Annotated in this window: 48 protein-coding genes and 2 pseudogenes (2 of these 50 only partly in view); 16 read left to right on the top strand and 34 right to left on the bottom strand. The window is 62.9% G+C overall.

All coding sequences use genetic code 11. The features are described from left to right. The 3 genes in view from C2L66_RS31275 to C2L66_RS31265 are tightly spaced (at most 44 nt apart) and all read right to left on the bottom strand, a layout consistent with a single transcriptional unit that may run on beyond the window. Positions 1-497: the start of an ABC transporter substrate-binding protein gene (locus C2L66_RS31275; RefSeq protein WP_054931702.1), read on the bottom strand. It extends 1,000 nt beyond the left edge of the window; the window shows 497 of its 1,497 coding nt (coding positions 1-497); the start codon lies at positions 495-497; the stop codon falls past the left edge of the window. Positions 498-541: 44 nt separating this feature from the next. Continuing rightward, a complete protein-coding gene (locus C2L66_RS31270; protein ID WP_060610141.1) occupies positions 542-1,645 on the bottom strand; it encodes an ABC transporter ATP-binding protein in 1,104 nt (367 codons plus the stop codon). Then, positions 1,642-2,664 carry an ABC transporter ATP-binding protein gene (locus C2L66_RS31265; RefSeq protein ID WP_060610747.1) on the bottom strand — a complete coding sequence of 341 codons (1,023 nt, stop codon included), beginning with the start codon at positions 2,662-2,664 and terminating at the stop codon, positions 1,642-1,644. The genes C2L66_RS31270 and C2L66_RS31265 overlap by 4 nt, the downstream gene beginning before the upstream one ends. 163 nt (positions 2,665-2,827) lie before the next feature. Here C2L66_RS31265 and C2L66_RS31260 point away from each other — a divergent pair, with 163 nt between their 5' ends. Beyond that, the gene (locus tag C2L66_RS31260; protein WP_054931700.1) at positions 2,828-3,709 is read left to right on the top strand and encodes a LysR family transcriptional regulator; all 882 of its coding nucleotides are present in this window, start codon (positions 2,828-2,830) and stop codon (positions 3,707-3,709) included. A 19-nt stretch (positions 3,710-3,728) separates the two neighbouring features. Here the strand turns inward: C2L66_RS31260 and C2L66_RS31255 are convergent, their stop codons facing one another. From C2L66_RS31255 to C2L66_RS31235, 5 genes are all read right to left on the bottom strand, one after another. Further along, positions 3,729-4,682 carry a diguanylate cyclase domain-containing protein gene (locus C2L66_RS31255; protein WP_060610138.1) on the bottom strand — a complete coding sequence of 318 codons (954 nt, stop codon included), beginning with the start codon at positions 4,680-4,682 and terminating at the stop codon, positions 3,729-3,731. Further along, the gene (locus C2L66_RS31250; protein ID WP_082670549.1) at positions 4,676-8,677 is read right to left on the bottom strand and encodes a response regulator; all 4,002 of its coding nucleotides are present in this window, start codon (positions 8,675-8,677) and stop codon (positions 4,676-4,678) included. Before C2L66_RS31250 ends, C2L66_RS31255 begins: the two co-directional genes overlap by 7 nt. Before the next feature lie 412 nt (positions 8,678-9,089). Next, a complete protein-coding gene (locus tag C2L66_RS31245; protein WP_054931697.1) occupies positions 9,090-9,587 on the bottom strand; it encodes a YciE/YciF ferroxidase family protein in 498 nt (165 codons plus the stop codon). 93 nt (positions 9,588-9,680) lie between these two features. Continuing rightward, entirely contained in the window at positions 9,681-10,850 is a 1,170-nt protein-coding gene (locus C2L66_RS31240) for a zinc-dependent alcohol dehydrogenase (RefSeq protein ID WP_060610745.1), read from the bottom strand. Positions 10,851-11,124: 274 nt separating this feature from the next. After that, complete coding sequence (locus C2L66_RS31235) at positions 11,125-12,009, bottom strand: manganese catalase family protein (protein ID WP_060610134.1); 885 nt, start codon at positions 12,007-12,009, stop codon at positions 11,125-11,127. Between the two features lie 221 nt (positions 12,010-12,230). On the opposite strand from C2L66_RS31235, the gene C2L66_RS40925 reads away from it, so the two are divergent. The 4 genes from C2L66_RS40925 to C2L66_RS31220 all read left to right on the top strand — a co-directional run bounded on the left by C2L66_RS40925 (position 12,231) and on the right by C2L66_RS31220 (position 14,571). Next, the gene (locus C2L66_RS40925; RefSeq protein WP_148654660.1) at positions 12,231-12,479 is read left to right on the top strand and encodes a hypothetical protein; all 249 of its coding nucleotides are present in this window, start codon (positions 12,231-12,233) and stop codon (positions 12,477-12,479) included. A 192-nt stretch (positions 12,480-12,671) separates the two neighbouring features. Further along, positions 12,672-13,220 (top strand): cation:proton antiporter domain-containing protein, encoded by a 549-nt coding sequence (locus C2L66_RS31230; protein ID WP_233445086.1) that lies wholly within the window; start codon positions 12,672-12,674, stop codon positions 13,218-13,220. Positions 13,221-13,372: 152 nt separating this feature from the next. Further along, a complete protein-coding gene (locus C2L66_RS31225) occupies positions 13,373-13,708 on the top strand; it encodes a hypothetical protein (protein WP_233445085.1) in 336 nt (111 codons plus the stop codon). 158 nt (positions 13,709-13,866) lie between these two features. Then, entirely contained in the window at positions 13,867-14,571 is a 705-nt protein-coding gene (locus C2L66_RS31220; protein WP_054931708.1) for a hypothetical protein, read from the top strand. A 168-nt stretch (positions 14,572-14,739) separates the two neighbouring features. Here C2L66_RS31220 and C2L66_RS31215 read toward each other — a convergent pair whose 3' ends face one another. Both C2L66_RS31215 and C2L66_RS31210 read right to left on the bottom strand, forming a co-directional pair. Next, positions 14,740-15,036 (bottom strand): hypothetical protein, encoded by a 297-nt coding sequence (locus tag C2L66_RS31215; RefSeq protein WP_054931694.1) that lies wholly within the window; start codon positions 15,034-15,036, stop codon positions 14,740-14,742. 168 nt (positions 15,037-15,204) lie between these two features. Beyond that, the gene (locus C2L66_RS31210) at positions 15,205-15,822 is read right to left on the bottom strand and encodes an NUDIX hydrolase (RefSeq protein WP_063803410.1); all 618 of its coding nucleotides are present in this window, start codon (positions 15,820-15,822) and stop codon (positions 15,205-15,207) included. On the opposite strand from C2L66_RS31210, the gene C2L66_RS31205 reads away from it, so the two are divergent. Next, a complete protein-coding gene (locus C2L66_RS31205; protein WP_082670548.1) occupies positions 15,821-16,405 on the top strand; it encodes a low affinity iron permease family protein in 585 nt (194 codons plus the stop codon). The two genes, C2L66_RS31210 and C2L66_RS31205, sit on opposite strands and share 2 nt — an antisense overlap. A 120-nt stretch (positions 16,406-16,525) precedes the next feature. Here C2L66_RS31205 and C2L66_RS31200 read toward each other — a convergent pair whose 3' ends face one another. The 3 genes from C2L66_RS31200 to C2L66_RS31190 all read right to left on the bottom strand — a co-directional run bounded on the left by C2L66_RS31200 (position 16,526) and on the right by C2L66_RS31190 (position 18,336). Beyond that, the gene (locus C2L66_RS31200; RefSeq protein ID WP_082433869.1) at positions 16,526-16,816 is read right to left on the bottom strand and encodes a hypothetical protein; all 291 of its coding nucleotides are present in this window, start codon (positions 16,814-16,816) and stop codon (positions 16,526-16,528) included. A 168-nt stretch (positions 16,817-16,984) separates the two neighbouring features. Next, positions 16,985-17,362 carry a hypothetical protein gene (locus C2L66_RS31195; RefSeq protein ID WP_060610742.1) on the bottom strand — a complete coding sequence of 126 codons (378 nt, stop codon included), beginning with the start codon at positions 17,360-17,362 and terminating at the stop codon, positions 16,985-16,987. A gap of 107 nt (positions 17,363-17,469) precedes the next feature. Then, positions 17,470-18,336 carry an SDR family oxidoreductase gene (locus C2L66_RS31190; protein ID WP_060610125.1) on the bottom strand — a complete coding sequence of 289 codons (867 nt, stop codon included), beginning with the start codon at positions 18,334-18,336 and terminating at the stop codon, positions 17,470-17,472. Positions 18,337-18,553: 217 nt separating this feature from the next. Between C2L66_RS31190 and C2L66_RS31185 the strand changes: the two genes are divergently transcribed. Continuing rightward, positions 18,554-20,311, top strand: coding sequence for a RecQ family ATP-dependent DNA helicase (locus C2L66_RS31185; RefSeq protein WP_060610122.1), 1,758 nt, complete (start codon positions 18,554-18,556; stop codon positions 20,309-20,311). Here C2L66_RS31185 and C2L66_RS31180 read toward each other — a convergent pair. Continuing rightward, positions 20,295-20,750 carry a GNAT family N-acetyltransferase gene (locus tag C2L66_RS31180; RefSeq protein WP_063803415.1) on the bottom strand — a complete coding sequence of 152 codons (456 nt, stop codon included), beginning with the start codon at positions 20,748-20,750 and terminating at the stop codon, positions 20,295-20,297. The two genes, C2L66_RS31185 and C2L66_RS31180, sit on opposite strands and share 17 nt — an antisense overlap. A 161-nt stretch (positions 20,751-20,911) precedes the next feature. On the opposite strand from C2L66_RS31180, the gene phaP reads away from it, so the two are divergent. Next, positions 20,912-21,394 carry a TIGR01841 family phasin gene (gene phaP / locus C2L66_RS31175; RefSeq protein WP_060610116.1) on the top strand — a complete coding sequence of 161 codons (483 nt, stop codon included), beginning with the start codon at positions 20,912-20,914 and terminating at the stop codon, positions 21,392-21,394. Between the two features lie 139 nt (positions 21,395-21,533). On the opposite strand, the pseudogene C2L66_RS31170 reads toward phaP, so the two are convergent. Further along, a pseudogene (locus C2L66_RS31170) lies at positions 21,534-21,662 on the bottom strand (glutathione-dependent formaldehyde dehydrogenase); the annotation flags it as partial. Positions 21,663-21,794: 132 nt separating this feature from the next. Here C2L66_RS31170 and C2L66_RS31165 point away from each other — a divergent pair. Continuing rightward, positions 21,795-22,028 carry a DUF2795 domain-containing protein gene (locus tag C2L66_RS31165; RefSeq protein WP_060610112.1) on the top strand — a complete coding sequence of 78 codons (234 nt, stop codon included), beginning with the start codon at positions 21,795-21,797 and terminating at the stop codon, positions 22,026-22,028. A 171-nt stretch (positions 22,029-22,199) separates the two neighbouring features. On the opposite strand, the gene C2L66_RS31160 is transcribed toward C2L66_RS31165, so the two are convergent. From C2L66_RS31160 to C2L66_RS31125, 7 genes and pseudogenes are all read right to left on the bottom strand, one after another. Then, complete coding sequence (locus C2L66_RS31160; RefSeq protein ID WP_060610109.1) at positions 22,200-22,703, bottom strand: CinA family protein; 504 nt, start codon at positions 22,701-22,703, stop codon at positions 22,200-22,202. Positions 22,704-22,718: 15 nt separating this feature from the next. Continuing rightward, positions 22,719-24,053, bottom strand: a complete 1,335-nt coding sequence (locus C2L66_RS31155) for a c-type cytochrome (protein WP_060610107.1) — start codon at positions 24,051-24,053, stop codon at positions 22,719-22,721. Continuing rightward, entirely contained in the window at positions 24,050-25,039 is a 990-nt protein-coding gene (locus C2L66_RS31150) for a cytochrome c oxidase assembly protein (RefSeq protein WP_233445084.1), read from the bottom strand. Before C2L66_RS31150 ends, C2L66_RS31155 begins: the two co-directional genes overlap by 4 nt. Further along, a complete protein-coding gene (locus tag C2L66_RS31145; RefSeq protein ID WP_054931684.1) occupies positions 25,015-25,359 on the bottom strand; it encodes a hypothetical protein in 345 nt (114 codons plus the stop codon). The genes C2L66_RS31150 and C2L66_RS31145 overlap by 25 nt, the downstream gene beginning before the upstream one ends. Next, positions 25,356-27,951, bottom strand: a pseudogene (gene ctaD, locus C2L66_RS31135) (cytochrome c oxidase subunit I). Before ctaD ends, C2L66_RS31145 begins: the two are co-directional and overlap by 4 nt. Then, positions 27,948-29,015: a cytochrome c oxidase subunit II gene (gene coxB, locus C2L66_RS31130; protein WP_060610101.1), complete on the bottom strand. Its 1,068-nt coding sequence runs from the start codon at positions 29,013-29,015 to the stop codon at positions 27,948-27,950. The pseudogene ctaD and the gene coxB overlap by 4 nt, the downstream one beginning before the upstream one ends. A gap of 326 nt (positions 29,016-29,341) precedes the next feature. After that, the gene (locus C2L66_RS31125; RefSeq protein WP_082670545.1) at positions 29,342-29,962 is read right to left on the bottom strand and encodes an SDR family NAD(P)-dependent oxidoreductase; all 621 of its coding nucleotides are present in this window, start codon (positions 29,960-29,962) and stop codon (positions 29,342-29,344) included. A gap of 299 nt (positions 29,963-30,261) precedes the next feature. Between C2L66_RS31125 and C2L66_RS31120 the strand changes: the two genes are divergently transcribed. Then, a complete protein-coding gene (locus tag C2L66_RS31120) occupies positions 30,262-33,609 on the top strand; it encodes an adenylate/guanylate cyclase domain-containing protein (protein ID WP_060610098.1) in 3,348 nt (1,115 codons plus the stop codon). A 147-nt stretch (positions 33,610-33,756) separates the two neighbouring features. Here the strand turns inward: C2L66_RS31120 and C2L66_RS31115 are convergent, their stop codons facing one another. After that, on the bottom strand, positions 33,757-35,202 hold the full coding sequence (locus C2L66_RS31115; protein WP_060610095.1) for a DEAD/DEAH box helicase: 1,446 nt from the start codon (positions 35,200-35,202) through the stop codon (positions 33,757-33,759). Positions 35,203-35,760: 558 nt separating this feature from the next. On the opposite strand from C2L66_RS31115, the gene C2L66_RS31110 reads away from it, so the two are divergent. Continuing rightward, positions 35,761-36,024, top strand: coding sequence for a hypothetical protein (locus C2L66_RS31110; RefSeq protein WP_062917657.1), 264 nt, complete (start codon positions 35,761-35,763; stop codon positions 36,022-36,024). Between the two features lie 172 nt (positions 36,025-36,196). Here C2L66_RS31110 and C2L66_RS31105 read toward each other — a convergent pair whose 3' ends face one another. Beyond that, positions 36,197-37,324, bottom strand: coding sequence for an aminotransferase class V-fold PLP-dependent enzyme (locus tag C2L66_RS31105; RefSeq protein WP_060610092.1), 1,128 nt, complete (start codon positions 37,322-37,324; stop codon positions 36,197-36,199). Positions 37,325-37,737: 413 nt separating this feature from the next. Between C2L66_RS31105 and C2L66_RS31100 the strand changes: the two genes are divergently transcribed. From C2L66_RS31100 to C2L66_RS31090, 3 genes are all read left to right on the top strand, one after another. After that, positions 37,738-38,109 (top strand): YciI family protein, encoded by a 372-nt coding sequence (locus tag C2L66_RS31100; protein ID WP_054931675.1) that lies wholly within the window; start codon positions 37,738-37,740, stop codon positions 38,107-38,109. Beyond that, entirely contained in the window at positions 38,106-39,374 is a 1,269-nt protein-coding gene (locus tag C2L66_RS31095) for an RNA polymerase sigma factor (protein ID WP_060610089.1), read from the top strand. The genes C2L66_RS31100 and C2L66_RS31095 overlap by 4 nt, the downstream gene beginning before the upstream one ends. 100 nt (positions 39,375-39,474) lie before the next feature. Continuing rightward, positions 39,475-41,127 (top strand): FAD-dependent oxidoreductase, encoded by a 1,653-nt coding sequence (locus tag C2L66_RS31090; protein ID WP_060610086.1) that lies wholly within the window; start codon positions 39,475-39,477, stop codon positions 41,125-41,127. 69 nt (positions 41,128-41,196) lie between these two features. On the opposite strand, the gene C2L66_RS31085 is transcribed toward C2L66_RS31090, so the two are convergent. The 3 genes from C2L66_RS31085 to C2L66_RS31075 all read right to left on the bottom strand — a co-directional run bounded on the left by C2L66_RS31085 (position 41,197) and on the right by C2L66_RS31075 (position 43,522). Continuing rightward, a complete protein-coding gene (locus tag C2L66_RS31085; protein WP_082433863.1) occupies positions 41,197-41,454 on the bottom strand; it encodes a hypothetical protein in 258 nt (85 codons plus the stop codon). 164 nt (positions 41,455-41,618) lie between these two features. Next, positions 41,619-42,731: a transglutaminase-like domain-containing protein gene (locus tag C2L66_RS31080; protein WP_060610083.1), complete on the bottom strand. Its 1,113-nt coding sequence runs from the start codon at positions 42,729-42,731 to the stop codon at positions 41,619-41,621. Positions 42,732-43,027: 296 nt separating this feature from the next. Then, entirely contained in the window at positions 43,028-43,522 is a 495-nt protein-coding gene (locus C2L66_RS31075; protein WP_060610080.1) for a hypothetical protein, read from the bottom strand. Positions 43,523-43,761: 239 nt separating this feature from the next. Between C2L66_RS31075 and C2L66_RS31070 the strand changes: the two genes are divergently transcribed. Beyond that, entirely contained in the window at positions 43,762-44,652 is an 891-nt protein-coding gene (locus C2L66_RS31070) for a class I SAM-dependent methyltransferase (RefSeq protein ID WP_060610077.1), read from the top strand. 33 nt (positions 44,653-44,685) lie between these two features. On the opposite strand, the gene C2L66_RS31065 is transcribed toward C2L66_RS31070, so the two are convergent. The 6 genes from C2L66_RS31065 to C2L66_RS31045 form a co-directional block, all read right to left on the bottom strand. Continuing rightward, complete coding sequence (locus C2L66_RS31065) at positions 44,686-45,162, bottom strand: NUDIX hydrolase (protein WP_060610074.1); 477 nt, start codon at positions 45,160-45,162, stop codon at positions 44,686-44,688. Between the two features lie 285 nt (positions 45,163-45,447). Then, entirely contained in the window at positions 45,448-48,819 is a 3,372-nt protein-coding gene (locus C2L66_RS31060; RefSeq protein ID WP_322789555.1) for an ImcF-related family protein, read from the bottom strand. 203 nt (positions 48,820-49,022) lie between these two features. Continuing rightward, entirely contained in the window at positions 49,023-50,189 is a 1,167-nt protein-coding gene (locus tag C2L66_RS31055; protein ID WP_060610069.1) for a hypothetical protein, read from the bottom strand. Between the two features lie 629 nt (positions 50,190-50,818). Further along, positions 50,819-51,241 carry a hypothetical protein gene (locus tag C2L66_RS40920; protein WP_148654658.1) on the bottom strand — a complete coding sequence of 141 codons (423 nt, stop codon included), beginning with the start codon at positions 51,239-51,241 and terminating at the stop codon, positions 50,819-50,821. Positions 51,242-51,246: 5 nt separating this feature from the next. Further along, positions 51,247-54,117, bottom strand: coding sequence for a glycosyl hydrolase 108 family protein (locus C2L66_RS31050; protein WP_063803409.1), 2,871 nt, complete (start codon positions 54,115-54,117; stop codon positions 51,247-51,249). A 21-nt stretch (positions 54,118-54,138) separates the two neighbouring features. Beyond that, positions 54,139-56,460: a type VI secretion system Vgr family protein gene (locus C2L66_RS31045; RefSeq protein ID WP_060610066.1), complete on the bottom strand. Its 2,322-nt coding sequence runs from the start codon at positions 56,458-56,460 to the stop codon at positions 54,139-54,141. Between the two features lie 256 nt (positions 56,461-56,716). On the opposite strand from C2L66_RS31045, the gene C2L66_RS31040 reads away from it, so the two are divergent. Next, on the top strand, positions 56,717-56,995 hold the full coding sequence (locus C2L66_RS31040; RefSeq protein WP_060610063.1) for a PAAR domain-containing protein: 279 nt from the start codon (positions 56,717-56,719) through the stop codon (positions 56,993-56,995). A gap of 11 nt (positions 56,996-57,006) precedes the next feature. Here the strand turns inward: C2L66_RS31040 and C2L66_RS31035 are convergent, their stop codons facing one another. Then, positions 57,007-57,671, bottom strand: partial view of a M81 family metallopeptidase gene (locus C2L66_RS31035; RefSeq protein ID WP_060610060.1) — the 3' portion only. 895 nt of this gene lie beyond the right edge of the window; 665 of the gene's 1,560 nt are visible here — the last part of the coding sequence; its start codon lies off the right edge, out of view — the gene reads right to left on this strand; the stop codon is at positions 57,007-57,009.

Genomic DNA, 57,671 nt, shown 5'->3' with positions numbered 1-57,671 from the left:
GCATCCGCGAGCGTCTTCGGCGCGAGCATCATGCCGGCGCGGTCGGACAGCGTGGCCAGCAGCGCGGCGTCCGGCTGCTTCAATACGATCTTCACCGTGCTGTCGTCGACCACGTCGACGTGATCGACGGACGACAGTTCGCTCTTGCGGTTGCTGGTCGGCAGGCTGCGATAGCGGTCGAGATTCGCCTTCACGGCGGCCGCGTTGAACGGCTCGTCGTTCTGGAACTTCACGCCCTGGCGCAGCTTGAAGGTCAGGCTCTTGCCGTCTGGACTCGTCGTCCATGACGTGGCGAGCATCGGCACGATCTTCAGGTCGGGCGACACATCGACGAGCGAATTGCACAGCGACGCGAACACGATGCGGTCGACGAACTGCACGCTGCGGGCGGGATCGAGCGAGCCGATATCGTCCTGCAAGCCAATGCGGATGGTGCTCTGGGCCATCGCGGCGGAAGCGCCCAATGCGAGCGCGGCGGCAATCAACATTCTTCGCATGCGTTATGTCCTTGTTGCAGTTCGGGTTGCCATCGGAGGTTGTGCTATGGATTCGCGTTCGCTGTCAGCGCTGCCTGCTTCTCGCGGTAGATCGCAAGGCGCTCGTTCAGCTTCGTGCTGACGCTCGCGGCGAGCGGCGCGCCGCCGCCCGCGTTCTGCACGTCGCGCCAGAAGTGACAGGCGACCTGGCGACCGCCCGGCAGCGTTTCGGCAAGCGGACGCTCCTGCGAACAGCGCGGCTTCGCATGCGGACAGCGCGTATGAAAACGGCAGCCCGGGGGCGGCGCGGTCGGGCTCGGCAAGTCGCCTTGCAAGGCGGGCCTGGTGCGCCGCTCGTGCGGGCTGCTGGCGGGAATCGCGCGCAACAGCGCCTGGGTGTACGGATGCAGCGGCGCGTCGAACAGTTCATCGACCTGCGCCAGCTCGACGATTTCGCCCAGATACATCACAGCGACGCGGTCGCTCATGTGCCGGATCACGGCGAGATCGTGCGCGACCATGACGAGCGTGAGACCGAGTTGCGCTTTCAGCGATTCGAGCAGATTGATGACCTGCGCCTGCACGGACACATCGAGCGCCGAGACCGGCTCGTCGCCGACGATCAGCTTCGGCTCGCCCGCCAGCGCGCGTGCGATGCCGATGCGCTGCCGCTGCCCGCCCGAAAACTCGTGCGGATACCGCTCCGCATAGGCGGGCTGCAGGCCGACTTTGCTCAGCAGTTGCGCAACGCGCTCGCGGCGCGCGGCGGCATTGCGCGCGAGACCATGAAACGCCACCGGCTCGCCGATGATCTGCCCGACTGTCATGCCCGGATTCAGCGACGCGAACGGGTCCTGAAAAATGATCTGCATCTCGCGGCGCAAGCGGCGCAGCTTCGCGCCCTGCCAGTGCGTGATGTCTTCGCCCTGATAGAGCACGCGGCCCTGCGTCGCGTCGATCAGGCGCAGCAGCAGACGGCCGAGCGTCGACTTGCCGCAGCCCGACTCGCCGACGATCGCAAACGTCTCGCCCGTCTGCACGGCGAACGACACTTCATTGACGGCATGCACAGTGGGCGTGCGCGCGAACATCTGCCGCTCGCCGCCGAAACGTTTGGTCAGCGCGCTCGCTTCGAGAATGGGTGTGGCGATGTGCTTCCGGCTCGTCATGTCAGCTCCTTCTGCTGCACCGGCTTGACGAACTGTTCGACGGGCGCGAGCCAGCATGCGACGCGATGCTCGCCGGAAAGCGTCCGGTCGGGCGGCGCGGCGTCGATACAGCGCTGCTCGGCGAACGGACAACGCGGCGCGAAGCGGCAGCCGCGCGGCATCTGCTCGGGCGACGGCACCGAGCCGCGAATCGTCGCCAGCGACCCTTCGCGCTTGCCGACGGAAGGAATCGCGCCCATCAGGCCGATCGTGTACGGATGCTGCGGATCATCGAACAGATCGGCGACCGTGCCGTATTCGACGATCCTGCCCGCATACATCACCGCGACGTGATCCGCGACTTCGGCCACCACGCCGAGGTCGTGCGTGATCAGCAGCATCGCCGTGCCCGTCTCCGCCTGAAGCGTACGGACGAGCGACAGCACCTGCGCCTGGATGGTCACGTCGAGTGCCGTGGTCGGCTCGTCGGCGATCAGAAGACGCGGGCGGTTGGCGAGCGCCATGGCGATCATCACGCGTTGGCGCATGCCGCCCGACAGTTGATGCGGGAACGTGTCGAGCCGGGTTTCGGGTGCGGGAATATGAACGAGCCGCAGCATCTTCAGCGCTTCTTCGCGTGCCTCGGCACGCCCGATGCCGCGATGCCGCCGGACACTCTCGCCAATCTGCTCGCCGATCGTATAGGCAGGATTGAGCGAGGTCATCGGCTCCTGAAAGATCATCGACATCCGGTTGCCGCGAATGTCGGCCAGCTCGCGCTCGGACAACGCGAACAGATCCACGCCTTCGAAATGCGCCGTGCCCGCGACGCGCCGCGCGGGCGGGCTCGCGAGCAATCCCATCAGCGCCAGCGACGTGACGCTCTTGCCGCAACCCGACTCGCCGACCATGCACAGCGTCTCGCCTGCATGAACCGGGAAAGAGAGGTCATCGACGACATTCGGCACATCGGGCGCGTTCGAAAACTTCAACGAGAAGCCGCGTACATCGAGAACCGGCCGGCGTTCAGCACCGGTCATGCCTGGGTATTCCGCATCGTGTTGCTCGCTCTTGCAGATCGTCATCGAACGATCATACTGGCGGCTCTCGCACAAAAAATATTAAACTTTCTTTTCGATACTTAAGTTTTTCTCATGATTCGATCGTACGATCGGCCATGCATCACAGATCCCGGAACCGCCCATGCCGACACTTCGCATGCTGAAGACCTTCAAGGCCGTTGCCCGCACCGGCTCGTTTTCGGCCGCCGCCGATAAGGTCGCGCTGACGCAGGCCGCCGTCAGTCTGCAGATGCGCGGGCTCGAAGAGGCGTTGGGGCGGCAGTTGTTCGATCGCCGAGGGCGGCAGATTACCCTCACGCAGCATGGCCAGTCGATCTGGCCAAAGGTCGAGCAGATTCTCGATCTGCTGGCCGAACTCGAGGGCAAGCCGGCTGACGCGATGGAGGGGCCAGTGACGATCGGTGCAGTGGTGTCGGTAATCGGTGCGCTGTCGCTCGCCGTGGCGCGGCTGAAGGCAGCGCATCCTCGGCTCGACGTGCGTCTGCTGTCGGCGCGCTCCGACGAACTGGCAAACATGGTGGAGGTGGGTGAAGTGGACGTCGCAGCCGTAGTGGCACGCGCCGACGAAACACTGCCCGACACGCTGAAGTGGACCACCCTCTACACCGAGCCGATGATGCTGATAGTCAGCCGCGACGTCGCCGACAACGATCCGCAGCGCATCCTGCGCAGCCACGGCTTCCTGCGTTTCGACCGGCGCGTGCGCACCGGCCAGGTCGTCGAACAGGCGCTGGAAAAAGCAGGCTTGATGGTCAACGAGTATCTCGAACTCAATTCGATCGAAACGATCGTCGCGCTGGTGCGCGAGAAGGTCGGCGTCGCGGTGCTGCCGCTGCTGATACGCGGCAACTGGCTGAACGATCCGCTATTGCGCGTGATCCCCATTTCCAGCCCGCCGGCGCTGCGCACGGTCGGCATGGTGCAGCGGGCCTCGGACGACCGCAAGGCGTTGATGCGCGAGATCGTCGATACACTGCAGGCGATGCCGCGCGACAGAGCGTGACGCGCCGCCAAAGGCGGCACTAGCGTTCCATCATGCGCATCGGCGAAGCGACACGGCCGCGTCCCGTGTGCTTCGCTTCATAGAGCTGGCGGTCGGCGGCATCGATCAGCTCGGCGGGCTGCGAGTCGGCAGTCGGGAGCAGCGTCGCGACGCCCGCCGAGATCGTGACTGTTTCCGCGCAGCCCGAATCGAGATGTTCGAGCCCGAGCGCGCGCACGCCCTCTTCCATCTGCATCGCGATACGTGTTGCCGCTTCGAGCGGCGTGTTCGGCAACAGGCAGGCGAACTCCTCGCCGCCATAACGGCCGACGGTGTCGTAAGGGCGGCGCAGCGTTTCCGTCAGGCGTCTGGCGACGGTTTGCAGACAGCGGTCGCCCGCCTGATGCCCGTAACGGTCGTTGTAGCGCTTGAAGTAATCGACGTCGACCATCACCAGCGACAGCGGCGTCGATTCGCGCAGGCAGTGCCGCCAGCTGGCGTCGAAATCCTCCTCGAACTTGCGCCGGTTGCCGACCCCCGTCAGCCCGTCGACGAGCGCGATCGAGCGCAGCACGTCGCCCTGCATTTTCAACGACAGATGCGCGCGCACCCGCGCGCGCACGATGGCCGGTTTGACGGGTTTCGTGATGAAGTCGACGGCGCCGAGCGACAGGCCGTACTCCTCGTCGGCTTCGTCGGTCTGCGCGGTGACGAAGATGACGGGAATCGTGTGCGTCAGCGGATCGGCCTTCAGGCGGCGGCACACTTCATGGCCGTCCATGCCGTCCATCACGACGTCGAGCAGGATCAGGTCGGGCATTACCTTGTGGCACAGCTCGATGGTCTGCGGGCCGCTGGTCGCCATGAACACGTCGCAGTCGTCCTTGAAGAGCGCATGCAGCGCGCGAACGTTCACGGGCTGATCGTCGGCGATGAGCACCTTCGGACGCCGCGTGAACGTGTGGGCCCAGTCTCCAGGAATGTGTTCTAGCATGTCAGGTTATCCAGCATCTCACGGGTGCTGGCGGCAGCCGTGACGAAATCGAGCGCTTCGATCTCGGCGAGCAGCCTGTCGAAACGCGGCTGCAACGTCGACGGCACATGCGGCGCGAGCGTTTCGGCGAGATCGAGCGCTTCCAGATTGGACGACTCCAGCCGTTCGAGCAGGCGGCCGAGCCGCTCGCGGTATTCGTCCGCCGGCAGTTGCGTAGCGCCCGCCGCATGCGCGCCCGGCCTGCTGCCGAACACGACACGCAGGCGCGCCACGCTGTCGAGCAGCAGACGTTCGAGGCCGTTCACATCGACGTGCGAGACGGATGCCGCTGCTTCGCCGTCCGCCTCGATCAAGCGATGTTCGAGCGTCGCCGCGGCATCGGCGAGCGCCTTGGCGCCCATCGTTCCCGCGCTGCCCTTGATCGCATGCAGCAGCGCCGCGCTGCGTCCCGTGCCGCCCTGCTCCGCTTCGTCGCGCAAGTCGTCGAGATGCCGCTCCATTTCGCTCACGAACACGCCGAGCGCCTTGCGGATCAGGTCTTCACTGCCGCCAAAACGCCCGACGATCGATTCCTTTCGTTCGAGCAACTCGCTCGCGACGGCTTCAGGGCTGGCCTGCGCGTTCGCCGTCGCTGCCGCTGGCGCGCCTGCTCGCGTATGGGACAACAGCGCGTTGACCAGTTGCGCGACGTCGATCGGCTTGCCGACATGGTCGTTCATGCCCGCCGCGAGACAGGCGTCGCGGTCCGCGCGGGTCGCGTTCGCCGTCATCGCGATAATCGGCAGCGACGCGAAGCGGCCGTGCGCGCGAATCAGCCGCGTCGCTTCGAGACCGTCGACATCCGGCATCTGCATGTCCATCAACACCGCGTCGAACACGCGCGTGCCCGTCAGCACCTTCTCGACGCCTTCGAGCCCGCTTTCGGCGAGCGCCACCTGGGCGCCCTCGCGGCTCAACAAGCCTTCGGCCACTTCGCGGTTCAGCGGATTATCCTCGACGACCAGCAGCGTCAGACCCGCGAGCCGTCCCGCGCCCGCCGGCGCGGGCGCCCGCTTCACGTGCGCGGCCTTCTGCCCCGTCAGCACGCGCTGCACGGTCTGCGCAAGCTGCCTGGGCGTGACGGGCTTGGTGACGAAGGCATCGAACGGCATGTCGTCGGATTCCTGCGCGGCGGCGAGCACTTCCTGGCCGTACGCGGTGATCATCACAATCGCGGGCGTGCTGCGGCCCGCGCGCGCTTCGTCGATCCGCCGCGCCGCCGCCAGGCCGTCGAGATCGGGCATGCGCCAGTCGAGCAGGATCACGTCGTAACCCTCGTTGTCGCGCTCGGCGGCGCTCGTCAGCTTGACGGCCGACATGCCGCCCGGCACCACGTCCGCTTCCCAGCCGAGCGCGCGCGCCGTGCGCGACAGCACTTCGCGCGCAATGCCGTTGTCGTCGGCGACGAGCACGCGCAAGCGCCGGTCGCGCGGCTGATAAAGATCGAAGTGGTCTGCGGGCACATCGTCGCTGATGCCGAGATTGATGTCGAACCAGAAACGGCTGCCCTTGCCGGGTTCGCTCGCCACTTCGAGCTTGCCGCCCATCAGTTCGACGAGCCGCCGGCTGATTGCCAGCCCCAGCCCGGTACCGCCGAAACGGCGCGTAGTCGACACTTCGGCCTGACTGAAGCCCTCGAAAATCTGCGTAAGCTGCGCCTCGCTGATGCCGATGCCGCTGTCCGTCACCGCGATGCGCACACGCACGCCGCTATCGAGCCGCGACAGCAGCGTGAAGCTGACGACCACCTGGCCTTTGATGGTGAACTTGAGCGCGTTGCCCGCGAGGTTCACCAGCACCTGTTGCAGCCGCAAGCTGTCGCCGATCACGACGGGCGGCAGGTCGGGGCTGATATCGAACAGGACTTCGACTTCCTTGTCGTACTGGTTGCCCGACAGCACGACGCCGAGATCCTGCATCAGCGGCTCGATTTCGAACGTGTGCGTGTCGAGCTGGAGCTTGCCGGCTTCGATCTTCGAGTAGTCGAGAATGTCGTTGAGCAAGCCGAGCAGCGACTTCGCCGCCGTCTCGGCCTTGACGACATAGCCGCCCTGCCGTTCGTTGAGGCCCGTAGATTGCACGAGATCGAGCATGCCGAGCACCGCGTTCAACGGCGTGCGGATTTCATGGCTCATGTTTGCGAGGAACGCCGACTTCGCTTCGTTCGCGGCGTCGGCCTGCTGCTTCGCGTCGCGCAGCCGTAGCTCGATATTGCGCGGCTCGGTGACGTCGTGATTCACGCCCGTCACGCCGACCGGTTTGCCCGAACCGTCGCGCTGAACCGTGAAGGTGGTCTGGATATGGCGGATTTCGCCGTCGGGCAGCACGATCCGGTAGAGCGGCAGATGGATGTGCTTTGCCGTGAGTTCGCCGGCAAGCGCGGCGTCCAGTTTTTCGACGACCAGGGCGCGGTCTTCTTCGTACACGCGCGACAGCCAGTGATCGAAACGCAAACCTTCGGCGGGCGTCGACGTGTAACCGAAAATCTCGAACATGCGCGCGTTCCAGCGCAATGCGTCGCTCGAAAATTCCCACGACCAGATGCCCAGTTCGGCGATATCCGCGGCCAGCAGCAACTGGTCGCGCGCTTCCGATAGTTCGGCGCGCTCGCGAATCTGCTCGGTCATATCGGTGATCACGCAGACGAAACGGCGCTCGCCGCCCGTCACCATCGTGCCCGTCGACACATGGATGGGGAACTCGCTGCCGTCCTTGCGCAAGCCGGCCAGCTCGCATTCGCTGGCGATGTCGCGCGCGTCCTTGTCGCCGTTCTCGGCGAATTGCGACGCATAGCGGGTGAACAGTTCGCTGACCGTGCCCGACACGAGCACGCGCACGTCCTTGCCGGCGATCTCGCGCTCCGCATAACCGAAGGCCTTCTCGCCCGCCGGGTTGAGCGTCAGGATGACGCCCGAGCGGTCGAGCGTGAGGATGGGATTGACGGCCGTGTCGAGAATCGCGCGGGTGGTTTCGAGACTCGCAGCCAGCTTGCGCTCGATGCGCGTGCGCGCGTTGGCGTTGCGCACCAGCCGCCAGCCGAACACGGCCAGCATCAGCACCAGCACGGTCGTGCCCGCCGCATGCCACAACGTATCCGACAGCCACGGCGCGAGAATCTCGTCCTGCGCGAGCGCCGCGGCGACAAACAGCGGGTACTGGCGAAGATTGCGCACGCTGTTTAGTCGCGTGACGCCGTCCTGCGCCGACTTCGACACGAAGCGACCCGCTTCACCCGATTGCTGATGCACCTTGAACAGCATCGTATCGGTGATGTTCTTGCCGATGAAGCGCGTTTCGAAAGGACGGCGCACGATCATGATGCCGTTGTCCGCGACGAGCGCGACCGCGCCGTATCGGCCGATATCGAGGCTGTCGTAGAAGCGCGTGAAGAATCCGATGTCGATGGTCGCGAGCGCGACGCCGGCGAACTGGCCGCCCGGGCCGTCGATGCGGCGCGATACGGGGATGATCCATTGCCCCGTCGAACGGCTTTTCACGGGCATGCCGATGTGCGGGCCACGATCGGCATGCGTGCGGTGATAGACGAAATATTCGCGGTCGGCGTTGTTGAAGGTCTTGACGAGCGTGGGCTGCGAGTTTGCAAGCCAGTTGCCGTCACGGTCGTAGAGATACAGGCCGTTGAGTTGCGGGAGCTCCGTCACGCGCTGCATGAACAGCCGGTGCAGCCGGTCGAGCGCGGCCGTGCTCACGCCGTCATGCTCGACGCGCTCCACGACGTCGACCAGCGTGGTGTCGGCCTGCTTGATGGTGTCGTCGGCGTGCTGCGCCATGGCGCGCGCGAGGTTCGCAGTCGCGACGGACATTTCCTCCATCTGGTCCTGGCGCGACGCGACGCCGCGCCATACGTCGCTGCCGATCAGCAGCGCACAGACGACGACGAGGAACAACGTCACCCGGATGGGAAGCGAGAGCCGACTGAAGATACGACGGGCCAAACGAAGTCTCCGACATGCTTACCGCATCATTTTGAAGGTGGCCTACCGGCAATTCTTGCCTGTATTGGGCGTAGCAATCGCTGAAAAGTCCGCGAAGGTGGCTACGCACGCAAGGACAGTGCCTTGGTGCCTGATGTCGAGACTACCTTGACTTTCCGGTTAACGACAATGGTCTGGGGTTCTTTAAGAATGCGGGGCGGTAATTCGAGCGAAAAACGGCCCGATGATCGGGCTTTCCGTTGAATCGGGTCTCGCCAAAGCTATCGTCCGGGCGGACGAAGCGAAGCGAATCGAATCGAGGAGGCGACCCGGCATGCGCAATCAAGCTGGCTGCTGCCGAAGCCGCAGCCAGCTCATCTGAGATTAACGTGCGACGTCGTGGGCGCGGCATCGGCCCGACGACGTCGGGTGGTCAGGCGGCCTTCGCCTTCACGTTGCCCGCTTTCTCGGCGAACTGGGAAAGCTTCAGATCGGTCGCTTTCTCTTCTTCCAGCGTTTCCTTCAACAGTTTGACGGCTTCCGTCAAGCCGAGCTGTTTGCCGATCGCACACAGGCTGCCGTAGGCCGCGATCTCGTAGTGTTCGACTTTCTGTGCCGCGGCAACGAGGCCGGCGTCGAGCACCGCGCCTTTTTCGATCTCGTCGATGAGTTCATCCCCCTCTTCGATCAACCCCTCCATGGCGACGCACTTCATGCGCTTGAGCTTGATGCCGCTCACTTCGACGACCTGATCGATGCGCTCGACCTGCCCCTGCGTCTCCTCCAGATGCGTCTTGAACGCGTCGCTCAGTTGCGGATCCGATGCGGCGCGAGACAGCTTCGCGAGCGCTCGGGTCAACTGCTTCTCCGCGCTGTAAATGTCCGACAGCATATGGACAAAGAGATCGTCTACCGTTTTACGTTGTGCCATGTTGCACTCCCTTCGGTTGGAACTTCACTATCGACAGCCAGCGTTGCTGACTTCCTCCCTGTGAGAAGCCGCAGGCGCGACCCGCCCTGCTCCTCACGGTTTCAATACCACCTTGATGCAGCCGTCCTCCTTGTCCCGGAACGTCTTGTACATACCTGGCCCGTCCTGCAGCGGCACGGTGTGAGTAATGACGAACGACGGGTCGATCTGACCTTCCTCGATACGACGCAGCAGATCATCCGTCCAACGGTTGACGTGGGTTTGCCCCATCTTCCAGGTCAACCCCTTGTTCATCGACGCGCCGAACGGGATCTTGTCGATCAGACCGCCATAGACGCCCGGCACCGACAATATTCCGGCCGGGCGGCAGACATAGATCATTTCCCGCAGCACATGGGGACGGTCCGTCTCCAGCATTACCGCCTGCTTGACCCGGTCGTAGATCGAGTCGAACGAACGGGTTGCGTGCGACTCCATGCCGACGGCATCGATGCACTTCTCGGGCCCTTTGCCCTGCGTCAGTTCCTTGAGCCGGTCGAGTACGCTTTCCTCATCGAAATTGATGGTGATGGCGCCACCGGCCTGAGCCATCGCGAGCCGCTCTGGCACGCGGTCTATCGCAATGACCTGCCGTGCGCCGAGCAGCACGGCGCTGCGGATCGTCATCTGACCGACGGGCCCCGCGCCCCAGATCGCGACGGTATCCTCCGGCTGGATGTCACAGTTCGCTGCCGCCTGCCAGCCCGTCGGAAAGATATCGCCGAGAAAGAGGACCTGTTCGTCCGTGAGTCCGGCCGGGATTTTCACGTGCGTGGTGTCCGCCATCGGGACGCGTACGAATTCGGCTTGCCCGCCCGGGTAGCCCCCCGTCAGATGCGAGTAGCCAAACAGTCCGGCGGTGGTATGTCCGAACACCTTGTCTGCTTTGTCCCGGTTACGATTACTGCGCTCGCAAACTGAGAAGTTTCCGCGTCGGCACTGATCGCACTCGCCGCAGATGATCGTGAACGGCACAACCACACGGTCACCTGGCTTGAGCTTGTGGTTGTCCCTGCCTACCTCGACCACTTCACCCATGAACTCATGTCCCATGATGTCGCCGCTTTCCATGGTCGGCATGAAGCCGTCGAACAGATGGAGATCCGATCCGCAGATCGCGCACGAACTCACCTTCACAATCGCGTCGCGCCCTTCCTCGATAACGGGATCCGGAACCGTGTCGCACCGGATGTCGTGCTTGCCATGCCAACGAAGCGCTCTCATGTGCTTCTCCATGGAAATACTGCGATGATCGAGGCGTAACACGCCTCGTGCCGTCCAACAGCAATGGCTATTCCAGACGGTCGGCGGTTACGCCTTCAGAGATGTGCATCGGCCGTCTGTCACTTACGGAACGCAGGTCTCGTCATCAGCCAGAACAGCAGCGTGGAATTGCGCAGGCGGTCCGCGCATTTCTGCGCCGTTGCGGCAGGGGGATGCCTGCACAGAAGCGGTTCGCCGCCGCAACTGACCGACCTTGGCGAACCGCGTTCCAACGTTATTTCTGCACTGCCGCTTCCTGGTTCGCGCCAAGATCGGCGCCAGTGACAGGATCGCTGTCAGGCGCAGAGGCGGTGCGCGAAGCCATTGCGCTCAACAGATCCACCTGTTCAGGAGATACCTGAACGCTGGCAAGCCCATCGCCTCCGTCGACTGCCGGCTCGGGCTTTTCCACGAACTCCCAGCCCGGGCCCTGATTCCACGGCCCGCGCGGCGCATCATCGCCGTCGGACATGTTGTAGTAGACATTGGTGAACTCCGGCACGCCCGGCAATTTGCCTTGTGGAAAATTCGGCTGGATTGAATGCAAGGCCTTCTCGAATGATTTCTGATGCGCGATCTCCCGCGTCATCAGGAACCCGAGCGCATCCTGAATACCCGGGTCATCGGTCACGTTGATCAACCGTTCATAGACGATTTTTGCGCGCGCTTCTGCCGCGATGTTCGACCGAAGGTCGGCGGTCGGTTCGCCGATCGTGTCGATGTAGGCAGCGGTCCACGGCACGCCCGCAGAGTTGGTGAGCGCCGGCCCGCCGCCATACAGCAACGAAGTAACGTGCGAATCGTTGCCGCCGCTGGTGAGCGATCGATAAAGTTCGGCTTCCTGCTCGACGCCTTCCGCAAGCTGGCCTTTCGCGCCCTTGTTGAGCATCGCGACAATCGAACCAATGATCTCCAGGTGGCTGAGTTCTTCCGTCGCGATGTCGAACAGCATGTCGCGCCGGCCCGGATCCTCCTCGCTTACCGCCTGCGTGAAATACCGGCACGCCGCCGCGAGTTCGCCCTGAGGCCCGCCGAACTGCTCGAGCAGCAGGTTGGCGAGCCCCGGGTTGGGCGCCGCGACGCGTACGGTGTATTGCAATCTCTTGTTGTGAACGAACATGGCATTTCTCCAATGGATGTGACGGGACCTCTCACGACGTACTTCACGCCCCTGGCGGGCGAAAGAACTTCGCATCTGGAATGACATCAGGCTTGACTGGCGGTACGGACCGAAGACGAACGCAGGCGGGTGCGGGATGCCATCGAACCGGTCTCAGAGCGGTGGCTCTGGCGTGGTTGCGCGCAGGAACGCAAGGGCTCAATCTGCGGGACTGGTTCCGCATGCGCCGTGCCACGGGTTATGCAATCTACCCGGCACATCTCGATGCGGATCTTTACTTTGGATTGCAAATAATGCACGGGCGTGCAATGCGGCCTCGTCAAAGCGGCTGCGGTATGGCGATTGCTTTTCCCATCGTCAATCCACCAGGAGCGCATCGTGAGACGGTTGAACACTTCCCTGCTGTGCATGCAACTGCTGATCTGGAGCGCTGCTGTCGCCTGTTCCTTGATATGACGCCCCGCCTGTAACGTCTTGCCGTACCAGGATGGAGCGCGCCCGGACATTCCCTCCTGGCCGTGGCAGGGGCATGGTCAAGATCGTGACCGGGTTGCGGACGCGTTCTGGCGAAGCGGTTGGACTTGAAGGGTTTCTCGCCATCGGCCTGATGGGGCTTTGCTATGGGTGCCGCTTTGCTTGCGCACACATACGCATTCGTCGCGGTGTTCGTCGCCGGCGTCGCGCTGCGCCATGAAGAACTGGACGCAACGGGTGAGCAGATGCCCTCTGAGGCACTTGCCGATGTCGAGCGCAGCCACAAACGGGAGGCCGCCACCAGTCCCGAACTGGCGCACGCGTACATGGCCGAATCGATGATGGCATTTGCAGTGGAAATTGAACGGATCGTCCAATTTGGACTGATGCTGCTGGTCGGCAGCGTCATCTCCGCGCACTGGCGAGCACTGCTCGACTGGCATGCGATCTGGCCAGCGCTGTTCCTGCTGTTGGTCACACGGCCAATTGGAACTGCACTCTCGCTCTACGGATCGGCCTTCGACCGCCAGCAACGGATCCTGACGGCATGGATGGGCATTCGCGGAGTGGGCGCGTTCTACTACCTCCTGTTTGCTCTCGAGCACAGCCGCAGCGCCGTCCGTCCTCTCGCACCCGCGATTCTCGCGACCATCGTCATATCGGTGTTCGTGCATGGTTGCAGCGCGACGCCGGCGCTGAAGCGTTACATGCGCAGGTACCGGCGAGCGCCCTCATAAGACGCGAGACCCCGGCGCAAACGGACCGCGTCCGCTGGCTGGTAAACGCGGCAAACGGCTCAGACGGCGTTCCTATGCGCGCCAGGCGACGGCTTGCTGTGGAACGCCCAATGCGACGTCATTCCTGCCTGCCATCTCTACAGGAGCTCATCGTGCCAGTCTTTCCCGCCAACCCGCTCACCCCGCAAGACGCGCCCGCTCAGCAAAACCCGTCGGACGCGCGTCGACCCGGCCAACGAATCGAGGATGCCGCTGATCCCGTCGAGCGCGCGGATCGCCGCAGACTTCAAACGGACGACGGCGACGTGAGCGTCGCCCCCGATGGCACCGTCACACAGAAGCCGCACGGCAACATGGATGAAACGCTGGTTCCGAAAGGAAAGGATCATCCTGAACAAGGCTCGTACACGCCTGAACACGATCACGTCGATCCAGACCTGCAACCCAGCGCGGACAATGTGCCGCGCGGTCCGAAGCACGGAACCTGATCACGGCAGACATGTATGACAGGCGCGGGATCGCTGTCGTCTGGATGTGACATTCCTGCATCTGCCAAATGCGCGGCGCAACGGCATGGCGTTTGCGCAACCAAAGCGCCGCGCGGTGTCCGACCGGCCACCGCGCGTGGCACGCCAAGGGGGTAATCATGAAACTGCTCAGCACGCGCGATGGTCTGCCAAGACTGTCCTGGGGCACCGTCATCGCAGGCGTCATCCTGTCGATGATTGTGTATCTGATCATGAGCGTACTCGGGACGGCAATCGGAGCGTCGCTGCTAACGCCGATGTCAAAACCGCATCCCCTCGAAGGTTTTGGGTTCGGCTCCGGTGTCTGGATGATCTTGACGACGGTGCTCGCGGTCTTTGTCGGGTCCTATTTCGCGGGACGATGTGCCCCGGTGCTCGGATGGCTCCACGGTCTGCTCGCGTGGGCTGTCATGACGCTGCTGGTTGTCTACGGCATGACCTCCATCGTCACGGGTGCCGTCAACACAGTCGGTAGCGTCGCAGCGACGGGCGCGCAAGTCGGCGCAGCGGCAGCGAACCGGACGGGAGCGGCAAACCCGTCGATCGACTCCGCAAGACAGCAGGTCCAGGCAGCCGTCGCATCGGCAGCGTCATTCGCGTCGAGTCCGGATGCGGAACCGCAGGCCCGTCAGGCAGCGGACCAGGCCGCTCGCGGTGTCGCGCGGGCCAGCTGGTACTCGTTTGCCGCACTCATTGTGGGCGCAATTATCGCCATTGTTTCGGGCAGCGCGGGCTTCAGGCATCAGCCGCCTTTTGAAGAGCCCGGTGGTTCTTCGACCAGGGGCGATACGCTGCCGCACCGGGGCCGATACGCGCAGTCGTGATATCCCGGCTCGGCATGGTTAGCGGAGTAACCGGCCGGTCGACATAGTGACGAAGACTTTCTTGCAGGCGTAGGCGGGTGCCCTGCACTCGCCTACCCGCCCATGGGAACGCCCAGACCGATCAACAGGGCATCGGACCGTTATCGGCCGGGCCACGGCATCCCGCTTCTACTCTCCAGCGTCGGCAGGCGGTTCTTCCGAGAGCCAGTTGTGCACTTCAGGGCGCACACTGAACATCGGCGCTTCTATCCATGCCTCGAGCCACGACCGCCAGTTTCTCCACTGCGCGTCGTCCATGACAAATTCTTCATAACTGGTGTCCGGCGGCGGCTCGCAAACCTGCACATAGGCGACCCCATGGCCGTTCCAGTAAGCGAGCAGTTCGTCAGTCAGATCAGCTGTCACGCCGGAACCGTGATCGCGCAATATGCTTCCGACCTTTTGCTCGAATTCTTCGCGCGTCATTGCCATCCTTCCTCCTGGGTTGATCCCGCATCGCATGGGAGCGCGTCGGGGTTTGCAGTCGTTTCGCGTAACTTTTCCAATCGGGCCGTGCAATATTCGCTCTGCTGCATGCAGCGCGAGAAACGTGCCCCCGCCCGCACGGTGGCAAAGAGACTGGCCAGCTGCCCGTCATTCCCATGGCAGAGGCTCACCGTGCGATCCAGCTTTTCGTGGTCTTTGCGTCGTCCATTGCCAGGCGTGGCCACGACGGCCCGACGCGAGTTCCAGAATCGACCTCGTCGGCACGCTGACCAGTAGTGTTCCGATGTCGCGTGGAACGAACCATCTGCAACTCCGTATTTCGTTTCGCGGCTGCGGGTCTGCGCTGTCTGCAATTTCCACGATGAATACGTGATGGCGCTTGTTGAAGCCGACGAACTGCCAAAGGTAGGCTGACGACACGGCGACCAGCGAAGTCTCCTCCTCGAGCTCGCGATGCGCGCACTGCAATGGACTTTCGTTCGGGCGGACCGCGCCGCCAGGCAAAGCCCAACGGATGCGATGACGCACGAACAGAACCGTGTCGTCACGTCGGCAGATGACGGTCGCTCGCTCCTTCATGTTGGCTCCCTGATGCGTGCATCCGACAGTGCAGTTATGCGTGCCTTCCGACGGCTGACGCCGGATGCGGGTTCCGTTGCTCAAAGGCATGACGGGTCCGGTAAACCGGTAGCAAGATTCAGGCACGCCAAATGCCACCAGGATGGTGACCACGGACACGAACAGTTCAAAACGGGGAGGTGCCATGACTCACGAAACCTCACACGGCAGCGGCCCCACAGATGCGCTCGCGAGCGTGCCGAACACGTCGAGTCCCGCGTATGCGAGGCGAAATCCCGTCTCGCGTGCCTTCGACGCGTTCGCGGCCGCGGTAACCCGCTGGGCCGGATCGCCTTACGCCTTCGGGCTGGCGGCCATCTCCATTGTGATCTGGCTGGTTTGCGGACCTCTCTTCCACTTTTCCGAAAGCTGGCAACTCGTCGTGAACACTGGAACGACTATCGTCACCTTCCTCATGGTGTTCCTCATCCAGCAAAGCCAGAACAAAGACTCGGTCGCCGTGCATCTCAAGCTCAATGAGTTGCTGGCATCGCAAAAGGACGCCAGCAACAAGCTGATCGGGATCGAAGATGCCTCCGAAGACGATCTGCGCCGCGTCGCACAAGCGTACCTGGATCTGGCAGAGACAGCGGCGCGGCAACATGGCGATGACCCTGCCCTTGCACGCTCTATCGAAGCGGCGCGGCGACACGTGAGCGGGAAGTCCGAATCGACGCACCATGCGTGCGACGAACAGCAGCAACTCGCCGATCCGGGGCAGCAGCGGTAAGCCGAGCGGCAACCTGTCGGGCCTGGCTCATACGAAGTGTCACGGGCCTTTGCGTGGGCCACCGCCAACGCGCCCAGACGGGCCCGCCAGTGTCCCGCGCACCAGGAGCCGTCGAGGACGTCATCCTCGCACTAGTCCGTCGCTTAAGCCGTGCAGCTGCGACGGTGTCGAAAGAATGGAATCAATAAACGTGTGTGCCCGCTTTTCCCCGTAGCGGAAGGCTTCCTGTTCGGACAGGAAATCGAACTGCTCAGGGAAACTGACGACCTGATTTCCAGTTCGGCCAGGTGAAGAAATGGTCCAGGTTACCCGGTACCGCCTATACACGCCGCCGAGCGCGTATGTTTTCGCGGGCGTCACGCAGACATCGACGGTGCAATTGCGGTAAGGAAGATAGGATTGGAATGGCATGGCATGGGTCCTCCTGAAGCGCGGCAGTGCGCGGCCGTCGTAGGGTTGGAAAGCCCATCCGGCTCAAGCATGCAGCAACCGCCGTGCCGACACGCTCGCGCGAGGTCGAAGCATGCCGGAGAATATGGCTGGTGACGCGCCGACAGACATCTCGTTCCTCAAGGTGAGTCAAGGTGAGTCCCGCAGCAGCGCTGATTCGCACGCACGCCGGATGATCCGGTAGAGCACCGCGTCCGCATCGATCGATCCCCCGCTATCAAATATCGCACGGATGCCGACCGGGTCCAGCAGACAGCCGTGACACTCCGTCAAACGGACCGCGATGGGTAACGCCCGACTCGAAATCCTGACCCGTCGAAGGACATCCAGCACGGTGGAATCGGCGATGTGCCATCGTCGCATGACACCTACGGACTGCGCGGGCGACAACCACGTTCGAGACTCGGAAAACACGAGCAGATGTAAAGCCACGAGCAGCGTGAGAAGTCTTACCTGTCCGTCGACTTCACGATCCGGTAGCTGTCGTCCTGAATGTTGGCTTTCCATGTCCGCGCTCCCGATGGCTGTGTTCAATCGTCAGATCAGGAAATCGACCTTGATTGCGCGTAGAGGTGAAGGCCCGTCAGCATGCCGCCGGGCCGCGCCTCACCCGCCTAGAGAATCGGTGCGCCACCCGTCACGGCGATCGTCGCGCCTGACACATAACTCGCCTCGTCTGTCGCGAGCATCACATAAGCGGGTGCGAGTTCGACGGGCTGCCCCGGCCGCTGCATCGGTACCTGCTTGCCGAAGTTTTCGACTTTCTCTTTCGGCATCGTCGACGGGATCAGCGGCGTCCAGATAGGTCCGGGCGCGACGCAATTGACGCGAATGCCCTGTTTGGCGAGCAATTGCGCAAGGCCGCCTGTAAAGTTCTGGATTGCACCTTTTGTCGTTGCATACGCGAGTAAGCCGGGATTGGGCTTGTCCGCATTGATCGATGTCGTGTTGATGATCGAGCCGCCCGGTTTCATATGTTTGACGGCAGAGCGCACGATCCTGAACATCGCGCCGATGTTCGTATCGAATGTCTTGTTCCATTCTTCATCGGTGATCTCGTCGAGCGAATCGTAGGTCATCTGATAGGCCGCGTTGTTGACGACAATGTCGATCCGTCCGAACTCCGCCATTGCGCGCTCGACGATCGCGCTGCATTGGGCGGTGTCCCTGATATCACCTGGCATCAGCACCGCACGGCGACCGGCCTTTTCGACCCAGCGCTGCGTCTCGCGTGCGTCATCGTGCTCGTTCAGATAAGAGATCAGCACGTCCGCCCCTTCGCGGGCGAAGGCGATCGCCACGGCGCGCCCAATGCCGCTGTCGCCGCCCGTGATGATCGCCGCCTTGCCTGCGAGCCGGTTGTGTCCGACATAGCTCTCTTCGCCGTGATCGGGCTGCGGAGTCATCGGCGCGGTAAGGCCCGGCACAGCGTCTTGCTGTTGCGGCGGGAAAGGCGGCGCTGCATATTTGGTTCCGGTCATTGCTTGCTCCCATGAAATTGCGGCGTGCCGGCTTGCACGGTCGTGTCATGTGTCTAGCAAGCGCCCGGCCCGCTGGATCCGCGACCTGCCGCCTCCGGCGTTCTCCGTCTGCGCAGCCTTCCGCGGACGGCAGACGACGCGTGGCACGCCAGGCGGAATGCCCATTGCTTGCAGCGTGTCGGAGCGCCCGCCAGCGACACCTGTAAAGGAAGCACCGATGCCAGCATCGACAGAAACGAGCAGCAAGGCCATGCACCGGACGCTACGCGACGTGTTTGGTTTCGATTCGCTGCGTCCGGGACAACGCGAGATTATCGACAGCGTGATGCAGGGACACGACACGCTCGCCATCATGCCGACGGGTGCTGGCAAATCGCTGTGCTACCAGCTGCCCGCCATGCATCTGAGCGGCCTGACCCTCGTCGTATCGCCGTTGATCGCATTGATGAAGGATCAACGCGACAAACTGCTCGCCGCCGACGTGCAGGCGCTGCAGATCAACAGCACACTGAGCGCCGCCGAGGAACGGCAGACGTATGAAAACCTGACCACCGCCGCGCGCGCGATTGTGTTCGTCACACCCGAGCAACTCGCCAAACCGACGCTGCTGGAAGCGCTTCAAGGGCGTCGCGGCCCATGCGCGCAACCACGTGTGAGTCTGATCGTGGTCGACGAAGCTCACTGCATCTCGCAGTGGGGACACGACTTCAGGCCGGCCTTCCTGCAGATCGCCGACGCGGTGCGCAGCCTGGGAGGTCCGCCCGTGCTCGCACTCACGGCGACGGCGACGACGGCTGTCGTCGACGATATCGTGCGCACGCTCGGCATGCGCGAGGCGCGCGTGCTGCACACAGGCGTCTATCGGCCGAATCTGCGGTACAGCGTGACGCAGGTGTCGGTCGCGGGCACCAAAGGACGTGCATCCGCGCGTTCCGCGCAGGCGAAGCTCGCAGCGCTTCGCGCGTTGCTCGAGTCGCGCGGCGACGCCGGAATCATCTACACGGCGACGGTGCGCGAAGCGGAACGGCTGGCGGCGGCCGTGCGCGAATGGGGCGTGCCGGCTGCCCTTTATCACGGCCGAATCGGTTCCCGCGAGCGGCATGACGCACAAGACCGCTTCATGCGCGGCGACGTGCGTGTGATGATCGCGACCAATGCGTTCGGCATGGGCATCGACAAGGCCGACATACGTTTCGTCGTGCATGACCAGATGCCGGGCAGTATCGATGCGTACTATCAGGAAAGCGGGCGCGCCGGCCGCGACGGGGAAGCTGCCGATTGCATCCTGCTGTTCGATCTGAACGACAGGCGTGTGCAGCAGTTCCTGCAGCTTGGCCGCTATCCGGAGCGCGAACTCGTCGAGCGGGTGCGCGAGGCGCTGGGCAAGCACGACGACGGCACCGCGACGGGCATCAGCGCGGACGACCTCGCGCGCATGCTCCCGGACATCGGGCGCAACAAACTGCTGGTGGCGCTGAAAATTCTGCTCGACGCAGGGCTTGCGCGTCGCAATCGCGCGCGCCGCTATCTGCGCCGCGACGGCGCGCCGGGCAGCGATGCGCTTGCCACAGCGCTGCAACGGTACGACGAACTGGCGAAGCGCGATGGCGAGGCACTTCAACAGATGATCGACTATGCGCAAACGGGCGGTTGCCGCTGGCACACCATACTCGAGCACTTCGGCTTTGCCGACGAGGTCGACGGGTGCGGCACATGCGACAACTGCCGGAACCCGCCGCACGTCGAACCATTTCAGGCGCCCGTGAAGGCGATAGCGCCGGCTCGGGACGGGACGATGAATGCTGCGTCCAGCACGCGCGAGCGGCGGCACTGTTTTACGCGCGGCCAGTGCGTGCGGGTGCGCAAGTACGGGACGGGCCAGGTAACGTTCGCAACGACAGACCAGGTGGCCGTGCTGTTTCCTGATGGAACCACGCGCACCTTTCTCGCCCGATTCGTCAAGGCCGCTGCATGAACAGGACGTCCGGCGTGGAGCGTTCGGGCACCGCTTCGAAGCCCATGCTCGCATACAGGGCCGCGGCGCGGTCGTTTCCGCGTGCAACCCGGAGCGTCGCGCGGGCTGCGCCCGTTGACGCCATCCCTTGTGCGACGAGTGCCTGCACGAGATAACGTCCGATGCCTCTGCTGCGGCAGCGCGGCGACACGATGACCCGTCCGATATGAACTGCGCCCGGCTCGATCACCCAGAATTGCCCGAATCCGGCTACGGCCTCTCCTTCAACCAGGGTGAAACTCCGCTGCCCTTCTTTCACGAGTTCTGTCGCCACGACATCACACTGTGGAGGAAAGGCGATAGCAGGCCCCGCCCATTGACGGCAGACGGTTGCATCGGTGATCCACGAACAGATCTCGGGGTAATCGGTGGCGACCGTCCGCCTTATCTGTCGATCCATCGACACGCACTCCTTCTTCGACACCTGCCCATTTGAGCATCGCACGTACCACGCAACGGGCACCGCATTGCGAAGCCGAAAGTGGAATGCCGATTGCGGCACCGCAAAACGGCGAGCCGTTTCGCCATCGACCAAGGTATTCCACCCTGAAGGAGTTCAACATGAGCGAAGGTCTCATTGCTTTGCCCAACGATGTACCCAACACGGTTCGCGAACACGACGCGTGGCCCGTCAACCAGTTGAGCGATCTGGCGCAGCTGTGCGTCGAGACGGCCGGGCGGATTGCGGAACTGAACAGCAAGGCGATACATGCGTCGCTCGATGAGCAGCGGGCAGTCGCGCTGGAGGCTGCCAACGAGTGTTCGCCGTTTGGCGCGTGGCGTTTGCAGACCAGTTTTGCGCTGGCGGGCACCGCAAAAGCGGCTGCTTATTTGCGGCATCTGAATGAGATCGCACTGGACGCGTTCGTCGACGCCGTTGGCGGCGCCGAGAGCCGTATCAACAGCACGTTCACGGCGCCGCACGGTTCACTCGACGAAGCGACTTCCGGCGTACGCTCGTCGCTGCTGCTCGGCGATGCTCCGTCCACGCCCGACGCTCGTGCGCACGCGGCGCAGATCATTCACGATTCGACACGGGGTTAGCCGATGCGCTCGCAGTGAGGACAACGCTGTCGTCCCGACCGCGGCCATCGTTTCCGCCCGGGGAGCCGGCGATGCGCTGCCGGCCCAGGCGGAACGGAAACAACGTCGCGGCGGCCCGTCATGCGACGCGCACGGCCAATCAAGGCTCGAGTTTCACCTTGATCCAGCCCGGCTCGCGTGCATCGAATGCCTGATAGGCTTCGATCGCATTTGTGATCGGCTCGCGCTGCGTCAGTACCAAGATCGGATCGAACGACCCGTTCGCTACGAAACAGTGAAGCAGCAAGCGCGGCTCCCGCAGTTCGCGCACGCACAGGCATCGCGCTTGCGCTGTTGACGAACCGCGAGCCGGCGTGCGGCCGTTCGCGTAGCACTCGCATTGAATCAACGGAGGACACGCATGTCGCAGCATCCCGCCCATTCGCAGGATCAACGTCACCCTGGCCAACCCAGTCCCATTGATGTGCAGAAGGCGTTGGCCGGCGTCGATTACCCGGCTACCCGCGAAAAACTGGTGGAGCGCGCCCGGCAGAATCGCGCCAACACGGACATCGTCGATCTCATCGACAAACTGCCCGATCACAATTACGACAGCCCATCGGCTGTATCGAAAGAAATCTCGCGCATCCAGTGAACAACGGGATCGCTGCTGGACTGAAAGACGCGGGATCGCGCATTTCGGCGGAATGAGCGGCTTGCATCGATACGCATCTGACTTCTTATGGACAGTGCTCATCGTGCGCTGCATGAATCACCTGGAGACGTTGCCACCATTCGCCGCGCCGCGCCTTGCCGCAACGCCGGGTCAACGCAGCGAGCCCAAGGTGTTGAAGTAATGCTCGATGCGGGACAACGCGTAACGAGCCGCGTGATGACGGATTTCGTTGCGGCTGCCGGAGAAACGCCGGGTTTCTGCAAACGTGACGATGCGACCATCGCGCATGCGGTACGCCCAGGCGAAGCATTGTGTACCTGGCGGCGGTCCGTCCCATGGCGATGCGTCGGCAACCCCGGTGTTGGCTACGGCAACATCGGCGCAACTCGCCTCCTGCTGCAATGCGCCTTCCGCCATCTCGCGGGCGACGGCTTCGCTCGTCAGGCCATGTGCCTGCATGGTCGCGTGCTGTACGCCGAGGAAGCCCGCCTTGCCCGACGGGGAATACGTAACGAAGCCTACGTCGAGGCACGCCCCGCTTCCCGGAATTTCAGCGAGACACGATGCGATCTGCCCCGCCGTGCACGATTCGGCTGTCGCGAGCTTGAGGCCGCGCGAGCTGAGAAAAGACACCACCTGCCGTGCGACGTTCATGACTCCCCCTCTCTCTCATTTGTGCAGTTCGCTGCGCAGCGTGCTTACATCGTTGGCGGTGACGGGTTGCGCGTTGTTGCCCCACGCACCGCGGATATATGTCAGCACCTGAGCAATCTGCACATCGGCCAGCGTCCCGACGAAGCCGGGCATCGATTGGCGCGGCGGTCCCGTGAGCGTCGCCGGGCTATTGCCGCCTTCGACAAGCAGCCTGATCAGCGACGTCGTATCTTCCGTCAGCACAGACGGGTTGCCAGCCAGCGAAGGAAAGGCGTTGGGTACGCCCATACCGTCATCGCGATGACAGCGCGCGCAAAAACTGCGATACACATTGAAGCCGAGCGACAGTTCATCGGCCACGCGGTTGCCGTTGACGGGTGCGCGCGCCGGATCGGCGTTCGCCGTGTAAGTGCCGGACGGCTTTTGCGCGGGCAGAGACTTCAGATAGCGCGCGATTGCCTGCGCATCCTCGTCGGTGAGGTATTGAGAGCTGTCTTCGATCTGCTCGACCATACTGCCGTAGGCGATCACGCCGCCAGCGTGTCCCGTCTTCAGGAACGACGCGATGCCGGCGGCGCTCATCCGGCCGAGGCCCGATCCGTTATCGCCGGTGAGGTTCGGCGCGAACCAGTGATCGTTGACGCCGCCCGTGAGATAACGCTTCGAGGATTCGTCGTAGCCGCGCTCCTGGAACGCTGCGCCGCGCGGCGTGTGGCAGGCGCCGCAATGGCCGAGCGACTGCACCAGATACGCACCGCGATTCCATTGCGCGTCATGGTCAGCACGCGGCCGGTACACACCGCGCGGCACGAATGCAAGTTGCCAGAAGCGCAACGCCCAGCGCTGATCGAACGGAAACGCCACATCCGAAGGAGGCGTCGGCTTCGCAACGGGCGCGACGCGATGCATGATGTATTCGTAGAGCGCCCGCATATCGTCGTCCGATACTTTGGCAAACGAAGCATACGGCATCGCCGGATACAAGCGCTTGCCGCCCCGCGCGACGCCCTCGCGCATCGCGCGCGCGAAATCCTCATAGCTGTACTGGCCAATGCCGAATTGTTTGTCGGGTGTGATGTTGCTCGACATGATCGTGCCGAACGGCGAAGCGAGCCCCAGCCCGCCAGCGAACGGTGCGCCACCTTGTGCCGCCGTGTGGCAGGCTGCGCAATCGCCTGCCTTCGCGACGTATTCGCCACGCGCGAGCGTTGCGTTATCGGCCAGCGGCGCCTGCGCTGCAGCGGCGGCTTCGTGGGGTGCCGGCGGAATGAGCAGCAGCGCGAGCACGCAGCCGCCCCCCACGGCGCAGGCGATGAACCAACGGATGGGCGGCGTGCGGCGTCGCTTCATCGCGTTCCATCCCGCGGCAAAATCACCGCATGCCGCGTTGCGAGCACGGGCGCATTGGGGCGCGTCAGCCAGCGCGCGGCGATTGCAAGCCCACCCACCAGATATGCCGTCGCCGCGGGCACCCACATGATCAGCCCGCCCAACTGCTGATCGTGCAGCGGATCGACCTCTAACGCGCTGCATGGTTCGACGTACAGCGGATACCAGAGGCCTGGCGCGAGCGTGATCAGCGCGCCGAGCGCGCCCGTGTGGACCATCGTCGTGAACAGCGACAGCATGGCGTGGCCGTCCGTCTGCCGCCGCGCGCCGTCGCCAGCGACCGTCCACCAGAAGAGCAAGGCGGTCAGCAGAAAACTCGCGTGCTGCAGCGAATGCGCCCATTGGTGCAGCAGCGCCGCCTGGAACAGCGCGGGTGCATGCCATGCCCACAACGCCACCGCGTGCAGCAGCCAGGCAATAAGCGGTAAGGTCAGCGCGTGCCAGCACCGGGAAAACGCGCGTGTCCTGACCAGCCGTCCAAACCGCAACCGCGCACCCTTCGGCAGCGCCCATATCCATACCCCGAGCGGTCGGCCCATTACGAGCAATGGTGCGGCAATCAGCATCATCGATTCGTGCTGCACCATATGCGCGGAGAAAAGCGCTGCGCTGAGGGGATCGAGCGGCGAAAACAGGGCTAGCGCGAGCCCTAGCCAGCCACCGGCAAACGCGGCGAGATGGATTGCGCGTACGCGGGCGCTGCGCGCGCGCGCAGAGCCGCGTCTGCGCAGACGCCAATAGCCGGTGCCGTACGCAGCCAGGCTCGTAATCATCAGCGCAAGCACCCACGGCTCGCCCGTCCATCCGAACGAAGGCACCGCAGCGCCCGACGCGGACAGCACATGTGCCGCCGCGATTCCGGGCGTGAGCAACGCGACGCACGCCGGCGCGACAACGCGTCCGGTCCGCAAGCGCGCCGGGTTCAGCGACAGGGCGAGATCAACCATTGCGGGAACCACATCATCAGCTGGATCAACGCCGACAGCGCAGCGACCAGCATCGCCATCAGCGCGAAGAAAGCGGCGTGCGCGGTATCCGGCGCAGCGTCGGCATCGCGCACGCGCGATACGAGACGCCATCGTGTGTAAGCAAGCACCGTCGCCGCCACCGAAAACAGAAATGCGACCGCACTCACGACGTCGAGCGCCACCGTGCTTCGCTGTGCGCACGCCACCTGTACCAGCGCATAGTTGAGGCTCTGCGCACCGAGCACGACAAACGGCGCGACGACCAGACCGAGCCACGAGGCAAAGGAAGTCCGGATCATGGCGACATCCGCGGCACGAAATAGATCACCAGATAGATCGGCAGCCAGCTCAACACGACGAAATACCAGTAGACCGCGTTCTCGCTCGTGTCGACCAGCCGCTTGCCCTCGTATGGACCGATGTACAGCAGCGCGGCAAGGACGGCTGTATCGACGGTGTCGGTGATCAGGTGGGTCGTATGAAGACCAAGCAGCAGCCACACAATCGATCCATACGCGTTCGCGTACCACATCACGTTGAGCGCGGCGAACTCGAAGCCGCGCAACACCAGAAAGATCAGCGCGAACGCCAGGCAAATCACAAGCCACAAGCGCGCGCCTTCGCGATTGCCCTTGTTCGCCGCTCGCCGCGCGAGTTCGTTGGGCACCATGCTCGCGATCAGCACCGCCGTATTCAGCGAGCCCCACAGCAGCGCTGGCGGCGGCGCATGCATCGGCCACGCGGCGTTGACGGCTCGCAGATAGAAGTACATCGTGATGGCGAGCGCGAACGCCGTGCCCTCGATCAGCATCAGTCCCGCAGTCGCCCACCACATCAGGCTGCGTGAACCAAAGCCGAAGCTCGGCAGGCCGCGCACGTCGAGCGTCGATGCCTGTGCGGGCGGCATGGCTATTTTCTTTGCCTCGTTGTCCGGTGCATCGTCAGGCCAGCGTTCCAGCGCGCGCAATTGCGTTGCTGCGCCGCTTCGGCCAGAACCAGACGATCATCGCGATCGCGACGGGTACCGTGCCCCACCAGACGGCCGACGGCGTATAGATCGAGCCGATGAAGAAAACCGTAGTCGCGACCGCGCTGAGGAACGGCCAGATGGACGGCGTCGGAAACAGCGGGCGCGTGTCGGGCTGCGCGTCGAGCGCGGTCGTCGTCAGCACTTCGCGCGCGGTCGCCGTCAGTCCCGACACCCAGCGCGGCTCACGAGCGGGCGCCCAAAGCGGCTCCTGCGCATGGACGACGGGCAGCGCGTCGAAGTTGTGGGGCGGCGGAGGGCTCGGCACGCTCCATTCGAGCGAGCCGCCGCCCCACGGATCGGCGCCCGCGCGCGATCCGCGTCTGCTGCTGTGCACGACGTTGTAGATGAAGACCAGCATGCCCGCGGCCATCATGTACGCGCCAACGGTCGCGCCGAGGTTCATCGCGTCCCAGTCCATGCCGTGCGGATACGTCCACACGCGGCGCGGCATCCCATGTAGACCGAGCAGATGCATCGGGAAGAATGTCACGTTAAAGCCGATGAAGAGCAGCCAGAAGTGCCATCGGCCGAGCCGCTCGTCCAGCATCCGGCCCATCACTTTCGGGAACCAGTAATAGATCGCGCCGAACAGCGGAAACACCGCGCCGCCGATCAGCACGTAATGCAGATGCGCGACGACGAAGTACGTGTCATGCACCTGCAGATCGAGCGATACCGATCCAAGCATCACGCCCGTCAATCCGCCCAGCACGAGATTGAAGAAAAACGCCAGCACGAAATAAAGCGGCGCTTTCATATTGAGCCGGCCCGTCAGCAGCGTCGCGAGCCAGCAGTAGATCTGCACGCCGGACGGAATCGCGATCATCACGCTCGCCGCCGTAAAAAAGCTCTTGCCGAGCGCAGGCACCGCCGTCGCGAACATATGGTGAACCCAGAGTCCGAACGCGAGGAAGGCGGTGGCGATCAGCGACAGCACCATCGCCGGATAGCCAAACACCGGACGGCGCGAGAACGTCGCAACGATCGACGACATGAAGCCGAGCGCCGGAATGAAGATCAGGTATACCTCCGGGTGGCCGAAGAACCAGAACAGGTGCTGCCACAGCAACACGTCGCCGCCGAGCGCCGGGTTGTAGAACTGTGTGCCGACCAGGCGATCGAGGATCAGCGCTGTGCTCGCCAGCATGATGGCGGGCATCGCGAACAGCACCATGAACTGCGTCACCAGCGTCGCCCAGACGAACAGCGGCATGCGATTGAGCGACATGCCGGGCGCGCGCATCTTGAGGATCGTCGCAATCAGCACCACGGCTTCGAGCAGCCCGGAGAGTTCCGTGAACGTGATCATCTGTGCCCAGATGTCCGTGCCTTTGCCCGTCGAATAGTCGGGGCCAGCGAGCGGGACGTAGCTGAACCAGCCCGCGCGCGGCCCGGCACCCAGTGCGAAGGCGACGTACAACGTCAGGCCGCCGAACAGAAACACCCAATAGGCGTAGGCGTTGACGCGCGGAAACGCGATGCTGCGCGCGCCGATCATCAGGGGCACGAGCCACGCGGCAACCGCCTGCATGACGGGCACGGCGAACAGGAACATCATTGTCGAGCCGTGCACTGTGAAGAGCTGGTCGTAGAAGTCCGGTCCCATTAGCCGGTTGTCCGGCCGGGCGAGCTGGGTGCGCATGGCGAGCGCAAGCAGGCCTGCCAGCAGGAAGAAAACGAATGTCGTGACGATGAAGCGGCGCGCGATGGTCTTGTGATTGACGGCGCACAGCATGCCGATCAAACCGCCCGGGTCACGCCAGGTCTGCTCGAGCGCCTCCCTGACATGCTGCGGCGCGTCCGGTCCGTCCTTCAGGTCGAGGTTCACATCCATCCCGACTCGCGGTTCCGCGGTACTCATTGCAACGTCCCCAGCCATGCGATGACGGCACGCAGATCGTCAGCGGCCAGCGGCACTGCTGGCATCGTCGTGCCTGGTTTGGCCGCTTGCGGATCGCGAATCCATTGGTGCAGACCGGCGGGCGTGTTGGCGAGCGCGCCTGCGGCGATCGTCTGACGGCCCATCAGATGCGTGAGGTCCGGGCCGAGCGTGCCTTGTGCGGAGGAGCCACGCACCGTATGGCAACCGGCGCAACTCGACTGTTCGAAGATCTGCCGTCCGCGTTGCGCGAGCGCGTCGGAGGGACGGGAAGCGGATGTCGCCTGCTGGCCGCGCCACGCCGTGTATTGCTCGGGCGATTGCGCAACCACGAGCATCGCCATGAGCGCATGTTCGGCGCCGCAAAACTCGGCGCACTGGCCGCGATATATGCCGGGCTTGTCGGCGCGAAATTCGATGGTCGTCTGGATGCCTGGCAGCATGTCCTTCTTGCCGTGCAGATTCGGCACCCAGAACGTATGGATCACATCGCCCGCCTTGAGATCGACGATGACGGGCCGGCCGACGGGCACGTGTAACTCATTTGCCGTCGCAAAGCCGGGTTGCCCGGCTTCCGGCGAATAGACTGCTTGCCACCACCATTGCTGCCCCGTCACTTCGATATGCACCGCGTTCTCGACGGGCAGCTTCGAGAGTGCGCGATCCGTCATCACGTCGGCGATCACCAGGCCGACGAGCAACACGACCGATGCAGCCGTTGCCGCGATGACGGCGTTGCGCGTGCGCGCCGCAGTTCGCTCGCCGGGTCGCGGCGCAAGTGGCGGCGAGTCGCCGTTGCGCCGGTTACGCAGTAACGCAACGAGCGTCGCAAGAAGCACGGCTGCGAACACGGCTGCGCAGATAACCAGCGTGAGGTTCCACAGGCTCAGAATGTGCGCGGCCTGCACGCCCGCCGGATGGAGCGCGCTCTGTTCGGGCCGGGCTGCAACGTCCAGCGCCATAAGCTGCGCAAACGCGACGACGCCTGCGCGCTGCGCCGTGCCCGCGCGCCAGCTAGCTGGGCGAACACCGAGGTCGTCGGTCATCTGCTCTGATTCAACGCGATGGGAATATCGAACGCCAGCATTCGGCGTGCCAAGCGTTTTTGTCAGCCCTTCACTCAGCGCAGCCTGCCAATGGAAACACGCTGTTCAAGTCCCCGCTTTCGTCACTCGCCAGACACATTCGTCCCATCAGGCGGTCGATTGCCCCGCCTGGCGCCTGGCATTCGCCGCCTCGGTACGACAAGGCTTCACCCGGCGAATTGTTGTCGCAGATAACGGGCCTTCCGGCTCTTCTCCTCGCGCGCGACTTAGGTATGAAAAGGAACCCAGAACATCTTGACTTCTACGATCGGCGGCCTTGAAAATTGTCATCCCTCCATTGCCCGCGCACCATCCGCCTCCTCCTTCGAATTGAACAGGCCGTCCACGATCGGTGTTTCGATCATGCCCGGACTCAGCGTGTTGACGCGAATGCCACGACCTTTGAATTCCGACGCCCACGTCCGGGTGAACGAACGGATTGCCGCCTTCGTCGCAGCATAGACGCCAAAGTCCGCAAAACCCTTGATGTGCATCCCGGAAGCAACGACGACGATAGAGCCGCCGTCGCGCATCAGCGGCAGCGCCTTTTGCACCGTGAAGAACGTACCGCGTGCATTGATGTCGAAAGTCTTGTCGAAGTGTTCAGGCGTTACGGACTCCGTTGGCAACGAAGCGACGTATCCTGCACTTGCCACAATGATGTCCAAACCGCCCTTCTCGCGTTGCACCGTTTCGTAGAGGCGATTCAGATCATCAAGGCTGGCGATGTCGCCCTGAACCGCTGTTACGTTCGAGCCGATGATCTCCTTCGCCTTTTCCAGTTCTGTTTGACGACGCCCCGTGATGAAGACATACGCGCCCTCCGCGACGAATCGCGTCGCGGTTGCGAGCCCGATTCCGCTACTTCCGCCCGTAATGACCGCAACTTTGCCCTGAAGCTTACCCATGGTGATTCTCCTGATCTGTGGATGGTGCTCGACACGATGCAGCTTGTGATCGCCAGCGTCGCGGCAAGCCGTGGCAAGAGAATGGGGTTGGCAAGAATGGCTGAACAGAGTGCGCAGCGGCATAGCAGGTATGCCAGGGAGGCATGACCGGCGGGGAATGACCGCTCGGCGGCTTGCCGCTGACCCTCGTATGGCGCCATGAACGTGCCCGCACACCTCAAGCGGTGCGCAACACCTACACTAGACAAGGCGAGTGCCGTTCTATCTTTTAAGCGCGCAACGGGAAACAGATTCCGGCGATGACGATGGATATCGAACTGTGGCTGGCCGGACTTGGGCTCGATCAATACTCACAGGCCTTTGCCGACAACGACATCGACGCGGCGACGCTGTCCGCGCTCACTGACGCGGATCTGAAGGAACTCGGCGTTCGCTCGCTCGGGCATCGCAAGCGGCTGCTGGCGGCGATTGCGCAGATGCCGCCTTCGGGCGCCGATGCGCCGCCCGCGGCCCAGCCCGCCCTCGATCGACCTGCCACGCCCGCTGTCAGCGCGCCAATGGAAGAGCGCCGGCAGGTCACCGTGCTCTTCGCCGACCTGTGCGGCTTCACCGCGCTCTCGCAAACGCTCGATCCCGAAGAACTCCGCGAACTGATCGGCCGCTTCACCGGGCTGGTCGACGGCATCGTGCTCGCGTACGGCGGCACCATCGACAAGCACATAGGCGATGCCGTGATGGCGCTGTTCGGTGCGCCGCGGGCGCACGAAACGGATCCGCTGCGCGCGGCCCGCGCCGCGCTCGATATTCACGACGCGCTCGACCAACTGAGTGCGAAAAGCGCGCGGAGCTTGCAGGCACATATCGGCATCGCCAGCGGCGAGGTGGTGGCGGGTGCCGTCAACCGGGCCGATGCGCAGGACTACACGGTGCATGGCGACGCGGTGAATCTCGCCGCGCGGCTGGTCTCGGCGGCGGGCGCACGGCAGACGCTGTTGTCCGACGGCGTGCGGCGCGCGCTCGGCGACAGCGCGGTTTGCGAGCAGATGGGCGAGATGCACTTCAAGGGCATCGACGTGCCGGCGCGCGCGTGGCGCCTCTCCTGCGTGGTGCGCGAGCCCGCGCGGGCGAGCCGCAGCCGCTTCGTCGGGCGCAAGGCGGAACTGGAACAGTTTCGTGGCATCGTGCGCGCCTGCGTCGACCAGCGCGCCGGACACGCCGTCTATGTGCGCGGCGATGCGGGCATCGGCAAGACGCGGCTGGTCGACGAAATGCGCGTGTTTGCTCACGCGCATGGCTTCGCGGTGCACCGGGGGCTCGTGCTCGACTTCGGCGTCGGCAAGGGGCAGGACCCGGTGCGCGCGATCATCGACAGCCTGCTGGGCCTGTCGCCCGCGGCGGATATCGAAGAGCGCAAGGCCGTGGCCGCGCGCCTTGGCCGCAATGGCGTGATCCAGCCCGAACAGCGTGTCTTTCTCGACGATCTGCTCGATCTGCCGCAATCGGGCGAATGGCGCACGCTCTACGACGCGATGGATCACGCCGCCCGCAAGCGCGGCAAGCAGGCGGTCGTCGCGGCGCTGACGGCTGACGCATGCCGGCGCGGCGCGAGCATGATTGTCGTCGAAGACCTGCATTGGGCCGATGCCGAAGTGCTGGGCTATCTGTCCGCGTTCGCGTCCGGCATTGGAGGCGGCACGGGACTGCTGGTGATGACCTCGCGCATCGAAGGCGACCCGCTCGATGCGGCATGGCGCGCCCGCATGCGCGACACGCCGCTTGCGACGATCGATCTCGGCCCGCTGCGCCGCGACGAAGCGCTGACGCTGGCGGGCAATTTCATCGATGCGACGCAGCGCGTGGCGCTTGCCTGCATCGAACGCGCGGACGGCAATCCGCTATTTCTCGAACAGCTTCTGCATAACGCCGAAGAAGGCAGCGGCGATGCGGTGCCGGCGTCGATCCAGAGTCTCGTGCTCGCGCGCATGGACCGGCTGGAAGCGCGCGACCGCGCGGCCTTCCAGGCGGCATCGGTGATCGGCCAGCGCTTCGGGCTGGCGCTGCTCAGACGGCTGATCGACGAGCCGGGCTACGACTGCGGCACGCTCGTCGCCAACGCACTCGTGCTGCCCGAAGGCGACGACTTTCTGTTCGCGCACGCGCTGATTCAGGAAAGCGCGTACTCGACGCTGCTGCGGGCGCGGCGGCGCGAGTTGCATCGCCGCGCCGCCGACTGGTTTGAAGATAGCGACGCCGTGCTGCGCGCCCAGCACCTGGATCGGGCCGAAGACGAGCGCGCACCGCAGGCTTGCCTCGATGCGGCGCGCGCCCAGCGGGCCGCGCATTTCACGGAATCCGCGCTGCATCTGATCGAGCGGGGGCTTCGGATCGCGCAGTCGCCGCACGACACGCACGCGCTGACGTGTCTCAAGGGCGAGTTGCAGCGCGATCTGGGCGATATTGCCGCGTCGATTGCCACCTATCGCCCGGCTGTCGATGCGGCGCCCGATGACGCCAGCCGTTGCGCCGCGCAGCTCGGACTCGCGGAAGGCTTGCGGGTCAGCGAGGGCTTGAGCGAAGCGCTGGCGTTACTCGACGCCGCGCAGCAGATAGCGGAACGCGCAGAGAGCGCGAGCGAACTTGCGCGCCTGCATCATCTGCGCGGCAACATCCTGTTCCCGCTCGGACGGATCGACGACTGCCGGATCGAACACGAACGCGGGCTCGCGTACGCGCAGCGGCTCGGCTCGCCCGAAGCGGAGGCGCGCTCGCTGGGCGGTCTCGCCGACGCCGCCTATGCGCAAGGCCGGATGCGCACGGCATTCGAGCACTTCAGCCGTTGCGTCGCGCTGAGCCGCGAACACGGTTTCGGTCGCATCGAAGTGGCCAACCGGTCGATGCAAGGCTTTAGCCGCATCTATCTGAACGAGGCGCGCGAGGCCTGTGTCGATGCCGTCGCGGCGTCGCGCGAGGCGGCGCTCGTTGGGCAGCCGCGCGCGCAGTTGCTATGCGAAACGCTGGGCGCGTTCGCGTGCTACGAAACGGGCGACGTGCGCGCGGCACAGGTTCATCTCGATCAGGAGATGCGGTTGATCCGGCAACTCGGCGCGCGCCGCTTCGAGGCGCAGAACCTCGAGATGCAAGCGCGACTGTTGCTCGAAAGCGGTCAGCGCGACGAGGCGGCGCGCGTCCTGAGAGCGTCGTTGGCGCTATGCCGCGAAGTCGGCATGCAGTTCAGCGCGCCGAAGGCATTGAGTGCGCTGAGCCGCGCTGTCGACGACGCCGAGCAGGCGCGCCTGCTTGCCGAGGGCGCCGATCTGCTGCGGCGCGGTGCGGTTGGTCACAATCATCTGTGGTTCTACCGCGATGCGATCGAGGCGATGTTGTCGGCGCGAAACCCGGCAGGCGCGCGACGCTATATCGAGGCGCTGGAGCAGTACACACGCGCGGAGCCTTTGCCGTGGGCGCGACTGTTCGCGGCACGCGGGCGAGTGCTTGCTGCTGCGCTCGAGGATTCGGCAGGTGATGCCTTGCTGGCGGAACTTCAGGGTGTGCGCGCGGCGCTGGCGGAGGCGGGGTTCGACGGAGCGCGGCGTGCGGTGGATGCGGCGCTGGCGACGTTCCGGACTTCGCGAAAAGTTGATGAGTGACGAGCGCCTGCGCACGAATTGTGATGGACCCATGATTCAGTACGCCGTTACCCGCTCTGGCCTGATGCACGCCGAAGCGGCGCCGCTGTCGGCTAGCGGGCCGCGAACCGCCGGCTTCAGCCAGTGCTGGCGTTACGCCTGCCCAGTTCAGGGTTGACGTTTGCCGCGACCACCGGCGGGTTTGCCAGCCGGCTTACGTGAACCCGCAGTTGGCTTGCCGGCGGGTTTGCTGCGCGGCTTTTGCGCGCTGAACGGGCTGCCGCTGGACAAGCCTGTGCCCTTGCCCGCGGCCACGGCGCGCGGCGCCGCGGGCTTGCGTTTGTCTGCGCCACTCTGCGGGCGCGCTTTTTTGCCGGGTACCTGCATGGCGCCCGGCGCAGCTTGCGGCACCTTGGGTTTCTTGGGCTTTTTCGGTTTCTTGATGATCTCGCCCGTCGCACTGGTTTGCGGCACGCGATGCTCGGCTTCGAAACCCGGCTCTTCTTCACGCCGCAGCGTTTGCCGGATCAGCGCTTCAATCGCGGCCAGTTGCGGCGCTTCGTCGGCGCACACGAGGGACACCGCCACGCCGCTGGCGCCCGCGCGGCCCGTCCGGCCGATACGGTGCACATAGTCTTGCGCCACGATCGGCAGATCGACGTTGATCACCAGCGGAAGATCGTCGATATCCAGCCCGCGTGCAGCCACATCGGTGGCGACCAGCATCTGGACTTCGCCCGTCTTGAAGCGCTCCAGCGCACGCAGGCGCGCGGGTTGCGGTTTGTCGCCGTGGATCGTGTCGACCGCATAGCCCGCTTCATCCAGCATGGCCGCCAGGTAATCCACGCCATTGCGGGTCTTGACGAAGACCAGTGCGTGCTTCCAGTTGTTCTCAGCCAAAAGGTGCATGAAGAGATCGGGCTTGTTCTTTTTATCCACCGTCACCACCCACTGCCTGATCTTGCTGGCCGTGGCATTGGGCGGGCTGACGCTGATATGCACCGGGCTGTGCAGAATGTTCGCCGCCATGGCGCGGATATCGTCGGTAAAGGTCGCGGAGAACAGCAGGGTCTGGCGTTGAGCGGGCAATGCAGCAAAGACGGCGTTGAGTTCACGCGCAAAGCCCAGATCCAGCATGCGGTCGGCTTCATCCAGCACCAGCGTCTGCACCTGATCGAACTGCACTGCATTCTGCCGATTCAGATCGAGCAAGCGGCCCGGCGTGGCAACGAGCACATCCACGCCTTTGCGCAACTTCATCATCTGCGGGTTGATACTCACACCGCCGTAGGCGGCCAGGCATCGCAAGTCGAGCCCTTTGCCGTATTCGATAAAGCTTTGCAGCACCTGTTCAGCCAGTTCACGCGTGGGCACCAGCACGAGAACGCGCGCGCGGTTGCTGGACACGGCTGGGCCATGTTGCACCAGCCGTTGCAGGAGCGGCAGCGCAAAGCCCGCCGTCTTGCCAGTGCCCGTCTGCGCCGCTGCCATGACGTCCTTGCCACTGAGCACGGCAGGAATCGCCTTGACCTGCACCGGCGTAGGTGTCCGGTAATTGAGGTCCTGCAGATTACGCAGCAAGGGATCGATCAGGCCAAGCGAGGCAAAAGACATGAGTGTATTCCGGCTAAAACCGCAATTCTAGCGGTTACCGCGCTGATCGCATCGTGCAGATCGATGGTTAAAAGATCGGCGTTGATCGCCACTGAAAAAGCGCCGCGCCGGCAAGCCGTACGACGAAGCACCGGACACGGCTCGAACCCGATGAACATCGCGCACTTCTTCATTCGAGCGGCAAATAATTCGATACACTTGTCGCCAACGGTCCTGTTGAATCTCGTGGCGGTAGCGGGAGGTCACCATGCGACATCTTCTGGTTGGCGTGCTATTGGTCCTTTCAAGCGCATGCTTTGCTGCGTCGGATTGCGATCAGGTCAAAAACAATTGCGCCGAATCCTATAAGGGCAATGTTCAGGCATGCGGCGACTCCCCGGATCGACGAGCGGGTATTTGTAGGGCTGAAGCCTATAACCGATACGTCGAATGCCTCAGGTCTGGCGGTTGCAGCGGCTAGGGGCCGTTTTTGAGCATTCAGGGATAGCATCATGCGCGACCAGGCGTGCTGGCCCTGTCGCCGACGTTGCGCCGGTCTGCCATGCAGGGAGTCGATCAATGGAAAAGACGTACTCGTACAAAGGCTTTGAGGTCTCCGTGAAGCTTGAGTCCGTGCGGGCTGTATCAAGCGAATTCATATATGGGCCCCCGGTTGGGTACGTTGCCGTGGTGAGTATCTGCACGGAAGACCCGAGAAGACCCGTAGGCGCACCGATCGCACTCGTCTCAGAAGGAAATCGGGTCTTCGACACGGTGGACGACGCCTTGGCAACAGGACTTAACGCAGCAAAACGTGTGATAGACGAGAAAGGCGCCCCTTGACGGGCGTTCTCGTCTGCGGCGGATCGTACAGCTGAGCGAATCATCTGTTGCCCGCACAACTCGCGGTTCGACGACACGTTGCAACTGTCGCACTGCCCCTGCCGCTCAACATCGGAAAAGGCCGGATCGTGCGCATGGAACGAGCCATGCGCACCGGCTCCGGAAAAGCGCTCTAACGAATTTTGTCCAGCGCCTTGGCGAGCCTGGCGACCGCACCTTCGATGTCATGCAGTTTGTCCAGGCCAAACAACCCAATGCGGAAGGTCTTGAAATCTTCACCCTCGTCGCATTGAAGCGGGACACCAGGCGCGATCTGCAAGCCCGCATCGGCGAATTTCTTGCCTGATCGTATGCCGTCGTCGTCCGTGTAGCTGACCACGACACCCGGCGCCTGAAAACCTTCGGCCGCGACGCTTTTGAAACCTGCGGCAGTCAGCAGTGAGCGAACGCGCTTGCCGAGTTCAAGCTGCTCCGCTCTCACCTTGTCGAAGCCGTATGCCTCGGTCTCCTTCATGACGTCACGCAGCACCGCGAGACTGTCCGTGGGCATCGTGGCGTGGTACGCGAAGCCGCCGTTTTCGTAGGCCTCCATGATCTGCAGCCATTTGCGAAGATCGCAAGCGAAACTGGTGCTGGTCGTTGCGTCGATTCTTTCGCGAGCAAGCGGGCTGAGCATGACCAATGCACAGCATGGCGACGCGCTCCATCCCTTTTGCGGCGCGCTGATCAGGACATCGACGCCACTCGCCTGCATGTCCACCCAGACCGTGCCCGAGGCGATGCAATCCAGCACGAACATGCCGCCGACGGCATGCACGGCGTCAGCCACCGCGCGCAACCAGGCATCGGGCAGCATCATCCCGGATGCTGTTTCGACATGCGGCGCAAAGACCAGATCCGGCTTGTGTTCCTTGATCGCAGCGACCACTTCCTCGATGGGAGGCGGTGCATAGGCGGCCTGCCGTCCTGGTTCGACGGGACGCGCCTTCAACACCACCGATTCAGACGGAATGCCGCCCATGTCGAAAATCTGCGACCAGCGGAAACTGAACCAGCCATTGCGGATGACCAGACACTTCCGGTTCGTCGCGAACTGCCGGGCCACGGCTTCCATGCCGAAAGTCCCGCTGCCCGGGACGACAATAGCCGCCTTCGCGTTGTAGACTTTTTTCAGGGCGTCGGAAATATCGCGCATGACGCCCTGAAAGAGCTGCGACATGTGATTGATTGATCGGTCGGTGTACACGACTGAGTACTCGAGGAGACCCTCGCGGTCGACATCGGGAAGTAGACCTGGCACATTCGCCTCCGGTAATGGACGAACAAAAGAATCGAACACAGATTCTAACGAAAGCCACCTTCAACGGCATCGCCAGCCGTCGCGTCACACCGGTCGGGCATGCTGCGCGGCAACAATCGGCAAGTTTGCTGACCTTCGCTGGAGCGTGGCTTCACACTCTCCTCTTGCTTGTGGCAGTGTGCCATGAAGAACGAACAATACAGTGAGGCATCGCAGACACTCTAGCCGGCCGGCAGTGGCGCGATGAAGTCGATAGTCCTGCGCAGAGTCGATCCTCGACGGAAGCGAACAGGTAACGCGGCTGTGCCGTCCGCAATTTTTCGATGCAACCTGTCCATCAGCATGCGGCCCGTGCGTCATTGTGATGGCGGGCTAACGAACTCACCCGCCTCAACCTCATGACGGAGACTCACATGCAATACCTGTTGATGATCTACTCAGAAGAAGGCCGCTGGCACCAGATGACGGATAGCGAGCGGCAGCAAGGCGTCGCCGCGTATCACGCGTACACCGAAGCGTTGAAGAAGGCGGAGGTACTGGCGGGCGCAAACCGGCTACAGCAAACGAACACGGCCACCACGGTGCGGCTCGTCGACGGCAAGCCGCAGGTGCTTGACGGACCCTTTTCCGATTCGAAGGAGCAGCTTGCCGGTTACTACCTGATCGACGTGCCGAACCTGGACGCGGCGATCGCGTGGGCGTCGCGTTGTCCCGGCGCGGCGCACGGCATCATGGAAGTGCGCCCGGTCTGGACGGCCCCTTACGATGCGCCATCCGCTGCATGACTCTGCGCGGCGCCGACCGTCACGCTGACCGCGACGCGCGCTCGATGGCCGAGGCGGTCGCGCGCCGCGGTTACGGCAAGCTCGTCGCGCTGCTGGCGATGCGCACGCGCGACGTCGCCGCAGCCGAAGACGCGCTGGCCGACGCGTTCGCGGCCGCGCTCGCCGATTGGCCGGAGCGCGGCTGCCCCGCCAATCCCGAAGCGTGGTTGATGACGGTCGCGCGCCGCCGTGCGATCGACGGGGCGCGCCATCGCCGCGTCGGCGACGAAGTGGTGAACCAGCTCGCGATCCTCGCCGACGAGATCGACGAACGTGAAACAGGCATGTTGCCCGACCGGCGGCTTGCGCTGCTATTCGCGTGCACGCACCCCGCGCTCGAAGCCGCGATTCGCACGCCGCTGATGCTGCAGGTGGTGCTCGGGCTCGAAGCGAAGACGATTGCGTCGGCGTTCCTGATGTCACCCGCGGCGATGAGCAAGCGCCTCGGGCGGGCGAAGAACAAGATCCGCGAAGCGGGCATTCCGTTCAGCGTGCCCGAGCGCGAGGAGTTGCCCGACCGGCTCGCGGCGGTGCTGGAAGCGGTGTATGCCGTCTTTGCGGAAGGTTGGACCGACCCGGTCGGCGGCGATACCGAGCGACGCGATCTCACAGGTGAAGCGCTGTTTCTTGCACAACTGCTCGTCGAACTGCTGCCCGAGGAGCCGGAGACGCTGGGGCTGCTCGCGCTGATGCTGTACGCGCAGGCGCGTTGCGACGCACGACGCGATGCCGCCGGCGACTACGTTCCGCTGTCGGCTCAGGACCCGGCGACATGGAACGCGCCGATGATCGACGCAGCCGACGCATTGCTGCATCGCGCGAGCGCGTTCAACGCAATCGGGCGTTTCCAGCTCGAAGCCGCGCTGCAATCGGCACATGTGCACCGCTGCCGCACGCACCGCCCGAACTGGGACGAGATCGTCCAGCTTTATGATGCGCTGCACACAATCGCAGCGTCGCCGGTGGTCGCGGTGAATCGCGCGCTCGCGCTGGCGGAACGGGACGGCGCGCCGGCAGCGCTCGACGCGCTCGAGCCGTATGCAGACGATCCGCGGCTGGCCGACTATCAGCCGTACTGGGCTGCGCGCGCCGATCTGCTGGCGCGGGTCGGCGCGACGGCCGAAGCATGCTGCGCGTACGATCTCGCGATCGGCCTGGCGCGCGATCCGGCTGTGCGCCGGTTCCTGCAGCGCAAGCGTTTAGCGCTGTCGTCGGCGAGCGGTTAGCCAGGCGTCTTGCGCCTGCCTTGTGAGGTCATATACTGGCTGAGTCTGTCTGCTGTCCGTGGATCGAGCTTCACCTCATCTGCCCTGTTTGGACGTAGCCATGCTCACAATCGACGACATCCGGGCAATTCCCCTGTTCTCGACACTCCCCGACAACGAGCTGGAAAATCTCGCGCACACGTCCGCCGACCTGCATCTGTGCGCGGGTGAATTCGCGGTCCATGAAGGTGGCGAGCGCGCGTTGTACGCCGTGCTGACCGGCAAGATGGAAGTCATCAAGACGTTCGACGGCATCGAGCGCACACTGGGCTGGCGACTGCCCGGAACCATCTTCGGCGAAGTGCCGCTCGCGCTGAGTTCCCCGTTTCCGGGCGCCTATCGGGCTGCGGAGCCGTCGCGTGTGATGCGCGTGGACGCGCAGCGCTACTACACACTCGCTGCCGCGTCGCCGGAAGTTGCGTTGAAGATGGGCGCCCTCGCCCGCGAGCGCATCGGCGGACTGCAGGGCCTCTCCGCCGAGCCGCCCAAGCCCCGCGTGACCCTTGTCGGCAATCGCTGGGACACGGCTTGTACCGCGTTGCGCCAGTTCCTGGCCCGCAACCAGATCAGCTGCGACTGGATGACGCCCGACGCGCCTGAACTGCCAGCGCGCTGGCCTGGCGCGCGCCCGCCAGAGGAGGATTGCCCGGCGTTGCGACTGGTCGACGGGACGGTGCTTTGCCGGCCGGCGACACGCCAGATCGCCGGATTACTGGGTCTGCAGACGCAGCCCCGCCTTGCCGCATACGACACGTTGATCATCGGTGGTGGCCCGGCAGGTCTTGCTGCCGCAGTGTACGGTGCGTCGGAAGGCTTGCGCACCGTCGTGGTGGAGCGCGAAGCGCCAGGCGGGCAAGCCGGGACCTCGTCGCGTATCGAGAATTACCTTGGCTTTCCAAACGGTGTGTCGGGCGACGAACTCGCAAGCCGTGCCTTGCAGCAGGCAAAGCGGCTGGGTGCCGAGATTCTGGTGACACGATCAATCGCTCGAATCGATGTCGACGGGCGTAACGTTCACCTCGACGGAGGCGACGTCATCCATGCGCGAACGATCATTCTCGCGACGGGCGTCACGTGGCGCCGCCTCGCGATCGATGGCTTCGACCGGTTTATCGGCAAAGGAATTTACTACGGCGCGTCACGCAGCGAAGCGAGCGCCACGCATGGACTCGACGTCTATCTGATCGGCGGTGGAAACTCGGCCGGCCAGGCTGCTTTGTACTTTGCCAATCATGCACGCATGGTGACGCTCGTCTTGCGAGGCGATTCACTTGAGAAGAGCATGTCGCGTTATCTGATCGAGCAGCTTCGCAGCAAGTCGAACGTGGCGGTGCAACTGCGTTCAGAAGTTGTCGGCGCGCAAGGCGATAGCCATCTGACCGCGGTCGACATACGCGAAGGGCCAGGCGCGGAAGTGAGCCGGCACGATTGCGGCGGCTTGTTCGTGTTCATCGGCGCCGATGCCGAAACCGGCTGGTTGCCGACGGAAATCGCGCGCGATGCGCGCGGATATGTTCTCACCGGCGACGACGTCGTCAAGGCGGGATACTGGTCTTGTAGCCGCGATCCCTACCTCCTCGAATCGAGTGTTCCTGGCGTGTTTGCCTGTGGGGATGTGAGGTTGAGCCCTGTCAAACGCGTCGCTTCAGCCGTCGGCGAGGGCAGCATGGCAATCGCGTTCGCTCACAAATATCTGCAGCACGACGCCAGCTAGCGTTGGGTGCGGCAGTCAGGTATCTCGACTGTGACGCGGACGGGCGCGCCACAGTCATCATCGACAGGGTTAAAGCGAAGGGCGCACGACTGATAGTGAGTAACGGCCCATGGCCAATCCGGTTATCTGGTGCGGTAGCGTCGCACTACGTTTGGCATCACTGATTGAAGCCTGATCCCGATTGCTGGAATCCGAATACCGGTATGTCTTTTCTTGAGCGAGTTGTGCCCTGACGTCGTCATTCATCGCTGGCGGCGTCGACTGCGCGAACGAAGAGACAGCCGGGATCAAAATAGATGCAGCGACGATGAGCTGAACGAGTTTCATAAGTTTTCTCCGGGGAGTGTTTCGCGCGCCGCCTTTGCGGCCTCAGCGGATGCAGTGTAGATCGGCGACCGCTCCGATGTGAGCACAAACAGGGCAATTCATTGTTGTCGGTTTATGCCTGATCATGGCCTCACGGCGAAAGGCGCGCGCCATGCCCGCCTCGGTCAGCGTGCCGCCACGCGTATCAGTCCTGCCGCCGCACGCGGTTTCGCGGGCGCATCCGCCTCGTCAACGGCGACGCGCCACTTCGGAAACGTCGCAGAGCCGTCGACTTTCCACGACTCGCCCATCTCGTCGACATACATCGCGTTCGCGCGCCGCCCGGCTACCGCCGCGCGCCGCGGCGCGCCCGGCGCGGCGCGTTCGAACGACCGGCTGCCCTGTTCGTTGAACACGGTCGCAAGCGGCCGCCGCGCCTGGCCCGACTGGCTGAGCGGCGCGGCAAGCGGTCCTGCGGGTGCGCGCAGCACTGCGTTGGCGGGCTCGCGGCCAGCGAGGATCGCGCCGAGCAGCGCGGACGGTCCGCTCGAAGCCGATGCTTCGTTGGCCGTGTCGCTGGCGCGCTTCGCGCTCGGGGCGCCCGGCGAATCGAGTGCGAGCGGTTCGCTGGCGCCGTCGATCTGCACGACCAGGATGACATGCCAATCGTCCGGCGTGTTGTTGTAGCGCGGCGCGAGCGACACGAGACGCAGCCGCGCGACGTCGAAACCCGCGTCGCGCAGCAGCAGGTACTTGGCGACGGCGAAATCCTTGCACACGCCGCTTTCGGCAAAGAACCGCGCCGGCGCGTAGTAGCTGCCGTCGGTTCCGTCGCGGTAGCGAACCTCGTTGACGAGCGCGTCGGCGAGCAGCACGGCAGACGCATCGCCCGCCTTGACGCGCTCTGCCCGCACCTGCGCAACAAGGCGGCCCCAGCCGGCGGGCTCGCGCGTCAGGTGGCTGCGCAGCGCTTCGCGCAGGCGCTGCACGCGGCCGATTGCATCCGATGATGGTTCGAGGTTCCTGTCGGCAAGCGGCAGAAGGAACATCAGGTCGCCGACTTGCGCGAGTTCCGGGCGGATCTTGCGATTGGCTTCCCACCATGTCCCGGCGCGCAGGCGCTCGATACCGGCCTTCAGTGCGCGAGGCGTGGCCGAGTCGCCAGGGCTCGCGTCGTTCGGACCGGATGCGAGGCGTTGCGCGACCGGCAGACTCGCGGCACTCGCAACGGCAGGCAAAAGCACCGCGGCCACGAACAGGCACTGGAGAAGGCAGAGGCGCAGTCGATTGAGCTGCATGGGTAGACTCCCGGTGTTTCGAAGCCTCCCGATGCCGTTTTACGCCATTCGGCGCAACGCAACGCTGGCTCGAAACCAACATTGCATGCGACGTGCCAATTCGTCGTGCCGCTCTACGCCATTGATTCAAAACGAGATTGTGTTTGCCGGCAACCGGCTGCGAAACACCGCGCGCCGCCCTTCGCCCAACAGATGAGCGATACCTGTTGGCGTTGCCCGCACACTTCGCCCTGAGAAGCGGGAGGCCTTCCCGAAACCTCGCGAACAGCCTCCACTCGGGCACAAGACCGCTTTTGTTACTGTGCGGGTGGTTGCCCCGAAGAAAGGATCGTCCTCAGCCTGGTGCCGCCGATGGATTCGCAACTGGAAGGCTTCGGATCAGTCCATTGCACGGCAACGCCTCGGACGACGGGCCGGACCATACGCCAGGGCCAGAAGCCGAAGCGCTGCGATCCGTTGTACTCGACGATTGCGTCTGCTCCGCGTAGTTGGGCGTACTCCGCCATCTTCGGGAGAATGTCCTGAACGCTGCCGTACGAGCCCTTGCCGATCTTGATGTTCTTGATGACCTTGTATTTCTGATCGGCGGGCGGCAGGTGGGCGAAGAAACAGAATTCACCGAGGTCGCTATGAAGATCGCTCGTCGAGACTTCGTGGCTTTTGGAGACGTCCACTTCAGCGTCGGGCGTGGCATCTGATGCAGGTTCCGCGGAATGTGCGGTATTCGCCGCTACACCGATAGCGAACATTGATGCAATCAACGGAACTACGAATTGCCGTGCAGGGTTCATGAGTGGTCTCACCGATTCGCGCCGGGTTAGCGTTTTTTTGTTGTGGAGACGGGATAGTAAGCGACTGTCAGCCTGCCGACCACGATGACGTGTTGCGCGTTCGCATCGGTTGCGCGAGGCGGCTTGCTCGTGATTGAGCAGGCAGGCGCACATCGCCGCGCCGGCGGCGGAAATGCCCAAGAAGCAGATGGCTCAGGAAACGCGTATCGTATCCCGCATCTCAAACCTGAATCGACTCCATGTCCGCTACTCGCCATGACCGTGCGCGCGCAATCACGATTGCCACGATTGCCGCCACCTTTTTTATGTTCACACTGACAGGCTGCGCGTCCTCGTCGCTGAACTCGCAAACTTCGTTGCGTAGTCCGCAATCACAAGGTGCCAGCGCCGCGTCGCTCGATGCCGCCATTAGCGGGTCGCAGCGTAGCAGCCAGGCGCGTGCGCGCGACGTCTATCGTCATCCGCGAGAAACGCTGCAGTTTTTCGATCTCGGTCCGGCGCAGACAGTGTTGGAGATCGCCCCGGGCGGAGGATGGTATTCGGACATACTGGCGCCCTACTTGCGCAACGCGGGGCAGCTTTACGAGGCGCAATATGTCAGTCCGTCCGCCGATCTCGCCGCTGAAGACAGCGCGACGGATACGGCTTATCGGCGCAAGCTCGCGAACGCGCCATCGGTGTACGGAAACGTTGTGGTCGGCACATTGCACGCAGGCCAGTTCAACGGCTTCGACGCGAATGAGCGATTCGACCGTGTGCTCACCTTTCGAAACATTCATAACTGGATCAAGGACGGGCAATTCGATGCGAACCTGCGCGCCTTCTACGGCGCGCTGAAACATGGCGGCGAACTCGGCGTCGAGGAGCACCGCGCACGGCCAGGAACGACTGAGCAACAAATGATCGATTCCGGTTACGTGACGGAAGCGTTCGTCATCGAGCACGCACAAGCGGCCGGCTTCGTTCTGGTTGCGCGCAGCGAGATCAACGCGAATCCGAAAGACACAAAGGATTATCCGCATGGCGTGTGGTCTTTGCCGCCCACTTATCAAGGCGGTGACGTCGACAGGTCGCGCTTTGCTGCAATCGGGGAATCGGATCGCATGACGCTCAAGTTCGCCAAGCCTTAGCGATCGTATGTGTGAGGCCGGCAGAAGAAAGGGCTAGGCGAGGTCGCGACACACGATGTGCGCGAACTGAAGCGGGTCCTGCGCGAGCGCGTGACGCAGGAACGCGGGCCGCACGTCGATGCTTGCCAGTGCGTGCCGGTTGAACCACGCGAATTCGAGCTTGCGGCCCTGTTCGCTGCCTGAGTGGCGCGCGTCGAGATCGAGGATGCGAGCGTCGCGCGGGACTTCCGTCGCGAAGTACAGGCCGACTTCGTGATGTGGGCGACCACCACCCGCGAAGAAGTTTTCGACGATCCACAGCAAGTGCCCGACTTGCACCTCGATATCCAGTTCCTCGCGCATCTCGCGCGCGACGGCCGTGGCCGCGTCCTCGCCCGCCTCGACGCGGCCGCCCGGCAGCGACCAGTATTCGTCGCCTTCCAGCATGTGCAGCAGGACGTGGTCGCCTGTCGTGATGACGGCGACCGCGCGGAGGTTGAAGCGATGGCCGTCGGTGTCGAAGGAGATCATGGACTTGTGTGCATGCGCGGGCGTTGAGGATGCGTCATTTCGCCGGAAAGGGCGGCGATGTGCAAGCTCGGGGCGTATGCGTTTCCGAGATCTGGTGGGTTCGACCGAGGCGGCGGCGAAGGCACATCAGCGACTTGGGGGCAGGAAATTTTCCCACGCTCGGCGACTTCTCCCTATGGGATGAAGTCGCCAAAGCGCGAGTTCATTACTGTGAACGCGTTTGACAGAGAGTGTATAGAGACGATTGAAAAACTTGTCTGGCGTTATGTGAAGCGCTTCGTTGGCTCAGCTCTGCGGCAGCGGTATGGCCGCGCGTTTGCCCGCTTCAAGCGCGGCCTTCGGCAAAGGCGGCGGACTGTTGTCCCTTGCCATGTTCGCCGTGCCCGGTGAGCGGCTCACGAAGATGCGCGAAGGCAGCACGAAACCCTTGAGCGCAAGCAGTTCGAGCGGACCTTTACCCACGTCGGTGCGCATCATGTAGCCCAGTGCATGCGTGTCGCTGCCAGGCGCAGGCTTGCCGGGCTCCTGTGCGATGAGCGTATCGATGTCGTAGGCGGGGTCGCTGGCGGACTTCGCGGCGGCCGGCCTGATTTCACGCACGAACGGCGAAGCCTGCCAGGTGAGCATGTACGTTGCGCTATCGACGGGTTCCACGCGCGCGTGTTCGAGCATGCGCACGAATGCCCAGCGCCCGTCGAACTCCAGACTGCGGTTCGTGCCTGCCTTCTCCGTCTGCCATTCGAGGCGCGTGCCCGTTCTCTGCGGATCGTTCGATGGCCAGTTCATCGGTTGCCAGGTTTCCTGCTGGTTGAAGTAGTGCAGCTTCTGGCCATCGACGGTGAGCAGCGTATCCGTGATGCCCGGCGACGGCACGGGTTTGAATTCGACCCGATACTGCGGCTCGCCCTGCGCGAGCAGGTGCCCTGCAATCCGTTGCAGCGTGTTGATAGCGGTAAGGAATGACGGATCGAAGACGAGCGAGGACGTTGCCGTGGTGACGGGCATCCATTGGTCGCCCTGCAACTCCAGCACGCCCGCAAGCTGGCTCGCGAGAAACGCGGCGATCAGGCCGCCTTGCGGTCGCAGGAAGCGCGCGAGTTCGGGCAGCGAGGCGTCGTTGGCGGTGCTGGTGAAGGGATAGCGTCCCGCGAACGAGCGGTTCCACGCCGAGACGATGCTCTGCTGCCAGGCTTCGTTCAGGCTCGCCTGGGCAGGCTGGAGCACGGTCTGCAAGGCCTGCGCGACGGGGCGCACGAACAGGGCATCGCCCATGCCCGCCCATTGCGCGCCGACGCTCGCGGCGATCAGGCGCGCGTAGGACTGCGTGTCGGCGAGTTCCGAGCCTTTGCCCTGGAAAAGCGTTTGCGCGACCTGCCGCGCCTGTGCGTCGGCGTCCGGGCTGTCGCCGATCTGCTGCAGCCGCAGCCGTAACGTCGTGACGCGCTCCAGATAGCGTTGCAGGCTCAGATCGCTGTAGCCGGCTGCCGTCTTGTTGTTCGATGAGGGGGCATCGCCGCCCGTGCCCTGTGCGACGAGGCGCAGCACGGGACCGAACGACGGCCCGAGTGGCCCTGCGGGATCGGGGCGTGCTGCCTGCGGTTCATCGGCCTTGTTGCCGCCGAAGATGTTCTGCGCCTTCGTGACGAGCGTGTCGGATAGTGAGGCCTTCTGGGCGCCCGCGCTGCCCTGATACTCGAGCGACTTCATCAACGCGATCAGTGGCGACTGGCGCGCGTCGGCCATGGCCTTCAACTGACCGATGGCGGCGGGCATCGACGGTGCGCGCTCCCACTGGATCGTGTTCATGAAGGCTTGCCAGTGTTCGGCGTAGTCGGCGAAGTAATGGCTGATGAGGGCGGCTTTCAGCGCCTCGGGAGACGATGCGGTTTGCGCTTGCTGTGTGCTGTTTGTCGTGTTGGCGCCGGCGAGCACCCAGTCGCTGGCGGTGCCGTTGTGTTTTGCGGCGTCGTCGATGGCCTGGGCGATCGTGCCCTCCCACGCCTCGCGCGTGAATACGCCGGGAACGAAGGCCGAGGTGCGGAACAGGCCACGTGTGTCGGTGCCGGCTGTCAGAGAGGCGAGCGTCTGGTCCGGATACTTCCTGCCGACGGACGCGACGATGTCCTGATAGATCGTGTCTTCGGAATTCTTTACGCCGATCACGACGAGCAATGTCTGACGCGAGCCGTTGATGAGGTCGTCGCGGGCGTCGATGCGCCATTCCGGGTGCTGTTTCAGGTGCTCCGCGTAGAAGCCGAGCAGACGCTGCGAGAGGTCGAGCTTCTCGCCTGGCGGCAGGTCGGCGGCGATGTTCCAGTAGTGTGGCAGCAATGGCGTCATGAACGATGGATCGGCGTGTGCAGGCTCCGACATCATCAGGTAGGTCTTCAAGGTCTTGTGACCGTCCTGCGCAAGCTGGCTCGTCTGGCTATCGAGCTGGGCGGTCTGCATCTGGTTCAGATCGACCAGTTGCGCTTCGAGGTTCTGCTGTACGGGTGTGATAAGCGTGTCGCGGGCGGTGCGCGAGTAGGGCGTCCAGATGGCCGCGAGTGTTGGTGCGTCGTGGTTCAGGCCGAAGCGGGTTGGGAGCGGAGCGTGGTGCTGTATGCGGTCTTCGTACAGTGCGATGCGTTGCTGGAGTGCGAGCAGGTTGCGCAGACGCGTGGCGGAGTCTCGCGCAGTGTGCAGGTTGTGCACGGCTTCGCTGGTGAGGACGAGGTCGCGGGCGTTGGTGGCGGCGGAGAGGAGCAGGCCTGTGGTCCATAGTGCGATGGCTGCGAGTGTTGCAGTCGAGAAGACGCTGACGGGATGCAGGCCGATGCGGTGGCCGCCTGTGCGGAGGGCGTCGGTGGCGAGGTGAGACCAGAGGTCAGTATCAAGTTCCATGGTCCCTTTCTGTGGACGGGAAGCGAAAAACACCCCTCGTACCCACACCGCGCGGCGCAAACGCGAATTGACGCCTGCGATCCAGTTCGACAGCGGCGCGATGCGGCCGTCGAGATACTGGGACATGAGGCCCGTGTAGCGGTCGCTGTCGTCGCGACCGATCTGCGCGATACCGAGGTTGGCCATGCGAATGTTCAACCCACCAAGTGCAGAGCCGATAGAGTGTGCATCAGCCGCGTTTGGCAACTCGCACCCGATAACTGGCGTCGTGATAGGCGCTCTGGCTGGGAGTTCAGCCTGATCCAGCACGTACACGGGCGCGGACCACTGCAGCGTATTCATGGTGCGCACAAGATTCATAGCCCACCCCGTTGTGCTGCGCGCGGTATCAGGCAGCGGCGTGGCTCCATCGAGCGCAAGCACCATTGCATCGATCGGGCGGGCACGACGCAACCGACGAATCTGGCGCAGCCACAATTCATCGGGCAGGCCATCCGTTCCCACTCCGCCCCATAGCAGCACGACATCGTCCGTGATGAGCCAGCCTCTTTCGGCCACTTCGGGCAGCAACCGGCGAACGGTGGGGGCGTCGCCGGTGACAAGTAGCCAGGTATGGGTGTATGCCCAACGGAACCGCCGGGTCTGCTGCAGTTGTAAGCGCAGATCCTTCGCCCATCCCGCGGCGCGTCTGGCATTCTGCTCTGCCTCCATTGCGACCTTGTCCTCCGGCACGGGTGGCTCGATACCCCGCTCCCTGGAAGCTTGCTGCACAGTGAGCTGGATCTGTCGGCGTCGTGGTAGGACATACGCGAGTGCGCCCGCGATCAGCACAGTCGTCCCGACGATAATTTGTCGGTGTCGCGTAAACCAGGCAGCCAGATCCTTCGTGTCAACAGTGACCAGGACCACGCCGGCAAGGATGACGATGATCGCTCCGGCGACCAAACACCGGCCTACGATGTGTTTCTTCAGTGTCAAGTTTGTATTTCCTCTCGTGGCGAGTGAGGCTGTGTTGGCGCGATCATGCACAGGTTCAAAGGCTCGTTCTCCGACTCACGCCAGGCGACAAGATGTGGCCCAGCTCCCTGTGCAGCCTCCAGTGCGGTGGCAAGCGCGATCCAGCTGCTCGCGGGCCCTGGTTTGCCCAGGACGCTGTCAAGCTGCCGCTCGATCACGGGTATCTTGGGATCGGGCGCCAGCGCAGATGTGATAGCGACCGACTCGTCGTCGCACCTGGTGAACCAGACGTGCGTCGCGGTCTCCGGCTGTAGTTGCATGTCGACAAGCTGAGCCAGATCTCCTTCGAGCGTATCGATTGCGACGATCATCGGCCTGAAGATGTAACTTGCCTGCGTGGCTGCCGCATCAATCAGAAGAGCGGCGGCGCTCTCACTGAAGCTGTGCTCCTTCTGACCGTTCGGCCAGATCTGTATGGCGAGGACGAGGTGCGGCGCGGCATCATCGAGATCGACTTGCTGCGCAAGCCACTGTGCACAGCCCACTGCCCGCTCGACCACGACGGTGAAGTTGCAATTTGGCGCGATCGTGCCAAAAGTAGTTTTGGCAGCCTCTTCCCACGCGGTTGCAAATGCGAGTGAAGCATCGTCAAGCAGAAGCTTGATGGACATCGCCTGTCTGTCCGCGAGCGTTGCCTGTAGCCCGCTGGCGATGTGGTCCAACAGTTCCTGGCGTCGTAGCGCCTCGGTCTTGCCTTGCATCCATAAGAAGGCTTTCGCGCGCCCTGTGTTCACGGGGAGATCGGCATCGGCATCGCTCAGTTGCGTCGTAGGAGTCGGGATCGGAAGGACCGCCAGTGCTGTGGTGACTTGAACTCGACGACGGCACCACCGTCGCCATAGCAACGTGATCCGCTCTTGCTCACGCTCGGCCTCTTCGGCAATCGTCTGCTCGCGCTCCCAACGATCGAGCCGGATGCCGTACGCAAGCACACAAGTGACTAGCGGGAGGCCGACCAATAGCGCCCAGAATTGGAGGCCCTGCGTTGGCCTGCCATGCGGCCATAGCAGCAGTACGCCGCCGGCCATTCCAATGGCTATTGCCGTGAGCGTCGACAACCACAGACGCAAGGAGATCGGCTTAGGTCGCTCGATTTTTTTGAATGTTGGGATCGGCCAGGGCATAAAGCGATAGCTTAAAAACCTGCATGTTTAGTGCTGTTGCGACGGAAATTTCTGATCAACAAATCGTTGCGATCTGAGTGATTGAACTGAAAATCCGATTCGGAATGCAAAATTTTATAATCGTTGCACAATTTAGCATCTTGTCAAGCAACAACGATTCAGCAACCATTGCTGAAGTCACAAAGAACTCATCGTTATATCGGCTCAAGCTATTCTTTCCGGGACGAATTTTCGCCGACTTCATCCAACATCATTTCGATTTCAAGCGCCCTGTTAAAGATTGCGTGGCCAGCTGTCAAGAAAGCGATTCTTGTATAGTCAACATTTGATCGGAGATAATGATTAAATAAAAATCCAGTCGCATTGCCCATTTTTTCAGAATACGAAAATTCTATTCTTTCTGGTCTACCGTATCGATAAGAAAACGAGTTCGCCTATCTAGACATAATGCGATGGTTTTTATTTTTTCAGTAGACAGTCTTTTCCAGCATTCTGATCAGCACGCTCGCATTCACAGTCGCTACAATGGGGATGAATTTCTTCTCACTGCTGAATAGCCAGGTTGTCGAGTGCGCGAGCACCATCTCGAATCACGTCGTTCCACACGATGCTTCCGAATTCATCGTTGATCAACGACGATCCAAAACTGCATCACTAGGAGCATAAAATTCGCCATTATCTGGATTTTTCTTAATATGCCAGAACAGATGATCATTCTGAATCTTAATTTGTGCTTTTCCGTTTTCGGCGCCGAAAAACGAGGAAAAATGGACCGTCGCCGACTGCCCAGCGCGATCAATGGTCCCTTTGATATTTAGGTTCTCCTCATCGTCACAGTCCGTTCTATTGCCGTTTTGTGCCACTGCACAATACTGACCTTGAACTATTCTCCCATGCTGTTTAAGCTCAATCGAAAACGTCTTTGTACTTGGAGCAGCATTCCACTCCCAAACGCCATCGAATGAACTCGCATGCGCATATCCGCTTCCAAGAACTCCGCTTCCAAGAACTGCAACGCAAACACATCCGAGATATAAAGCGCCAATTCTCAAGATTCTCATCCTTTATAGTTTAAGCATCGATCGACTCGCCCAGTCCATCCTGACAAAAATTTCTGATTTTTGTTTGGCTTTCCTTCTCTATCATATGCGAGAGCTGCATAGTACTGTTTGCGCACCGCTCCGATTTTTTGCACCAGATCCTCCTGATCTTCGATAGAGTTTATTTGATTGACGAAATCTGTCGACATCCTATTGTCATGCGCAGTAGCTTTAGAGTATTCCGAGGTTAGTAATTCCTGAATTTTTCTAATAGCCTTCCCAGACGTTATTGTCCAATCGTATATATTCAAGGCAGTCTTCTCATTGGTAATGCCGCAAAAACCTCGGGGCTCCCAGTACCGCTTCAGATATATCATCTTTGCTTGATCGTCGGTCAACCCTCTCAGATTCTCCAATGTCGGTTCTAATCCGACATCCTCTCTAGCGTGTGCTTGCCACGTCGCCCACGCGATTCCCTTATTCGTAGCTCCGCCTGAATCATTTGAATCGTTGACGAATCCGCCTTCGTTGAGCAAAACTATCTTCGATATCTTTTCAAACCGCGCTTTACAATCACATATCCCCCTTTGCAAAAAATTCCCCACCAGCCCAACCGGATGGATGTGCCACACATCCGGACCAGCCGGAAAGCCCTTCACAGCCTTCGCTGCGTCCCACCATCGGAGCTTTTTTATACGCTCCAACTCCGCCTGCCAGACGTATTTCCCATCACCCATCAGCTTCGATAACCCGTCCCACTTACCCATATCGCCGCCCCATTCACTCTCATAGCGAACGATCAGATGCGAGACCGCCTCGGCGAGCCAAGGGACCGTCAAGGCGTTCTTCAAATCGGCGGGTGTTACGTTCCCGTTGCCGTCCCTTTGCCGCTTAGCGGCCTTTTCCAGCTTCCCGATCAACGGCCCGGCATTCACTGTTGCCGCAATGACACTGAACTCCTCCTCCTCGCCGTCAAGCAACTGCTTGGCCTCGAATAGGTTGCGCCTATACATGTCCAGCAACGGAATGCTTGTCGTATCGACCGTATCGAACCCCGGCCACGCCCAGGGGCTTTGCCACTGCGTGTCGGGGTGATCCTTCTCGCACACCCAGCCCAAGATCGTCGAACCGTCAGCATTGCCCGCCGCGATCGACCACCACTGCGCGCCGCCCTTGTCCTGATCGTCCGCCGCTTTGCCGTTGTCGGCCGACTGCTCAAGCTGCGCGCGAGAGAGTACCTGTTGGTATCCGACGGCCGGTCCCTGCGCACTGGCAATCTGTAGCGGGAAATCTGGCCAGCTATGGACGACTGCCCCGGCTACCTTGCCCGCATACTGCCGCTCAACCCAAAGAGGATCACCCACGGGTGTCTTGCTGACGTGCGGGGAGCGACCGTGTGCCCGCGCGGCCGACTGAGGCCCAGACCGGGTCGGCTGCACCTTAGCCCAACATCCCTTGCCTGGATCGCCCTTCGCTAGCGCCAGCGTGAGACCCGTCAACTGGGTGTTGCTCTGCGGATCGGGACATTTGACGAGCTTCGCGCCCTGCCGGATCACGAGCAACGTTTTCCCGCTCTCGGGCAGTTTCTTCGCCCGGGCCTGACTCTTGCTGATGAAAGTCTCGATTTGGGCCCCAGTGAATACCTCGACGTGAAGCAGCGTGCGCTTCGGTGTCGGTGGGAGCACCTGCGAATGGGCGGAGTTCTGGTACTCGCCCAGATAGCCCACCACGTCGCCCGCCTTGACCGGATACGGCTTGTCGAGCACGACTACCGTATCCAGCGGCTTGGGCTCGACGACCGCATCAAGTACGTCGAGATTGACCCAGCCCGTCGCAGCGCGCGGATCAGGTGTCGCGCCAGCGACGGCGGCAACAGGCGACCCCTTGAGAATCTTCGCGATTTGCGCCCAGCGGGCCACGGCACTTCCGACAACGCTTAGTTCGCTACCTCGCGGCAGCAGACCAATCACGGTTCCATCAGCCCTGTCCAGGATGCGGACGCCCTGGACGCCCTGCGGTGCGTCTGCGGCACCGGGGGCATCAGCTAGCGGCAATGCATATCGGACCTTGGTGTCGGCAGCCGGCGCAAGCACACCAAGACTGTCGGGCGATGGCCCGGCCGCAATGCCTCCAAGCTGCGCGCCGTCGCCTGGTGCGGGGGGATAGGTACTCGCTGAAGCCAGATCGAACCGGAACAGCGTATTGCGCTGGGGAGGTTGCGCCTGGCGATCCCCCGCCTTGCCGCCGACACGGAAATGTCGGTCGCCTTGCCAGAAGGGACGCGTGTGGATAGACAGCGCAGATGAACTGCCATCGTCTGACTGCGCCGCCCGATAACCGGCCCAATCGAGCTGGTGCATGTATAAGCTGTAGAACTCCAGCACCTCGTCGGCAGGCGGTTGGTAAGCCTGCGTGGCACTGGTGGTCGTTGCAGAGGCACTCGATACGGGTGAAGCCGTCGTTGATGACGCGCTTGATGTCTCTGGCGCCGGCGGCAGCACGAGCTTGTGACGTATCAGCACAAACCCCGTCGAATACAGCGCGTGGCGAGGAGGCGTGGTCGGATAGGTCAGCTCGGGATAGGAAGCGTCAAGCCGATAAGCCACGACTTCGCCGTCAGCGATTGCCTGAACACCCTTACCCTGCATTAACGCGCCACCCGTGCCAGCGTCGAAATGGATGCCGCCGTGAAACATGCCGTTTGCCCCGAGCGGGTAGAAGCCGCCATCACCACTTGCCAGTGCGGTGAGCCACGTCTGGGGATTCGCCGGATTGCCATTGATGGGCGCAAAAGGGAAACTCCAGTTCAGGGGCTGCCACTGCGGCGGCTGCGCTGCAGGCGCGGCCGGTTTGACGGGATGAGTCGGATGATTCAGATGCCTAACCATTTTCTCGTATCCGTGTCGCCGTCAGTTGGAGTAATGGTCCGCGCGACTCTTAGGAATCGAGCCAAAACCTTGTTCCAGTGTCGGATTGGCGTTCATCGATTGCGCTCCTTTTTTCTGAACCGTAATGACCTTCAGAAACAGATCGAGCGGTCCGCCCAAGGTGATGCTTCCGTCCTTGAGTTGAACAAACGCCCCGCCGCATTCGAGGATGAGTTCGTTCTTCGCGCTGATGCGTACCGTGCCATTGACACTGGTCACGCTCACATCCTTGTCTGCCAGTAACGACATCGCATCGCTTTGAGCCTGCAGATCAATTGGACCTTTCGCGGCGATCAGCTTCATCCCGAGCTTCTGCGCGAACATTGAGACAAGTTCGCCCGCCGCCACGGTGAAGCGTTTCGCCACGCTGATATCCGCGCTTTTCCCTGCGACCGCGTTGATGTTGTCCTTTGCGCAGATCTGGACGCCACTGCCCGAAACAATCCCCACGGATGCGGGCGCACTCGCAAGCACCCCCGGCTTTTTCAGGCCATTGAGTTCGTCATTGACCTGATGCTGCGCGTCAGTGTCGGCGGGGACAGCCTTCGCACTGTGCGCCGAGTCCGCCAGCGCTCTCGCCAGTTCCAGCGCGCTTTCAAGCTGTGCGATAGTCTCCTGCATATCCAGTTGCTGACCACCCGCCGCAGGCTGGTCATAGGCCGTGATGAACTGCCCTTTCCCTGCGCGCATCGCACCGTAACCCGACGTGCGCAATTCAAACCCTTCACCCCGCCGTTCGAGCTTCTGGTTGACCAGATAGCCGAGGTTCAGTTGCGACTTGCCCGAATGCTCGGTCGACAGCTTGATGCCTTCCTGACCTTCCCAGTCCTCCATGCGCAGCTTGTTGTTGCTCTGCGTGCGGATCACGTTACGCGAGAGCCAGCGCCGGTCGCTCGTCACGTGGTCGACGGCATGACTGTGATGATGGAAGGCCGCGATATACGGCTTGTCGGGATCGCCGTCCCTGAACTCGATCACGGCCTCCGTGCCGTCCAGCGCCGGAAAGTGGAAGCCCGTCTGCAACGCCCCGGCGAACGGTTTCGCCAGACGCAGCGGCACACTCTCCCCGCCAGCGGGCCACGGTGCAAAATCCGTGTCGAAACGCACCGTGTAGTAACCAGCGGCAGTCAGATAGGCGTATTTGTATTGGTCGGGCGACGTCACCCGTGCCGACAGCGAACCGGGGATCTTCGCCCACGTCGACTCCTCCAGCTTCAACCGGAAACGCCGCCCGGACGGAATCGCCTGCCAGGTGTTCGTGTAGGCCGCATCGCGTGCGCCACGATGCGTGACCGCGATCACGACCTGACCATCGGGCGCATCGGGCAACGCCTCATCGACACGCAGGATACGCGCCGGTTGTAGCGCGAGCACGTTGCTTTCGCCCTCGTAGACGACCTGCCATGCTATCGCCGCCTCGTGACGAAGTTGCGCCTCCCACTTCGCGCTCGCCTGATCCAGGTGATGCGTGCCGTAGATGTACGGCTGGCCGTAGGTGGTGGGATCCTGAGGTGCGACGTTTGCCTCGTCCCGGAAGCGTTCCCACGCCTGTTCGGGGTTATAGTCGGCCACCGAGAACGACTGCGGCACGGTCCGCGCGTGGGTCTCCAGCGAGAACACTGACTCGATCGCCGCTTCGAGTCCCGCATTCTCCCGGTATGGGACATCGAGTTGCGGTTCATAGATGTAATGGTCGATGTCGTCACCAAACACGATCTGGTCGCCATGCTCGGTCTCGACCGTGTAGCAGTAGATGCCCGCTTTTTGCATCAGCATCTGGACGAAAGCGAGATCGGTCATCCGGTACTGGAAACGGAACAGGTGCTGCGGATACGTCCGGCGCAACCGGAAAGCGAACTGGTGGCCCTTCAGCCCGTGACGTCGCAACACGGCCTCGATGATCTGCGGCGTTGTCTGATGCTGATAGATGTGGCTCGTGGTGACCGCATCGAGCCGGGCGAGGTGAGACATGACGATGACTTCGTAGCGGGTGAAGTCCTTCGTCGTCTTAAGAGTCGAGAGCGACGCAATGAAGCCGGAGAAGCTGCGTGGCGTACCGGGTGCGGGATCAACCAGGAATACCGCGTCCCGGTTCAAATAGTCCTCGCGTGCAAGCTTGCCCGGATGCGTGAGCTGAATGCGGATCTCGGTGGGCGCCCCGATACGTTCGGTGGCCTCGAACGAGACTACGGAGAGCGCCGCCGCGCTCGCCGCCCCCGGAACTTCAAGAAAATATGCCTGACGCCCTGTGATCGCCATCAGGCCACCTGCATACGCTCTGCTGTCCTCGAACAGGCTCGCCATCGCTTCTCCTCCGTCCCACGCCAGTGCCACGAAACTCTCTCGTGTGTCGACACCGCATCCGTTGATGCAAACAATGCGGTCGCTTTGGGCCAAGAGATTAAGACGTGTGAGATTTATTGAAAAGCGTAGTTATCCTACTATTTAATCATATGTTGCTTTTCGTAAACCATTTGCAAACCTTGACAATTTCCATTCGTTGTACGTGCTATATGATTTTCGATAACCAATCAAGAATGAAGAAATCAGGAGAAACTGGATGACGAGATTGATCGCACTCAAAGGAAACCTGACCACCACGGGAGGCCGAGTGCTGGATGGTGACGTAACGATGCTCGACGATGGACAGCCGCTTGCGCGCCACATGGGGCTCGCGTCCTGTCCACGCTGCGGACAGAATGGCCCCATCTATGGCACCGCGCTGAACTGGGGAATAGGAGCCTCGCGTGGCGTACGCGATGGCGACATCGTGATGTGCCGCTGTCCGCGCGGCACGAACCGAGTCATCGCGCGTTCGTCGATTTACGACGGCGGATAAGACATCGAATATCAGGCGTGCGCAGCGTTAATGCCGAATAGATCACACCCCGCCGCACGCACGCCCGTTTCTCCCACCGCGAATTCCCCGAACGTCATCCCCATCGGCCGCACCCGCATACGCTCATCCAGCCTTCGCCACGGCAAATCCGCCGGATCGGCGGCCATCGGTCCGGGTGCCTTCGCCACCAGAACCGCATGCGCGCCCGCCTGAAAATCCGCGCGGAAATGCACCGAACTCTTCACCACAAGCACCTTCATCTGTTCAGGCTCGACGCCCCCAACGCGAAAAAAGTTGCGTTCGAAAATCTGCATCTTGATCGTGCTGACCACGATCCGCACACCGTCGATACGCAAACACGCCACCGGCCCAAGATCGCCCTGCATGCCGTTCATCATCGGACCGTCAAAACGAAAACGCCCATCCGACAGATGCTCGACTTCGAAAACGCCTTGTAGCGGCGCGTCGCCCGGCACACCCGAGCGGCCCGCCAGCGCCAGTTCGATGCGCGCGCCGACGCCCGCGCGATGCGCCGCTGCCGCCGCCTGAGCGTCCCATATCACGCCTACGGCCGCGTCCTGCACGCGATGACGCAACAACGCGCGCACCATGCCCATCGTGTTCGAATCGCCACCCACGCCCGGATTGTCCTGCGTATCGGCGATGATCACGGGCT

Origin of the sequence: Paraburkholderia caribensis (assembly GCF_002902945.1) — a bacterium.
GTDB classification, from domain to species: domain Bacteria; phylum Pseudomonadota; class Gammaproteobacteria; order Burkholderiales; family Burkholderiaceae; genus Paraburkholderia; species Paraburkholderia caribensis.
This window is presented reverse-complemented; position numbering and strand designations above follow the sequence as displayed.

Excerpts from the sequence above, each read along its gene's own strand:
- C2L66_RS31150 (WP_233445084.1), bottom strand. The coding sequence starts at position 25,039 with ATGGTTGATCTCGCCCTGTCGCTGAACCCGGCGCGCTTGCGGACCGGA.
- C2L66_RS31080 (WP_060610083.1), bottom strand. The coding sequence starts at position 42,731 with ATGCAGCTCAATCGACTGCGCCTCTGCCTTCTCCAGTGCCTGTTCGTG.
- C2L66_RS31260 (WP_054931700.1), top strand. The coding sequence starts at position 2,828 with ATGCCGACACTTCGCATGCTGAAGACCTTCAAGGCCGTTGCCCGCACC.
- phaP (WP_060610116.1), top strand. The coding sequence starts at position 20,912 with ATGAGCGAAGGTCTCATTGCTTTGCCCAACGATGTACCCAACACGGTT.
- C2L66_RS31075 (WP_060610080.1), bottom strand. The coding sequence starts at position 43,522 with ATGAACCCTGCACGGCAATTCGTAGTTCCGTTGATTGCATCAATGTTC.
- C2L66_RS40925 (WP_148654660.1), top strand. The coding sequence starts at position 12,231 with ATGCGCCGTGCCACGGGTTATGCAATCTACCCGGCACATCTCGATGCG.
- C2L66_RS31090 (WP_060610086.1), top strand. The coding sequence starts at position 39,475 with ATGCTCACAATCGACGACATCCGGGCAATTCCCCTGTTCTCGACACTC.
- coxB (WP_060610101.1), bottom strand. The coding sequence starts at position 29,015 with ATGACCGACGACCTCGGTGTTCGCCCAGCTAGCTGGCGCGCGGGCACG.
- C2L66_RS31145 (WP_054931684.1), bottom strand. The coding sequence starts at position 25,359 with ATGATCCGGACTTCCTTTGCCTCGTGGCTCGGTCTGGTCGTCGCGCCG.
- C2L66_RS31040 (WP_060610063.1), top strand. The coding sequence starts at position 56,717 with ATGACGAGATTGATCGCACTCAAAGGAAACCTGACCACCACGGGAGGC.
- C2L66_RS31185 (WP_060610122.1), top strand. The coding sequence starts at position 18,554 with ATGCCAGCATCGACAGAAACGAGCAGCAAGGCCATGCACCGGACGCTA.
- C2L66_RS31210 (WP_063803410.1), bottom strand. The coding sequence starts at position 15,822 with ATGGCACCTCCCCGTTTTGAACTGTTCGTGTCCGTGGTCACCATCCTG.
- C2L66_RS31155 (WP_060610107.1), bottom strand. The coding sequence starts at position 24,053 with ATGAAGCGACGCCGCACGCCGCCCATCCGTTGGTTCATCGCCTGCGCC.
- C2L66_RS31205 (WP_082670548.1), top strand. The coding sequence starts at position 15,821 with ATGACTCACGAAACCTCACACGGCAGCGGCCCCACAGATGCGCTCGCG.
- C2L66_RS31235 (WP_060610134.1), bottom strand. The coding sequence starts at position 12,009 with ATGTTCGTTCACAACAAGAGATTGCAATACACCGTACGCGTCGCGGCG.
- C2L66_RS31100 (WP_054931675.1), top strand. The coding sequence starts at position 37,738 with ATGCAATACCTGTTGATGATCTACTCAGAAGAAGGCCGCTGGCACCAG.
- C2L66_RS31265 (WP_060610747.1), bottom strand. The coding sequence starts at position 2,664 with ATGACCGGTGCTGAACGCCGGCCGGTTCTCGATGTACGCGGCTTCTCG.
- C2L66_RS31160 (WP_060610109.1), bottom strand. The coding sequence starts at position 22,703 with ATGAACGTCGCACGGCAGGTGGTGTCTTTTCTCAGCTCGCGCGGCCTC.
- C2L66_RS31220 (WP_054931708.1), top strand. The coding sequence starts at position 13,867 with ATGAAACTGCTCAGCACGCGCGATGGTCTGCCAAGACTGTCCTGGGGC.
- C2L66_RS31115 (WP_060610095.1), bottom strand. The coding sequence starts at position 35,202 with ATGTCTTTTGCCTCGCTTGGCCTGATCGATCCCTTGCTGCGTAATCTG.
- C2L66_RS31200 (WP_082433869.1), bottom strand. The coding sequence starts at position 16,816 with ATGCCATTCCAATCCTATCTTCCTTACCGCAATTGCACCGTCGATGTC.
- C2L66_RS31095 (WP_060610089.1), top strand. The coding sequence starts at position 38,106 with ATGACTCTGCGCGGCGCCGACCGTCACGCTGACCGCGACGCGCGCTCG.
- C2L66_RS31045 (WP_060610066.1), bottom strand. The coding sequence starts at position 56,460 with ATGGCGAGCCTGTTCGAGGACAGCAGAGCGTATGCAGGTGGCCTGATG.
- C2L66_RS31270 (WP_060610141.1), bottom strand. The coding sequence starts at position 1,645 with ATGACGAGCCGGAAGCACATCGCCACACCCATTCTCGAAGCGAGCGCG.
- C2L66_RS31215 (WP_054931694.1), bottom strand. The coding sequence starts at position 15,036 with ATGACGCGCGAAGAATTCGAGCAAAAGGTCGGAAGCATATTGCGCGAT.
- C2L66_RS31050 (WP_063803409.1), bottom strand. The coding sequence starts at position 54,117 with ATGGTTAGGCATCTGAATCATCCGACTCATCCCGTCAAACCGGCCGCG.
- C2L66_RS31180 (WP_063803415.1), bottom strand. The coding sequence starts at position 20,750 with ATGGATCGACAGATAAGGCGGACGGTCGCCACCGATTACCCCGAGATC.
- C2L66_RS31070 (WP_060610077.1), top strand. The coding sequence starts at position 43,762 with ATGTCCGCTACTCGCCATGACCGTGCGCGCGCAATCACGATTGCCACG.
- C2L66_RS31085 (WP_082433863.1), bottom strand. The coding sequence starts at position 41,454 with ATGAAACTCGTTCAGCTCATCGTCGCTGCATCTATTTTGATCCCGGCT.
- C2L66_RS31245 (WP_054931697.1), bottom strand. The coding sequence starts at position 9,587 with ATGGCACAACGTAAAACGGTAGACGATCTCTTTGTCCATATGCTGTCG.
- C2L66_RS31065 (WP_060610074.1), bottom strand. The coding sequence starts at position 45,162 with ATGATCTCCTTCGACACCGACGGCCATCGCTTCAACCTCCGCGCGGTC.
- C2L66_RS31165 (WP_060610112.1), top strand. The coding sequence starts at position 21,795 with ATGTCGCAGCATCCCGCCCATTCGCAGGATCAACGTCACCCTGGCCAA.
- C2L66_RS31120 (WP_060610098.1), top strand. The coding sequence starts at position 30,262 with ATGACGATGGATATCGAACTGTGGCTGGCCGGACTTGGGCTCGATCAA.
- C2L66_RS31125 (WP_082670545.1), bottom strand. The coding sequence starts at position 29,962 with ATGGGTAAGCTTCAGGGCAAAGTTGCGGTCATTACGGGCGGAAGTAGC.
- C2L66_RS31255 (WP_060610138.1), bottom strand. The coding sequence starts at position 4,682 with ATGCTAGAACACATTCCTGGAGACTGGGCCCACACGTTCACGCGGCGT.
- C2L66_RS31240 (WP_060610745.1), bottom strand. The coding sequence starts at position 10,850 with ATGAGAGCGCTTCGTTGGCATGGCAAGCACGACATCCGGTGCGACACG.
- C2L66_RS31195 (WP_060610742.1), bottom strand. The coding sequence starts at position 17,362 with ATGGAAAGCCAACATTCAGGACGACAGCTACCGGATCGTGAAGTCGAC.
- C2L66_RS31190 (WP_060610125.1), bottom strand. The coding sequence starts at position 18,336 with ATGACCGGAACCAAATATGCAGCGCCGCCTTTCCCGCCGCAACAGCAA.
- C2L66_RS31055 (WP_060610069.1), bottom strand. The coding sequence starts at position 50,189 with ATGCCCTGGCCGATCCCAACATTCAAAAAAATCGAGCGACCTAAGCCG.
- C2L66_RS31110 (WP_062917657.1), top strand. The coding sequence starts at position 35,761 with ATGGAAAAGACGTACTCGTACAAAGGCTTTGAGGTCTCCGTGAAGCTT.